Source organism: Micromonospora okii, from assembly GCF_020884795.1.
GTDB classification, from domain to species: Bacteria; Actinomycetota; Actinomycetes; order Mycobacteriales; family Micromonosporaceae; genus Micromonospora; species Micromonospora okii.
The window spans coordinates 1-57,547 of sequence record NZ_BBZF01000016.1 but is presented as its reverse complement, the minus strand read 5'-3'; the positions used below and the strand labels follow the sequence as shown (position 1 = coordinate 57,547).

At 73.3% G+C, this 57,547-nt stretch carries 49 protein-coding genes (1 of these 49 cut by a window edge); 20 read left to right on the top strand and 29 right to left on the bottom strand.

All coding sequences use genetic code 11. The features are described from left to right. The 5 genes from LPU43_RS12180 to LPU43_RS12160 all read right to left on the bottom strand — a co-directional run. Window positions 1-250: the 5' end (the start) of a coiled-coil domain-containing protein gene (locus LPU43_RS12180; protein WP_505845437.1), read on the bottom strand. 761 nt of this gene lie to the left of the window's left edge; the window shows 250 of its 1,011 coding nt (coding positions 1-250); its start codon is at window positions 248-250; its stop codon lies off the left edge, out of view. Between the two features lie 224 nt (window positions 251-474). Then, window positions 475-1,284, bottom strand: a complete 810-nt coding sequence (locus tag LPU43_RS12175) for an inositol monophosphatase family protein (protein ID WP_229400434.1) — start codon at window positions 1,282-1,284, stop codon at window positions 475-477. Further along, on the bottom strand, window positions 1,277-1,729 hold the full coding sequence (locus LPU43_RS12170) for a response regulator (RefSeq protein ID WP_229400433.1): 453 nt from the start codon (window positions 1,727-1,729) through the stop codon (window positions 1,277-1,279). Before LPU43_RS12170 ends, LPU43_RS12175 begins: the two co-directional genes overlap by 8 nt. After that, window positions 1,726-3,492: a sensor histidine kinase gene (locus LPU43_RS12165; protein ID WP_229400432.1), complete on the bottom strand. Its 1,767-nt coding sequence runs from the start codon at window positions 3,490-3,492 to the stop codon at window positions 1,726-1,728. Before LPU43_RS12165 ends, LPU43_RS12170 begins: the two co-directional genes overlap by 4 nt. Then, window positions 3,489-4,688 carry a PP2C family protein-serine/threonine phosphatase gene (locus tag LPU43_RS12160; protein ID WP_229400431.1) on the bottom strand — a complete coding sequence of 400 codons (1,200 nt, stop codon included), beginning with the start codon at window positions 4,686-4,688 and terminating at the stop codon, window positions 3,489-3,491. The genes LPU43_RS12165 and LPU43_RS12160 overlap by 4 nt, the downstream gene beginning before the upstream one ends. 260 nt (window positions 4,689-4,948) lie before the next feature. Here LPU43_RS12160 and LPU43_RS12155 point away from each other — a divergent pair, with 260 nt between their 5' ends. Beyond that, a complete protein-coding gene (locus tag LPU43_RS12155) occupies window positions 4,949-7,372 on the top strand; it encodes a M28 family peptidase (RefSeq protein WP_229400430.1) in 2,424 nt (807 codons plus the stop codon). Between the two features lie 163 nt (window positions 7,373-7,535). Next, on the top strand, window positions 7,536-7,688 hold the full coding sequence (locus LPU43_RS28905; protein WP_229400429.1) for a hypothetical protein: 153 nt from the start codon (window positions 7,536-7,538) through the stop codon (window positions 7,686-7,688). A 40-nt stretch (window positions 7,689-7,728) separates the two neighbouring features. Here the strand turns inward: LPU43_RS28905 and LPU43_RS12145 are convergent, their stop codons facing one another. The 3 genes from LPU43_RS12145 to LPU43_RS12135 all read right to left on the bottom strand — a co-directional run bounded on the left by LPU43_RS12145 (window position 7,729) and on the right by LPU43_RS12135 (window position 9,808). Then, complete coding sequence (locus tag LPU43_RS12145) at window positions 7,729-7,983, bottom strand: Smr/MutS family protein (RefSeq protein WP_013736060.1); 255 nt, start codon at window positions 7,981-7,983, stop codon at window positions 7,729-7,731. A 562-nt stretch (window positions 7,984-8,545) separates the two neighbouring features. Further along, the gene (locus LPU43_RS12140) at window positions 8,546-8,914 is read right to left on the bottom strand and encodes a tetratricopeptide repeat protein (RefSeq protein WP_229400428.1); all 369 of its coding nucleotides are present in this window, start codon (window positions 8,912-8,914) and stop codon (window positions 8,546-8,548) included. A 147-nt stretch (window positions 8,915-9,061) separates the two neighbouring features. Beyond that, window positions 9,062-9,808, bottom strand: coding sequence for an ROK family protein (locus LPU43_RS12135; protein WP_229400427.1), 747 nt, complete (start codon window positions 9,806-9,808; stop codon window positions 9,062-9,064). An 83-nt stretch (window positions 9,809-9,891) separates the two neighbouring features. Here LPU43_RS12135 and LPU43_RS12130 point away from each other — a divergent pair, with 83 nt between their 5' ends. From LPU43_RS12130 to LPU43_RS12120, 3 genes are read left to right on the top strand one after another with little or no spacing between them, the layout of a single operon-like run. Further along, entirely contained in the window at window positions 9,892-11,529 is a 1,638-nt protein-coding gene (locus LPU43_RS12130; protein ID WP_229400426.1) for an ABC-F family ATP-binding cassette domain-containing protein, read from the top strand. Between the two features lie 59 nt (window positions 11,530-11,588). After that, window positions 11,589-11,906, top strand: a complete 318-nt coding sequence (locus tag LPU43_RS12125) for a hypothetical protein (RefSeq protein WP_229400425.1) — start codon at window positions 11,589-11,591, stop codon at window positions 11,904-11,906. A gap of 60 nt (window positions 11,907-11,966) precedes the next feature. Next, window positions 11,967-12,692, top strand: coding sequence for a methyltransferase domain-containing protein (locus LPU43_RS12120; protein WP_229400424.1), 726 nt, complete (start codon window positions 11,967-11,969; stop codon window positions 12,690-12,692). Here LPU43_RS12120 and LPU43_RS12115 read toward each other — a convergent pair. After that, window positions 12,685-14,169, bottom strand: coding sequence for an amino acid permease (locus tag LPU43_RS12115; RefSeq protein WP_229400423.1), 1,485 nt, complete (start codon window positions 14,167-14,169; stop codon window positions 12,685-12,687). The two genes, LPU43_RS12120 and LPU43_RS12115, sit on opposite strands and share 8 nt — an antisense overlap. Before the next feature lie 328 nt (window positions 14,170-14,497). Here LPU43_RS12115 and LPU43_RS12110 point away from each other — a divergent pair, with 328 nt between their 5' ends. Continuing rightward, on the top strand, window positions 14,498-16,159 hold the full coding sequence (locus LPU43_RS12110; protein ID WP_229400422.1) for a glycoside hydrolase family 10-like protein: 1,662 nt from the start codon (window positions 14,498-14,500) through the stop codon (window positions 16,157-16,159). A 155-nt stretch (window positions 16,160-16,314) separates the two neighbouring features. Here LPU43_RS12110 and LPU43_RS12105 read toward each other — a convergent pair whose 3' ends face one another. Beyond that, on the bottom strand, window positions 16,315-16,530 hold the full coding sequence (locus LPU43_RS12105) for an FmdB family zinc ribbon protein (RefSeq protein WP_229400421.1): 216 nt from the start codon (window positions 16,528-16,530) through the stop codon (window positions 16,315-16,317). 407 nt (window positions 16,531-16,937) lie between these two features. On the opposite strand from LPU43_RS12105, the gene LPU43_RS12100 reads away from it, so the two are divergent. The 3 genes from LPU43_RS12100 to LPU43_RS12090 all read left to right on the top strand — a co-directional run bounded on the left by LPU43_RS12100 (window position 16,938) and on the right by LPU43_RS12090 (window position 22,728). Continuing rightward, entirely contained in the window at window positions 16,938-18,230 is a 1,293-nt protein-coding gene (locus LPU43_RS12100) for a lytic transglycosylase domain-containing protein (protein ID WP_373321697.1), read from the top strand. A gap of 71 nt (window positions 18,231-18,301) precedes the next feature. After that, complete coding sequence (locus LPU43_RS12095; protein ID WP_229400754.1) at window positions 18,302-19,363, top strand: GNAT family N-acetyltransferase; 1,062 nt, start codon at window positions 18,302-18,304, stop codon at window positions 19,361-19,363. Between the two features lie 89 nt (window positions 19,364-19,452). Next, window positions 19,453-22,728 (top strand): lamin tail domain-containing protein, encoded by a 3,276-nt coding sequence (locus tag LPU43_RS12090; RefSeq protein WP_229400419.1) that lies wholly within the window; start codon window positions 19,453-19,455, stop codon window positions 22,726-22,728. Between the two features lie 55 nt (window positions 22,729-22,783). Here the strand turns inward: LPU43_RS12090 and LPU43_RS12085 are convergent, their stop codons facing one another. The 6 genes from LPU43_RS12085 to LPU43_RS12060 all read right to left on the bottom strand — a co-directional run bounded on the left by LPU43_RS12085 (window position 22,784) and on the right by LPU43_RS12060 (window position 29,554). After that, on the bottom strand, window positions 22,784-23,284 hold the full coding sequence (locus LPU43_RS12085) for a helix-turn-helix domain-containing protein (RefSeq protein WP_229400418.1): 501 nt from the start codon (window positions 23,282-23,284) through the stop codon (window positions 22,784-22,786). 619 nt (window positions 23,285-23,903) lie between these two features. After that, window positions 23,904-24,887, bottom strand: a complete 984-nt coding sequence (hemB, locus tag LPU43_RS12080) for a porphobilinogen synthase (RefSeq protein WP_229400417.1) — start codon at window positions 24,885-24,887, stop codon at window positions 23,904-23,906. Between the two features lie 20 nt (window positions 24,888-24,907). Beyond that, window positions 24,908-26,488, bottom strand: a complete 1,581-nt coding sequence (locus LPU43_RS12075) for a bifunctional uroporphyrinogen-III C-methyltransferase/uroporphyrinogen-III synthase (RefSeq protein WP_229400416.1) — start codon at window positions 26,486-26,488, stop codon at window positions 24,908-24,910. After that, window positions 26,485-27,453 (bottom strand): hydroxymethylbilane synthase, encoded by a 969-nt coding sequence (gene hemC / locus LPU43_RS12070; RefSeq protein WP_229400415.1) that lies wholly within the window; start codon window positions 27,451-27,453, stop codon window positions 26,485-26,487. Before hemC ends, LPU43_RS12075 begins: the two co-directional genes overlap by 4 nt. After that, complete coding sequence (locus LPU43_RS12065) at window positions 27,450-28,787, bottom strand: glutamyl-tRNA reductase (protein WP_229400414.1); 1,338 nt, start codon at window positions 28,785-28,787, stop codon at window positions 27,450-27,452. Before LPU43_RS12065 ends, hemC begins: the two co-directional genes overlap by 4 nt. Beyond that, window positions 28,784-29,554 carry a redox-sensing transcriptional repressor Rex gene (locus LPU43_RS12060; protein ID WP_229400413.1) on the bottom strand — a complete coding sequence of 257 codons (771 nt, stop codon included), beginning with the start codon at window positions 29,552-29,554 and terminating at the stop codon, window positions 28,784-28,786. The genes LPU43_RS12065 and LPU43_RS12060 overlap by 4 nt, the downstream gene beginning before the upstream one ends. 400 nt (window positions 29,555-29,954) lie before the next feature. On the opposite strand from LPU43_RS12060, the gene LPU43_RS12055 reads away from it, so the two are divergent. Together LPU43_RS12055 and LPU43_RS12050 are read left to right on the top strand one after the other, a co-directional pair. Next, the gene (locus tag LPU43_RS12055; protein WP_229400412.1) at window positions 29,955-31,250 is read left to right on the top strand and encodes a sensor histidine kinase; all 1,296 of its coding nucleotides are present in this window, start codon (window positions 29,955-29,957) and stop codon (window positions 31,248-31,250) included. Between the two features lie 36 nt (window positions 31,251-31,286). Continuing rightward, window positions 31,287-31,943 (top strand): response regulator, encoded by a 657-nt coding sequence (locus tag LPU43_RS12050; RefSeq protein WP_229400411.1) that lies wholly within the window; start codon window positions 31,287-31,289, stop codon window positions 31,941-31,943. A 1-nt stretch (window position 31,944) separates the two neighbouring features. On the opposite strand, the gene LPU43_RS12045 is transcribed toward LPU43_RS12050, so the two are convergent. Together LPU43_RS12045 and LPU43_RS12040 are read right to left on the bottom strand one after the other, a co-directional pair. After that, window positions 31,945-32,595, bottom strand: a complete 651-nt coding sequence (locus tag LPU43_RS12045; RefSeq protein ID WP_229400410.1) for an HAD family hydrolase — start codon at window positions 32,593-32,595, stop codon at window positions 31,945-31,947. A 163-nt stretch (window positions 32,596-32,758) separates the two neighbouring features. Next, window positions 32,759-33,013 carry a glutaredoxin family protein gene (locus LPU43_RS12040; RefSeq protein WP_229400409.1) on the bottom strand — a complete coding sequence of 85 codons (255 nt, stop codon included), beginning with the start codon at window positions 33,011-33,013 and terminating at the stop codon, window positions 32,759-32,761. A gap of 626 nt (window positions 33,014-33,639) precedes the next feature. Here LPU43_RS12040 and LPU43_RS12035 point away from each other — a divergent pair. The 3 genes from LPU43_RS12035 to LPU43_RS12025 all read left to right on the top strand — a co-directional run bounded on the left by LPU43_RS12035 (window position 33,640) and on the right by LPU43_RS12025 (window position 36,975). Next, window positions 33,640-34,617 (top strand): ECF subfamily RNA polymerase sigma factor, BldN family, encoded by a 978-nt coding sequence (locus LPU43_RS12035; RefSeq protein ID WP_229400408.1) that lies wholly within the window; start codon window positions 33,640-33,642, stop codon window positions 34,615-34,617. A 452-nt stretch (window positions 34,618-35,069) separates the two neighbouring features. Further along, window positions 35,070-35,939: a DUF5667 domain-containing protein gene (locus LPU43_RS12030; protein WP_229400407.1), complete on the top strand. Its 870-nt coding sequence runs from the start codon at window positions 35,070-35,072 to the stop codon at window positions 35,937-35,939. Window positions 35,940-36,102: 163 nt separating this feature from the next. After that, window positions 36,103-36,975, top strand: coding sequence for an HAD family hydrolase (locus LPU43_RS12025; RefSeq protein ID WP_229400406.1), 873 nt, complete (start codon window positions 36,103-36,105; stop codon window positions 36,973-36,975). A 97-nt stretch (window positions 36,976-37,072) separates the two neighbouring features. Here LPU43_RS12025 and LPU43_RS12020 read toward each other — a convergent pair whose 3' ends face one another. The 6 genes from LPU43_RS12020 to LPU43_RS11995 all read right to left on the bottom strand — a co-directional run bounded on the left by LPU43_RS12020 (window position 37,073) and on the right by LPU43_RS11995 (window position 47,317). Further along, window positions 37,073-37,930, bottom strand: coding sequence for a lysophospholipid acyltransferase family protein (locus LPU43_RS12020; protein WP_229400753.1), 858 nt, complete (start codon window positions 37,928-37,930; stop codon window positions 37,073-37,075). Window positions 37,931-38,115: 185 nt separating this feature from the next. Further along, window positions 38,116-39,189 carry an NAD-dependent epimerase/dehydratase family protein gene (locus LPU43_RS12015; protein WP_229400405.1) on the bottom strand — a complete coding sequence of 358 codons (1,074 nt, stop codon included), beginning with the start codon at window positions 39,187-39,189 and terminating at the stop codon, window positions 38,116-38,118. A gap of 120 nt (window positions 39,190-39,309) precedes the next feature. Then, complete coding sequence (locus tag LPU43_RS12010) at window positions 39,310-39,411, bottom strand: 30S ribosomal protein bS22 (protein WP_007465623.1); 102 nt, start codon at window positions 39,409-39,411, stop codon at window positions 39,310-39,312. A 237-nt stretch (window positions 39,412-39,648) separates the two neighbouring features. Continuing rightward, the gene (locus LPU43_RS12005) at window positions 39,649-39,858 is read right to left on the bottom strand and encodes a helix-turn-helix domain-containing protein (RefSeq protein WP_229400404.1); all 210 of its coding nucleotides are present in this window, start codon (window positions 39,856-39,858) and stop codon (window positions 39,649-39,651) included. Between the two features lie 356 nt (window positions 39,859-40,214). Continuing rightward, entirely contained in the window at window positions 40,215-40,841 is a 627-nt protein-coding gene (locus LPU43_RS12000) for a hypothetical protein (RefSeq protein WP_229400403.1), read from the bottom strand. After that, on the bottom strand, window positions 40,841-47,317 hold the full coding sequence (locus tag LPU43_RS11995) for an RHS repeat-associated core domain-containing protein (protein WP_229400402.1): 6,477 nt from the start codon (window positions 47,315-47,317) through the stop codon (window positions 40,841-40,843). The genes LPU43_RS12000 and LPU43_RS11995 overlap by 1 nt, the downstream gene beginning before the upstream one ends. Before the next feature lie 775 nt (window positions 47,318-48,092). Here LPU43_RS11995 and LPU43_RS11990 point away from each other — a divergent pair. Next, the gene (locus tag LPU43_RS11990; protein ID WP_229400401.1) at window positions 48,093-48,332 is read left to right on the top strand and encodes a hypothetical protein; all 240 of its coding nucleotides are present in this window, start codon (window positions 48,093-48,095) and stop codon (window positions 48,330-48,332) included. A 172-nt stretch (window positions 48,333-48,504) separates the two neighbouring features. Here the strand turns inward: LPU43_RS11990 and LPU43_RS11985 are convergent, their stop codons facing one another. Further along, complete coding sequence (locus tag LPU43_RS11985; RefSeq protein ID WP_229400400.1) at window positions 48,505-49,425, bottom strand: proline dehydrogenase family protein; 921 nt, start codon at window positions 49,423-49,425, stop codon at window positions 48,505-48,507. A 148-nt stretch (window positions 49,426-49,573) separates the two neighbouring features. Between LPU43_RS11985 and LPU43_RS11980 the strand changes: the two genes are divergently transcribed. Genes LPU43_RS11980 through LPU43_RS11970 form a run of 3 tightly spaced genes read left to right on the top strand, consistent with a single transcriptional unit; the run spans window position 49,574 to window position 51,630 of the window. Beyond that, window positions 49,574-49,855, top strand: a complete 282-nt coding sequence (locus LPU43_RS11980) for a hypothetical protein (protein WP_229400399.1) — start codon at window positions 49,574-49,576, stop codon at window positions 49,853-49,855. 1 nt (window position 49,856) lies between these two features. Further along, window positions 49,857-51,023, top strand: a complete 1,167-nt coding sequence (locus LPU43_RS11975; RefSeq protein WP_229400398.1) for a glutathionylspermidine synthase family protein — start codon at window positions 49,857-49,859, stop codon at window positions 51,021-51,023. A 19-nt stretch (window positions 51,024-51,042) separates the two neighbouring features. Continuing rightward, complete coding sequence (locus tag LPU43_RS11970; RefSeq protein WP_229400397.1) at window positions 51,043-51,630, top strand: CGNR zinc finger domain-containing protein; 588 nt, start codon at window positions 51,043-51,045, stop codon at window positions 51,628-51,630. A 61-nt stretch (window positions 51,631-51,691) separates the two neighbouring features. On the opposite strand, the gene LPU43_RS11965 is transcribed toward LPU43_RS11970, so the two are convergent. Both LPU43_RS11965 and LPU43_RS11960 read right to left on the bottom strand, forming a co-directional pair. Then, window positions 51,692-52,498 carry a sugar phosphate isomerase/epimerase family protein gene (locus tag LPU43_RS11965; protein ID WP_229400396.1) on the bottom strand — a complete coding sequence of 269 codons (807 nt, stop codon included), beginning with the start codon at window positions 52,496-52,498 and terminating at the stop codon, window positions 51,692-51,694. Window positions 52,499-52,574: 76 nt separating this feature from the next. Then, on the bottom strand, window positions 52,575-53,519 hold the full coding sequence (locus LPU43_RS11960; protein WP_229400395.1) for a Ppx/GppA phosphatase family protein: 945 nt from the start codon (window positions 53,517-53,519) through the stop codon (window positions 52,575-52,577). A gap of 74 nt (window positions 53,520-53,593) precedes the next feature. On the opposite strand from LPU43_RS11960, the gene LPU43_RS11955 reads away from it, so the two are divergent. After that, window positions 53,594-54,400, top strand: a complete 807-nt coding sequence (locus LPU43_RS11955) for a DUF3109 family protein (protein WP_229400394.1) — start codon at window positions 53,594-53,596, stop codon at window positions 54,398-54,400. A 107-nt stretch (window positions 54,401-54,507) separates the two neighbouring features. On the opposite strand, the gene LPU43_RS11950 is transcribed toward LPU43_RS11955, so the two are convergent. Further along, window positions 54,508-55,191 carry a response regulator gene (locus LPU43_RS11950; protein WP_229400393.1) on the bottom strand — a complete coding sequence of 228 codons (684 nt, stop codon included), beginning with the start codon at window positions 55,189-55,191 and terminating at the stop codon, window positions 54,508-54,510. 43 nt (window positions 55,192-55,234) lie between these two features. Further along, the gene (locus tag LPU43_RS11945) at window positions 55,235-56,620 is read right to left on the bottom strand and encodes a sensor histidine kinase (protein WP_229400392.1); all 1,386 of its coding nucleotides are present in this window, start codon (window positions 56,618-56,620) and stop codon (window positions 55,235-55,237) included. Window positions 56,621-56,833: 213 nt separating this feature from the next. On the opposite strand from LPU43_RS11945, the gene phoU reads away from it, so the two are divergent. Further along, on the top strand, window positions 56,834-57,487 hold the full coding sequence (gene phoU / locus LPU43_RS11940) for a phosphate signaling complex protein PhoU (protein ID WP_229400391.1): 654 nt from the start codon (window positions 56,834-56,836) through the stop codon (window positions 57,485-57,487). Window positions 57,488-57,547 lie beyond the last annotated feature (60 nt).

Sequence of the window (57,547 nt, the reverse complement as noted above, 5' to 3'; positions counted from 1 at the left end):
CGTCCAACGTGGACTCGACCGTCCTGAGCCGCTCGGTCAGCAGCTTCTGCCGGCGCTTGGAGTTGTCCAGCTTCGCCTTGGCCTCGATGTGCCCCTTGGCGGCGGACTCCAGCGCCTCGCGGAGCTTCTTCGACCCGCCCTCGGCGGGCTCGGCGGACGCCGGCACCACCCCGAGCCCGAGCAGCAGCGCCACGGCCGCGAGCAGCGCGGTCAGCCGCCACGCGCCGCGACGGGCGCGCGACACGGTCAGCGGCCCCCGGCCGCCAGGCCGGATGAGGCTGGTCCTGGGCACGGCAGCGTCCCTTCCCTCGACCGCCGGCCCGGGTCGTGCGCAGCGCGGCGGCGGCCCCACCGGCGCCGGGCGGCGGCCTGCTGGCGGAAACCGCCGGTCACGATACCGGACCGGTCGATCCCGTCCGGCCCCCGTGACCGCACCGCGCACCGATGTGGACCTCCGGGCCGGCGGCGGGCAGCTCAGCCGTGTACCAGCGCCTCGTGGGCCTCGGCCCAGACCTGCTCGTTCACGGCGACCAGCAGCCCCCGGCCGTCGTCGGCGGGGTCGTAGTCGCTGCCGTCGAAGCGCCGGGCCACCCCGCCGGCCCCCCGGACCAGCAGCGTGCCCGGGGCATGGTCCCAGGGCAGGGTGCGCCAGAAGAGCACGAACTGCTGGTCCCCGGCGAGCAGGTCCAGGTACTCCCGGCCGGCGCAGTGCTGGCCGGGGAGCAGCTCCCCGATCCGTTCCGCGCCCGCCTCGGCGCGCCGCCGGGCCTCCGGTGGCAGGAAGCGGGTCATCGCGGTGCCCCGCAGGGCGCCGGTCGGCGGCACCTCGTGGTCGCCGCGCACCGGCGCGCCGTTGACCGTGGTGCCCTCGCCCACCCGGGTCACCGCCAGCGTCTCGGCCAGCGGGTCCAGCACCCAGGCGGCAGCCGGCTGCGTGTCGGTCAGGAGGGCCACCATCAGCGCGAAGGGCCGCTTGCCGGCGGCGAAGTTGGAGGTGCCGTCGACCGGGTCGACCAACCAGACGTCCCCGCCGCCGCGCAGGTGGTCCAGCAGGGCCGGGTCCTCGGCCACGGCCTCCTCGCCGACCACCACCGAGCCGGGGCGCAGCCGGCGCAGCCCGGCGCTGATCAGCTCCTCGGCGCGCCGGTCGGCGACGGTGACCAGCTCGCCGGGGGCCTTCTCGGTGACGTCGGCGTCGTCGAGCTTGCGGAACAGGGGAAGCACGACGTCGGCCGCCGCGCGGCGCAGCAGCTCGGAGACGTCGTCCAGCAGGGTGTCAGCCACGGGGCGGCAACTTCACCACGCTGACGAAGAACTCGTCGATCTGCCGGACCACCGAGATGAACCGCTCGAAGTCGACCGGCTTGGTGACGTACGCGTTCGCGTGGAGCTGGTAGCTGCGCAGGATGTCCTCGTCGGCCTGGGAGGTGGTCAGCACCACCACCGGGATGCGGCAGAGCTGCTCGTCCTTCTTTATCTCCTCCAGCACCTCCCGGCCGTCCCGGCGGGGCAGGTTCAGGTCGAGCAGGATCAGGTCCGGCGCGACGGCGTCCGCGTACTGGCCCTCCCGGCGCAGGTAGGCCAGCGCCTCCGCGCCGTCGGAGACGACGGTGAGCCGGTTGCGGAGCTTGTGCTCCTCGAACGCCTCCTGGGTCATCAGCACGTCGCCCGGGTCGTCCTCGACCAGCAGCACCTCGATCGGACTCCTGCCGTCCGCTGGCGCGGTCATCCCACTGTCTCCTTCACGCCGCCCGTGCTGTCGCTGTCCGGGGCCCCGTCGGCCCGCTCCGTCCGGGGGTCGGCCTGCCGGGGCGGGCGCGCCCCGGTCGCGTCGTCCCCGGCCGGCTCAGACCCGTCGGCCGGCTCAGACCCGTCGGCCGGCTCCCCCGCCTCCGCCGCGTCGGCCTCGGCGGCCCGCCGCTCGGCCTCCCGGGCCGCCTCGACGTCCTCCGGCAGGGCCGGGAGGGTGAACCGGATCGCGGTCCCCTCGGCGGTGCCGGTGTCCACCCAGACCCGGCCGCCGTGGTACTCGACGATCTTCTTGACGATCGCCAGGCCGATGCCGGTGCCCGGGTAGGCGTCCTTCGAGTGCAGCCGCTGGAAGATGACGAAGATCTTGTCGGCGAACTCCGGCTCGATGCCGATGCCGTTGTCCTGGCAGCTGATCTCCCACTCGTCGCCCACCAGGCGGGCGGAGACGTGCACCCTCGGCGGCACGTCCGGGCGGCGGAACTTGACCGAGTTGCTGACCAGGTTCGCCACCAGGTTGGTCAGCAGGGGCTCCTCGCCACGGATCGTCGGCAGCTCGTCCCAGGTCAGCTCGGCGTCGGCGTACTGCCGGGCGGACTCGGTCTGCCCCGCCACGTCGCCCATCAACCGGTTCAGGTCGACCTCGGTGAAGCCGGTGGTGAGCCGCCCGATCCGGGAGAACGCCAGCAGGTCGTTGATCAGGCGCTGCATCCGCTGCGCGCCGTCGACGGCGAAGGCGATGTACTGGTCGGCCCGCTCGTCGAGCTGCCCCGCGTACCGGCGCTGGAGGAGCTGACAGAAGCTGGCCACCTTACGCAGCGGCTCCTGGAGGTCGTGCGAGGCGACGTACGCGAACTGCTCCAGGTCGCGGTTGGAGCGGACCAGCTCCTCGGCCTGCTTCTGGAGCTGGCTGTTGACCCACTCGATGCTCTCCCGGGCCTCGCGCACCTCGGCCAGTTCCTTGGCGATCTTCTGGCGCATCGCGTCCACGTCGCCGGCGAGCTGCTGGAGCTCCGGCGGGCCCGCCCCCACGATCCGGTGCTGGTAGTCGCCCTCGGCCACCTCGCGGACCTGCTCGGCGAGGCCGGTCAGCGGCCGGACCACCATCCGGTCCAGCGAGATCAGCAGCACCGCGCCGGCCGCCACCACCACCAGCGCCGCCATCACCAGCAGCACCACCAGGATGCTGCTGGTGCGGTAGATGTCGTCCGCGCTCTTCTCCCGCTCGGCGAGGATGCCCTGCTGGAGCTCGGCGACCGACGTGCGGATCACGGTGAAGCGCTGCCGGGTCTGGTCGGTGACCAGCGCCCGCCCGGCCTCCGTGCCCTCCTGCTCCGTGGTCCGGATCACCGGCTCGGCGACCGTGCGCCGCCACTCGGCCGCCTCCGCCTCCACCCGGTCGAGCTGGCCGCGCAGGCTCGGGTAGACCCCGATCAGGGCGCGCATGTCGCGGTAGAGCTGCTGCTCACGCGCGCTGCCCTGCACGTACGGTTCGAGGTCGCGGTCGTTGCCGGTGAGGGCGTACCCGCGGATCGCCGTCTCCTGGTCGACCAGCACGCCGAGCAGCTCCTGCGACCAGGCGCGCAGCGGGCCGGCGCGGTTCAGCACCGTGTTGATGTGCTCGCGGTTCTTGGTCGCCACGGCGATCTCGACCGCCACGGAGACGCCGAGCAGCACGCCCACGACGGTGAGCAGCGCCACGACCCGGCGGCGCAGGGTCCAACCGGCGAACCGGGCCCTCACCGGCCACCGCCCCGGGTGACCAGGAGCATCGCCACGTCGTCGGCGAACGGGCCGTCGTTGAGCTGCTCCGCCCGCCCCACCAGCCAGGCCGGCAGCTCCGAAAGCGGCACGGCGAGGTTGTCGGGCTCGCCGAGCAGGGCGGTCAGGCCCGGCACGTCGAGCCGCTCGTCGCCGTCGCCGACCCGCCCCTCGATGAGGCCGTCGGTGTACATCAGCAGGGACCAGTCATCGCTGTCGAACTCCAGGTCGAAGGCCACGGGCCGGCGGGGACGCACACCGAGCAGCAGGCCGCCCGGCGCCGGCACCGGCGCGACCTTACCCCCGGACAGCAGCAGCGGCGGCGGATGGCCGGCGAGCCGCACCGTGGCGGCGTTGCGGGCCAGGTCGAGTCGGGCGGTCGCCACGGTGGCGAAGATCTCCTGGAGCCGGCGCTCGCTCATCAGCACCTGCTCCAGCGCGGGCAGCACCTCGTCGTCGGGCACCCCCGCCAGCACGAGGGCGCGCCAGGCGACCCGCAGCTCCACCCCGAGGGCCGCCTCGTCCACCCCGTGCCCGCACACGTCGCCGACGATGAGGTCGACCCGGTCCTGCCGGGTCTGCACCACGTCGTAGAAGTCGCCGCCGATCAGCGCGGCATGCCGGCCGGGGCGGTAGAAGGTGTGCACCGCCACCTCGTCGGTCGACATCAGCGGCTGGGGCAGCAGCCCCCGCTCCAGCCGGGCGGACTCCGCCTGGCGCAGCTCCACCTCGCGCAGCCGCCGGGCGTTCTCGTCGGCCCGCTTGCGCTCGACCGCGTAGCGCAGGGCCCGGGCCAGCAGCACCCCGTCGACCTGGCCCTTGACCAGGTAGTCCTGGGCGCCCTCGGCGACCGCGACGATGCCCAGGTGCTCGTCGGAGCGGCCGGTCAGCACGCAGACCGCCGCGCCGCTCGACATCTCCAGCACCTGACGCAGCCCGTCCAGCCCCTGGGCGTCGGGCAGGCCGAGGTCGAGCAGCACGCAGTCGACGCCGGCCACCCGCTGCCGCGCCTCGCTGAGGCTGGTGGCGACGAGCAGGTCGATCATCGAGTTGGTCTCGGCGAGCAGCTCGCTGACCAGGAAGGCGTCGCCCTCGTCGTCCTCGACCAGCAGCACCCGCAGCCGCTCGCCGGGGGGCAGGTTGGGGTGCTGCCCGACGCCGCCGTGCGGGTACGGCACGAAGGAGGGACCGGCAGGGCCGGCCCCTCGGGACGGCCGGTTCACCGCCGCGAGGCGCGGGAGATCGCTGGTGATGTCGGGCTCCTTCCGAGTGCCCTGCTGATCCTGTATTAGACAACGGTCCCACACAACACGACGGGCTCTGCACGGCCGGTCATGCACCCGGTCACCCCGCGCCGGCCGGCGGCCCTTCCGGGAAGCCCGCCCGCGGCGCGAAGGTGCAGGATGGGGCCCACCTGGCCCGACCCCGAGGAGTTCCCGTGGGCGCACCGCCCCCCACCACACCGCCCCCGTCCACACCACCCCCCGCCGCAACGCCGACCGCCGCCGCCGACCGTGCGCTGGCCCGGCCCCGCCGCCGGGCGCTCGCCGCCCTCGCCGCGCTCGCCGCCCTGCTCGCGGTCGGCGGCACCGTCGCGTACGACCTGGACACCCCCGCCCCGGCCCCGGCCGACGCCCCGGCCGACGAGTTCAGCGCCGGGCGGGCGTACGAGCACGTGCAGGCGATCGCGACCCGGCCGCACCCGGCCGGCAGCCCGGCCAACGACGAGGTCCGCGCGCACGTGGAGGGCGTGCTGCGCGGCCTGGGGCTGGAGACCACCGTGCAGGACACCGTCGCCGAGGAGGCCGGCCAGCTCAGCGGGGCCGCCGCCGGAACGACCCTGGCCCGGGTGCGCAACGTCGTGGCCGTGCTGCCCGGCACCGACCCGACCGGCAAGGTGTTCCTGGTCGCCCACTACGACTCGGTGCAGTCCGGGCCGGGCGGCAACGACGACGCCGCCGGCACCTCGACGATCCTGGAGACCGCCCGGGCCCTGGCCGCCGGGCCCCGCCCCCGCAACGACGTCGTCTTCGTGCTCACCGACGCCGAGGAGGCGTGCCTGTGCGGGGCGTCCGCGTTCGCCGGGCAGCACCCGCTCGCCGCCGACGGCGGGGTCGTGCTCAACCTGGAGGCGCGCGGCTCCACCGGTCCCGTGATCATGTTCGAGACGTCCCGGGACAACGCCAGGCTGGTGGACGTCTTCGGCCGGGCCGCCCCGCACCCGGTCGGCACCTCCTTCGCGGTGGAGATCTACCGGGCGCTGCCCAACGACACCGACTTCACCGCGTTCCTCGACCGGGCCGGTTTCACCGGGCTGAACTCCGCGTACATCGACGGCGGAGCCCTCTACCACACCCCCCTGGACACGCCGGCCGGGATGGACCGGGCCAGCCTCCAGCACCACGGCGACAACGCCCTCGGCCTGGCCCGCGAGTTCGGCCGCGTCGACCTGAAGGCCCTGGACGCCGGGCACGACGCCACGTACTTCCCCGTCCCCGGGGGCCTGGTCCGCTACCCCGGCTGGCTGGTGCTGCCGCTGGCCCTGGCCGCGCTGGTCGCCGTGGCCGCGCTCGGCGCGCTGGCCCGGCGGCGCGGCCGGACCACGTACGGGCGGCTCGCCGCCGGTTTCGGGCTGGCGCTGGTGCCGATCGTCGCCGCGCCGCTGGCCGCGTGGCTGCTCTGGGCGGGCATCACCACCGTCCGGCCCGGCTATGCCGAGCTGCTCGACCCGTACCGGCCCACCGGGTACCGGCTCGCCGTGGTGGCGCTCGCCGCCGCGATCCTGTTCACCTGGTACGCGCTGAGCCGCCGCCGGGTCGGCCCGGCCGCCCTGGCGATCGGCGGGCTGGGCTGGCTGGCCGTGCTCGGGGTGGTGCTCGCCGTGCTGGTGCCCGGTGGGGCGTACCTGGCGAGCCTGCCGGCCCTGGCCGGCGCGGCGGCCGGGCTGGTCGCCCTCGCCGCCCGGCTCGACGGCCCGTGGCCGGTCGTCGCGGTCACCCTGGCCGGCGCGGTCGCCGTGGTGGTCCTGCTGCCGCCTGTGGTGCTGCTCTTCCCCGCGCTCGGCATGGGCATGGGCGGGGTCGCGGCGCTGGTCGCGGTGCTGCTCGGGCTGGCCGTGCTGCCGGTGGTGGACCTGCTGCACCCCGAGGCCGGCGGGCAGCGCGGGCTGGTCGCGGCCCGCGCCCGGCGGGCGGGCGCGCTGCCGGCCGTGGCCGCCGGGCTCGCGGCGGCGGTGTTCGCGGGGGTCGGGCTCGCCGTCGACCGCTTCGACGCCGACCACCCCGTGCCCACCCACCTGATGTACGCCCTCGACGCCGGCACCGGCCAGGCCCGCTGGCTCAGCCGCGAAACGGACCCGCAGCCGTGGACGGCGGGGTACGTGGACGGGGTGGTCGACGTCGGCGACTTCCCGGGGCTCGGGGGCGCGGTGCTGCGCGGCGGCCCGGCGCAGGCGGCGAACCTGCCCGCGCCGAAGCTGGAGGTCCTCGCCGACGACCGTTCCGCGCAGCAGCGGACCATGCGGGTGCGGGTGCTCCCGCAGCGGCAGGTGCGGCTCGCCACCCTGCACGTCGGCGGCGCGATCGTGACGGCGGCGACGGTGAACGGGCGGGCTCTGGACGTCGGCGACCCCGACGAGGGCGCGGACTGGGCCTTCGGAGTGGTCTTCCACGCCCCGCCGCCCGAGGGCGTCGAGGTCGCCCTGACGCTCGCGCCCGGCGGCGGGCCGGCCCGGCTCCGCGTCATGGACGCCAGCGACGGGCTCACCGGGGTGCCCGGCTTCCGCCCCCGCCCGCCGGACGTGGGCGTGGTCGGCTCCCACACCTCGGAGATGCTCGCGGTGGCCCGCACGTACCCGCTCTGACCCGGCAGGTGGGCGGGAAGCACGGCCGTTACGGACGCGACGGCCGTGCTTCCTCGACATCCCCTGGGGCGACGACCCCACCGACCTGCGCTCCGGTCTGTGGCGACTGAACATCGCGGCCGACTCGCAGGGCAGCGGCTACGGCCGGTTCGCCGTCGAGGCGGTGTGCGGGGAGATCCGGGCCCGGGGCGGCACCCGGGCGTACGTCACCTGGGAGCCGCGGGCCGGCGGACCGGAACCGTTCTACCTGCGGTTGGGCTTCCGCCCGACGGGCGAGCAGAGCGACGGTCAGACGGTCGGCGTCCTGGACCTCTGAGCATCCCCGGGGTGCTGCGGCTCACGGGGTCACGTCGTCGCTACTTCCAGCGGAAGTGGACGAAGAGGCGGCCGAAGTTCTTCGAGTCCTTCTCGACCCGGTGGTAGAGCTGCTTGACGTCCTTCTGGTCGAGGAACCGCAGCACGCGCTTCTTGAGCTGGCCGGACCCCTTGCCGGGGATGATCTCGACGAGGGTGGCCTTCTTCGCCACCGCCTCGTCCATGATCCCGCGCAGCGCCCGGTCGATGTCATGGCCCTTGTTGAAGATGTCGTGCAGGTCCAGCTTGAGCTTCATTCCGCCTCCACCACCTGCTCGGCTCCCATGGCAGCCCATGGTAGGCCGGCGCGCCGCCCCCGTCCGCCGCCCGCCCACCCGCGCCGGGACGCCCCACGCCCGCCACCACGCCTCACGCCACGACGCACCACGCCGCCACGCCTCACACAGCGACACCCCACGCCGCGACGCGCCCCCGCGGGCCGCGCCCACCCCACCACCCGCGCCCCTTTGCTCTGCTTCATAGGACGCAACACTCGCTGGACGGTCACGCAGCGCCACCGAGCGCCGCAGCCCAATCTCCAGGGTGATCCTGTAAGCCCGCAGTTCCGGCACGGTGTTGCGTGGGCGGGTGCAGAGCAAAGGGGGCGTGGGGCGTCATGTCGGCGGCAGTGAGTGTGACGAAGAGTCACGCCGCCGGCCCTCGGCGGGCGGCCCCTTCGAGCCGCGCCCCCGGATCTCGGCACCGAGGCACCCGAACGCGCCCGAGGACGTGCGGGGGGAGGGCGGGCGCCCTCCCCCCGCACTACGGGGGCAGCAGCGACGACACCCCGGTCGACGCCGCCGAGTTCGTGCCGCGCGCTCAATGAGCGCCGTTGACGCGGCTCTCCACCCGACGCAGGGCCGTCGTGTAGTCGTCGTTCGTCGCGTGCATCGCGGCGGCGATGCGCAGGTGCCGCAGCGCGTCCGCCGGCCGGTTCATCCGCTCCAGCGTGCGGCCCAGCACGTGGTGCGCGTAGTGGTCGCTCGGGTCCCGGTCCACCAGCTCGCGCAGCTGCTCCTCGGCGCGGTTGAGCTGGGCAGTCTGGAAGTACGCCCGGGCCAGCAACTGCCGCACGGCCGAGTTGCCGGGCTCGGCCTCGACGATCGGCTCCAGCAGCCGGACCGCCCCGGACGCGTCACCCATCTCGAAGAACATGGTCGCCCGCCGGTACTCCGCCAGAAGATCCATCGACCGCACCCCCTCGTCTCGCGCGCCTCTGCTCCGACGCTGACACAACGCCGGGCGGACCGCGAGTGTTCCTCGCCGGAGCGCGCGCGGAGCGGCGGTTAGGAAGGGGCCCTTCCTATACAGAAAGCGTTAACAAGGTGCCCCTCCTTACACCAGGGTCCAGGCGCGGACGCCGCCCACTATTCCGGCCGTGTTCGGGACGACCACCACGTCGTCGCCCATCCGGGCGAGCTGCTCGGGGCGGATCAGCCGGGAGTTGCCGCCGCCCAGGTAGAGCCGGTCCCAGCGGAACACCGGGCGCAGCCCGTCCACCACCTGCCGGATCCGGCGGGACCAGAACGCGTCGCCGAGGCGTCGGCGCTCCGGCTCCCCCACGTACGTGTCGTAGGTGGTGCCCCAGCGCACCGGCGCGTGCGACAGCTCCAGGTGCGGGGCGAGCACCCCGCCGTCGAAGACGGCGCTGCCCAGCCCGGTGCCGAGGGTCAGCACCAGCTCCAGGCCGGTGCCGGCGACCACCCCGGCGCCGTGCACCTCGGCGTCGTTGAGCACCAGCGCGGGCACCCCGAACGCGTCGGCGAGCGCCGTCCGCGCGTCGAAGCCGGACCACTCGGCGAGCAGGGCGGGGTCGACCTTCGAGCGGGGGCCCGCCCGGGTGACGTAGTGCGGGGTCGCCACCACCACGCCGTGCCGGAGCATCCCGGGCATCCCGACGGTCACCCGGTCGGCTGCGGGCAGCCGGGCCCCGAGGTCCAGCAGCGTCCGCACGAACAGTTCCGGCGGCAGCGGGTACGGGGTGGGCACCCGCAGCGGACGGGCCCGCATCGTCCCCGCCCCGTCGAGCACCGACGCCTTGATCCCGCCGCCTCCGCAGTCGATCGCCAGGGTGGTCACCACACCGGTGAGTCTGCCCGGCGGGCCGGGGGCGACCCCCACCGGTCACGGAAGTCGCTGGACGCGACGGTTAGGCTCGCCTCGTCATGAGCGCCACATTGGTAGTCAAGGATCTCGCCGCCGGCCACGGGGACCGGCTGCTCTTCTCCGGGCTGGAGCTGGTGGTCGCCCCGGGCGACGTGATCGGCCTCGTCGGGGTGAACGGGGCCGGCAAGTCGACGCTGCTGCGCACCCTCGCGGGGGCGCTGCCCGTCGAGGCCGGCAGCGTCACGCTGAGCCCGCCCACGGCGACGGTCGGGCACCTGCCGCAGGAGCCGGAGCGCCGCCCCGGGGAGACGGTGCGGGACTTCCTGGCCCGGCGGACCGGGGTGACGGCCGCGCAGGCGGCGCTGGACGCGGCGACGGAGGCACTGACGGGCGGGGCGGTGGGGGCCGACGACGCGTACGCGGAGGCGCTGGAGCGCTGGCTCGACCTCGGCGGGGCGGACCTGGAGGAGCGCGCCGAGCAGGTGGCCGCCGAGCTGGGGCTGACCGTCGACCTGGACCACCCGATGACCGGCCTGTCCGGGGGCCAGGCGGCCCGCGCCGGGCTGGCCTCGCTGCTGCTCAGCCGGTACGACGTCTTCCTGCTCGACGAGCCCACCAACGACCTCGACCTGGACGGGCTGGACCGGCTGGAGAAGTTCGTCACCGGCCTGCGCGCCGGCACGGTGCTGGTCAGCCACGACCGGGAGTTCCTGGCCCGCACGGTGACCCGGGTGCTGGAGCTGGACCTGCACCAGCAGCAGGTCCGGCACTACGGCGGCGGCTACGCGGGATACCTGGAGGAGCGGGAGGTGGCCCGCCGGCACGCCCGCGCCGAGTACGAGGAGTACGCCGACACCCGGGCCTCCCTGGAGGCGCGCGCCCGCACCCAGCGGGCCTGGATGGAGAAGGGCGTGCGCAACGCCCGGCGCAAGGCCACCGACCCGGACAAGCACGTCAAGCACTTCCGCGGCGAGACGTCGGAGAAGCAGGCGGCGAAGGCCCGGCAGACGGACCGGCTGATCGAGCGGCTGGAGGTGGTCGAGGAGCCGCGCAAGGAGTGGGAGCTGCGCATGGAGATCGCCGCCGCGCCCCGCGCCGGCGCCGTCGTGGCCGCGCTCCGCGACGCCGTGGTACGCCGGGGCGACTTCACCCTCGGCCCGGTGAACCTCCAGGTCGACTGGGCCGACCGGATGGCGATCACCGGGGCGAACGGCTCCGGCAAGACCACGCTGCTCGGGGCGCTGCTGGGGCGGCTGCCCCTGGACGGCGGGCACGCCTCGCTCGGCCCCGGGGTGGTGGTCGGCGAGGTCGACCAGGCCCGGGGGCTGTTCCTCGGCGGCCAGCCGCTGCTGGACGCGTTCCGGCTGGCCGTACCGGAGCTCTCCCCGGCGGACGCGCGGACGCTGCTGGCGAAGTTCGGCCTGCGGGCCGACCATGTCCTGCGGCCGGCGGCGTCGCTGTCGCCCGGCGAGCGGACCCGGGCCGCGCTGGCGCTGTTGCAGGGGCGCGGGGTGAACCTGCTGGTGCTCGACGAGCCGACGAACCACCTGGACCTGCCGGCCATCGAGCAGTTGGAGTCGGCGCTGGCCGGGTACCCCGGGACGCTGCTGCTGGTCACCCACGACCGGCGGATGCTGGACGCGGTGACCGTCAACCGTCGGGTGCGGGTGGCGGACGGGCGGATCTCCGAGGACTGACGCCGCACTCCGAGGGCCGACGCCGTGCCGAGTGGCGCCGCCGGGGTGACAATGACCCCATGCTCAAGTGGGAGTACGCGCTGTTGGTCCGGCGCCGCCAGGCGGCCAGCACGGACATCGGCTGGGAACTCGTCTTCGTCTGGTACGGCCCGGACGGCTCGATGGTCGACGTCACCCCGTACGGCGACACGGCGCTGGCCCACCTGAACCGGGCCGGCGACCAGGGCTGGGAGCTGGTGGCGATGAGCGAGGACCCGTCCCAGCCGGGCAGCAGCGAGCTGCACCGGTACCACCTCAAGCGGCCCAAGGCGCCCACCTCGCCGCCCCGGCAGCGCATCCGGGGCGCCGGCCGCCCCGCCCGCCGCATCTCCGGCTGAGCGGGCGCACCGGGCATACGGGCGGCCGATTCGGGTAACGGGCCGGCCGGAGGTGGCCCCATGGTCGCGCAGGCCCTGACCCCGCCCTCGGTCGAACGACTGCGGGCGGTCGACGCCTTTCTCGCCGAGGCGTGGGCGGATCAGGCGGCCCACGACGAGCGGCTGCGCGGCCTGGCGGTGCGGGTGCGTTTCGACCGGGGGGTGGCGCACCTGACCGGTGAGGTGGCCGACGCGGCGCGGTTGCGGCTGGTCCGGGACCTGGTGGGCCGGCTCGCGGGGGTGTTCGGCGTCTGGGCCCGGGTGCGGGTCGCCGGCCGGGAGCCGGTGGTGGTGGACCTGGGCTGCGGCGGCACGAAGCAGTACCCGGGCAACCTGGGGCTGGACATCTTCCCCGCGCCGGGCGTGGACGCGGTGGCCGACCTGTCCGGCTCGCTGCCGCTGGCCGACGACTCGGTGGACGTGATCTTCGCGGTGCACATCCTGGAGCACCTGATCGACTTCCTGCCCCTGGTCGACGAGTGTCACCGGGTGCTCCGCCCGGGTGGCGTACTGCACGTCATGAGCCCCTGGTGGGGCCACGTCAACGCGGTGGCCGACCCGACCCACGTCCGGCTGCTCGACGTGCAGACGATCAAGGGCGTCTGCCTTCAGCGCCCGCCGGGCGCCCCGCGCTGGTATCCCCTGCACGCCGGCTGCGACGGGGCGAGCATCTTCGCCGACCTGACGCCCCTACCGCCGGACGCCGCCCCGCCGGCCGACTCCCACCTGTCCCGCTTCTTCAGCTGACGGGGGCACCTTCCTTCACGGCGAGGCGGTTGCGGCGGTGGCCGTAGCCGAAGTAGATGAGCGCGCCGAGCGCCATCCAGATGAGGAACCGGATCCAGGTCTCCACCGACAGGTTGAGCATCAGGTAGAAGCAGGCCAGCGCGGAAACGATCGGCAGCACCGGGGAGAACGGCACCCGGAACGGCCGCTCCAGGTCGGGGCGCTTGCGGCGCAGGATCGGCACCGCCAGCGAGACCAGCACGAACGCGCAGAGCGCGCCGATGCTGACCAGGTCGGCCAGGGCGGAGAGCGGCAGGAAGCCGGCGAGCAGCGCCACGGCCACGGTCATCACCGCCGAGATCCGGTACGGGGTGCCCCAGCGGGGGTGCACCTTCGCGATCGACGGCGGGATCAGCCCGTCCCGGCTGATGGCGAAGCCGATCCTGCCCATGGCCACCAGGTCCACCAGGATCACGCTGGTCAGGCCGGCGACGGCGGCGATGGAGACGAGGGCGCCAGCCCAGCCCGCGCCGACCGCGTTGAAGGCCGACGCGATCGGGGCGCCCCGGTCGATCTCCGTGTACGGGACCATGCCGACGACGACGAGCGAGACGCCGATGTACAGCACGGTGGAGATCAGCAGGGTGCCGAGCAGGCCGAGGGTGAGGTCGCGCTTGGGCCGCTTGGTTTCCTCGCCGAGGTTCGCCACGGCCTCGAAGCCGGTGTAGGCGAAGAAGACCACGGCGGCGGCGCTGAGCACCCCGGCGAAGCCGAACACCGACGGCTCCAGCCCGAAGAGGGCCTGCGTGACGGGCTGCTTGATGCCGTCGTCGCCCGAGCTGGCGGGCTCGGCCGGCGGGATGAACGGGGTGAGGTTCGCGGCCTTGACGAAGAACAGGCCGGCGACCACGACGAAGACGCAGATCGCGACCTTGACCAGTACGAGCAGGTTGGTCACCCGGGCGGACTCGCGGATGCCGACGATCGCCACGATGCCGAGCAGCAGGACGATGCCGATCGCGCCGAGGTTGACGACGCTGCCCTCCTCGCCGAACCAGGCGGTGGGCAGGCCGAACAGTTCGGCGAGGTAGCCCGACCAGCCCCGGGCCACCACCGCCGCGCCGAGCGCGAACTCCAGCAGCAGGTCCCAGCCGATGATCCAGGCGACGATCTCGCCCATCGTCGCGTACGCGTACGTGTAGGCGCTGCCGGCCGTCGGCACGCTGGAGGCCAGCTCGGCGTAGCAGAGCGCGGCGAGCAGGGCGACCAGGCCGCCGATGGCGAACGAGATCACCACGGCCGGCCCGGCGCTGTCGCGGGCCTCGATGCCGGTGAGGGTGAAGATGCCGGTGCCGATCACGATGCCGATGCCGAAGCCGGCGAGGTCCCGGGCCCCGAGGCGTCGTTTGAGCCCCGGACCGCCCTCCTCGCCGTCCGCCTCTCCCTGGGCGATCACGTCCTTGATCGGTTTGGTACGCAGCACGGACACCGCGCTCACCCCTCCCACCGTGCGACCACCCTCCGTGGCGGCCGGTGACCGGCCAAGCTACCCAGGCGACCCGGCGGTCAACCACCACCGTGGGTATCGATAAGGTCACGTTCCGCCCCGGCCCCGCCGGGCCGCGCCGGGGGCCGGCGGCGCCGGTGGGAGGGATCTGGCCGGAGCTCTTGCGCCGCACCCGCCCGATGTGAAAATTTCCTACCAAGCGACAGATCGCACTCGGCGAATCTTGCCGAGGCGCCGCCGCCGCGCGTCGGGCCGGCAGCCGCCGGGCGCCCGTCGCCACCGACCCGCCACGCCGAGCCCCAACGAAGGGACGCACCGGATGAAGGCAACTCGGCTCAGAGCCGCCGGGCTGGCCGTAGCCCTGCTCGGGGCGCTCGTCGCCGCCTCACCCACCGCCGCGAGCGCGGCCGGGACCGACGCGACGCGCGCCGCCAACCCCACCACCTGCGCCACCGACCCGGCAACCCCCAAGCGGCAGTTCCGGGCCATGTGGATCTCCTCCGTGGTCAACATCGACTGGCCGACCAAGGCGTCCCAGACCGCCCCCGACCGGATCGCCGCCCAGCAGGCGGAGTACCGGGGCTGGCTCGACCTGGCCCGCAAGCTCAACCACAACGCGGTGGTGGTGCAGGTCCGGCCGACCGCCGACGCGTTCTGGCCCTCGCCCTACGAGCCGTGGTCGGAGTACCTGACCGGGGTGCGCGGGCAGGACCCGGGCTGGGACCCGCTGGCGTTCCTCGTCGACGAGGCGCACAAGCGGAACCTGGAGTTCCACGCCTGGTTCAACCCGTACCGGATCTCCATGCCCGACGGCGCGGGCGGCGACCTCGCCAAGCTCGCGCCGAACCACCCGGCCCGGCAGCACCCGGACTGGACCTTCGCGTACCCGCCGGCCGGCGTCGCCGGCAGCCGGCTCTACTACAACCCCGGCATTCCCGAGGTCCGCGAGTTCGTCCAGACCGCGATGATGGACGCGGTCAAGCGGTACGACGTCGACGGCGTGCACTTCGACGACTACTTCTACCCCTACCCGAGCGGCGCCCACCAGGTGCCCGACGACGCGACGTTCGCCGAGTTCAACCGGGGCTTCACGAACAAGGCCGACTGGCGGCGGGACAACATCAACCTGCTGGTCCAGGAGATGAACACCAAGATCAAGGCCGTCAAGCCGTGGGTGAAGTTCGGGGTCAGCCCGTTCGGCATCTGGCGGAACAAGGCCGCCGACCCGCTCGGCTCGGACACCACCGGCAGCCAGTCGTACGACATCATCTCCGCCGACACCCGCAAGTGGGTCAAGGAGGAGTGGATCGACTACATCGTGCCGCAGCTCTACTGGTACATCGGCCAGTACCCGGCGGCCGACTACGCCCGGCTGGTCCCGTGGTGGGCCGAGACGGTGCGCGGCACCCGCGTGCAGCTCTACATCGGCCAGGCCGACTACAAGAGCGGCGACCCGGCGTACGGGTCGTTCTGGCAGAACCCGCGCGAGCTGTCCGACCACCTGACGCTGAACCGGTCGTACCCGGAGGTGCTCGGCAACGTGCACTTCTCCGCCGTCCAGGTCAGGGCGAACCGGCTGAACGCGACGGACATCTACGCCGCCGAGCACTACTCCCGCCCCGCCCTGGTGCCGACGATGCCGCACCTGCCGGCCAAGCCGCTGCTGTTCCCGGTGGTCACCGGCGCCAAGCGGCAGGACGACGGGGTCCGGCTGAGCTGGCGGCAGCCGGCCGACGGCGTGGGCCCGCTCGGGAAGGCCACCTCGTACGCGATCTACCGCCTCGACGGGACCGGCCTGGCCGGGAAGTGCGACCTCGCCGACGCGTCCCACCTGGTCGGCACCGTCCGGGCCACCCCCGGCGCGGTCCAGTCCTGGGTGGACACCACGGCCGAGGCCGGTAAGCGGTACACGTACCACGTGACCGCGCTGGACCGGCTGTCGAACGAGAGCGCCGTCAGCCCGCCGCGGTTCGTGCGCTGAGAAGGGTGAGGGCCCGGCCGCTGGCGCGGCCGGGCCCTCACGCGAAGGAAGGGCACCTTGTTAACGCTTTCGGTATAGGAAGGGCCCCTTCCTAACACCAGGCGCCGGGAGGACAGGCGGGCAGCGGGCAGCGGTCGGGCCGACCGCTCAGGCGATCAGCAGCCGCAGCCTCCGCCGCAGCAGCCCCCACCGGAGGGGGCCGGCGCGGCGGCGCCGGGGCCACCCCGGCCGGTCACGGCCACGGTGGAGAGCAGCTTGACCGTGTCGGCGTGCCCCTGCGGGCAGGACGCCGGCTCACCGGCCTGGGCCATCGGACGGTTGACCTCGAAGGTGTCGCCGCAGGCGCGGCAGCGGAACTCGTACCGGGGCATGCCACCAGGGTACGACCGGGCCTGACTCCTGGCGGGACATGGGTGATACTCGACGGGTGGTGGACGGCGAGGACAGAGCGACGGTTCGACCCCTGCGACCGGCCGCGCCGCCCGAGGACCCGGGTGGCGCACCAGCACGCGGTCGGCTGCCCCGTCCCCGACGGCCCTGGCCGCGGTGGTCCCAGGCACCCGCCGACGCCGCCGGGCCGGCCGCGAAGGACGCGGGCGCGCCGAAGCACGCCAAGGATGGCGGGGGCCGCGAGGGCACCGAGAGTGGCGAGGGTGCCGAGAGCCGCAAGGACGCGAACGCCGCGCGGGCCGCCGCCGACGGTCCGGCGAAGCCCGACACGGCAAAGGCAGAGCCCGTCGTCACAAGGGCGGAGCCCGGCGGCCCGAAGGCGGAGCCCGTGGTCGCGAAGGCAGAGCCCGGCGGCCCGAAGGCGGAACCCGATACCGCGGAGGCTGAGCCCGGCGGCCCGAAGGCGAAGTCGGACACCCCGGAGAAGGCACCGGCCTCCGAGCCGACGGCGGGGGCCGGGGCGGCTGCGGGGACGGCAACCGGGGTGGCTGATAAGGCGGACGCCGGGCAGGACGCCCCCGACGCCGCGAAGGCGGGCGGCGCAGAGGTGGACGGCGCGGAGGCCGGAAAGTCGGACGGCGCGAAGACCGCGAAGACGGATGCCGCCGACGCCGGGAAGTCGGACGGCGCAGAGGCCGCGAAGGCGGGGGGCGGCCGGGGCGCGAAGGCGGGCCGGGTCCCGCGTCGGCGGCGGGTGCCGTTCGCGCACGCCGTACGGACGCCGCCGCGGCAGGTCGCGGTGGCCGCCGCCCGCGCCACCCGCGCCTGGTCCCGCCGCCCGAGCGGCCGGCTCACCCTGTCGGGGCTGTTCCTGCTCGCCCTGATCGGCGCGACCGCCGCAGCTGGTGCGCTGGTGGTGCCGGCGACCGCGCCGGAGCCCCGCCCCGTGGCGGTGGACGCAACCGACGGCGCGTCGGTGGCCGCCACGGCGGTGCCCCCGGGCGTGGTCCTCCCCGGGGTGTCCGGCGCGCCGCTGCCGCCGGGCGGGTCCGGTGCCCCGCTGCCGCCCGGCGCGACGGTCCCGCCGGGCGGGCCGGTGGCGACCGGGCGGCCGGCGGACGCGCTCGCCGGGTGGGCGCAGCAGGTCGGGGCGAAGGCCGGCATCTCGCCGGTGGCCGTGCAGGCGTACGGCTACGCGGAGATGGTGCTCGCCCAGACCACCCCGAACTGCCGGCTGAGCTGGACCACCCTCGCCGCCATCGGATACGTGGAGTCCCGCCACGGCCAGGCCAACGGCGCGACCCTGGGCCCGGACGGGCGGGCCCTGCCGGAGATCATCGGCGATCCGCTCGACGGCCAGGGCGGCCGGTCGAGGATCATGGACACGGACCGGGGGCTCTACGACCGGGACACCGTCTACGACCGGGCGATCGGGCCGATGCAGTTCATCCCGACCACCTGGCAGGAGATCGGCGCGGACGCGGACAACGACGGCCGCAAGGACCCGCACGACCTGGACGACGCGGCCCTGGCCGCCGGCAACTACCTCTGTAAAGGCAACCGGAACCTGACCGTCCCGGGCGACTGGTGGGGGGCCATCCTGTCCTACAACGACGTGCGCCGGTACGCCCAGGACGTGTTCGACAAGGCCAACGAGTACGGGCTGGCCAGCCGAACGTGACGTGACGGGCCGCGCACGTCGGACAACTGGCACTTCCGTCGCGCTGCCGTTGGCGGCAAGCTAGACGGGTGATGGTGCGCGAATGGGACCCCCGGACCGCGTCGCCTGCCGAGATCGCGTCGCTGCTGGACACGCTGAACGCGGTGCTGGCGGCCGACCTGCCGCTGGACCCTCCCTGGCGGGAGAGTTCGCTGCGGGAGTACCTCTCCGAGGTGATGCCGGGCGAGCGGCGGATCTCCTGGGTGGCCCAGGCCGAGCGGGCCGCCGGGGCCGACGGGGCCGACGGGGCCGCCCAGGCCGGCCCGGGTGCCCAGATGGGCCCCGGCGCGATCGTCGGCCACGTCCAGGTGCTGCTGCTCGGTGACATCGGCGTGCTGGAGGTGCTGGTGCACCCGGCGGCGCGCCGCACCGGCCTGGGCCGGGAGCTGCTCCTGCTGGCCGCCCGCCGGGTCTACCAGGAGGGGTTCCGGTCGATCGGGGTGGAGGTCGTCGGCGACACCCCGGCCGTGGCGTTCTACGAGGCGCTCCGCTTCTCCCGGGAGTACGTCGAGACCCGCAGCGTGCTGGACCTGACCACGGTGGACTGGTCGGCGCTGACCGAGATGGCCACCGACGCCGGCCCGGGGTACCGGGTGGAGTTCTGCCCGGGTGGCCCGCCGGACGAGCTGATCGAGGCGTACGCGCGGGCCAAGGCCGAGTCCCGCGACACCGACGACGTGGAGCTGCGCCCCAGCTCGTACGACCCGCAGCGGCTGCGTGACAGCCTCGACACCCTGCACCGGCGCGGCATGAAGCCGTACATCGTGCTCGCCATCCACGACGGCACCGGGGAGGTGGCCGGGCTGACCGAGGTGGTGGTGCCGGCGCAGCACCCCACCCGGGCCGACCAGTACGACACGATCGTGGCGCAGGCCCACCGGGGCCACGGCATCGACCGGGCGATCAAGGCGCGGATGCTGCTGGAGCTGCGTTCGGCGGAGCCGGAGCTGGCCGAGGTGCAGACCTGGAACGCCCAGGCCAACGAGGCGATGCTCAAGGTCAACGCCGAGCTGGGCTACCGCCCCGACCGGGAGTGGTGCGAGTACAGCGTGGACGTGGCCGAGCTGGTGCACCGGCTCGACGCCGCCCGCTGAGCCAATTCACCGAACCCTGCGGGGGATGGACGGCGGGCCGCGCCACGCCTTAACGTGCGTTGATTTCGTCCACCCATCGTGGAGGCCCCATGCGCCCGCGCCGCAGATACGCCGCGCTCGCGACCGCCGCCGCCGTCACCATCCCGGTCGTCGGCGTCGCACCCACCGCGGCCAGCGCCGCACCCACCGACCTGTTCATCTCCGAGTACGTCGAGGGCTCGTCGAACAACAAGGCGATCGAGCTGTACAACGGCACCGGCGCCCCCGTCGACCTGGCCGCCGGCGGATACCGGCTCCAGTTCCACTTCAACGGCAGCGCCGCCGCGACCACCGTGGCGCTGACCGGGACCGTCGCCGCGGGTGACGCGTTCGTGTTCGCCGCTGCCTCGGCCGCACCGGCGATCCTCGCCGAGGCCGACCAGACGACCACCATCGGCCTCTTCAACGGCGACGACGCGGTCGTGCTGCGCAGGGGCGACGCCGTGCTCGACTCGATCGGCCAGGTCGGCGTCGACCCGGGCACCGAGTGGGGCACCGGCCTCACCAGCACCGAGAACAACACGCTGCGCCGGCTGCCGACGGTCACCTCCGGCGACCCGGACCCGTCGGACGCGTTCGACCCGGCCGCCCAGTGGGCCGGCTACGCCACCGACACCTTCGACGGGCTCGGCGCGCACCGCGTCGACGGCGGCGGCCCGGTCGACCAGCCCGCCACGGTCACCTGCGGCGGCGCGCTGACCACGGCGGCCGGCACCGCCGCGAGCCGCGAGGTCACCGCCACCGACCCGGACGACACGATCGTCGACCTGGCGGTCACCTCGGTCAGCCCCACCCCGGCCACCGGCTCCATCGGCCGGACCGCGTTCACCCCGGCCGACGCCGTCGGCGGCACCGCCCGCGCCACCGTCGCCATGAGCGCCGACCTGGCCGCCGGGGCGTACACGGTGACCGTGACCGCGACCGACGCCGACGGCGGCACCGCGACCTGCGCGCTGGCCGTGACGGTGACCCGGGAGCTGACGGTCGGCGAGGTGCAGGGCCCGACCACGGACGCCGAGTCCGGCCCGGCCGACCGCTCGCCGCTCGCGCCGCCGTCGGGCAACGGCACCAGCAGCACCCTGTACGACGTCCGGGGCGTGATCACCCAGCTCACCCTGGCCCGGACCTCGGCCGGCGCCGAGCAGCGCGGCTTCTTCCTCCAGAGCCGCGCCGACGCCACCGACGGCGACCCGACCTCGTCGGACGGCGTCTTCGTGTTCATGGGCTCGTTCACCTCGCTGCTCGGCGGCTACGTGCCGACCGTCGGCGACGAGGTGGTGCTGCGGGCCCGGGTCTCCGAGTACTACGACTTCACGCAGCTCTCCGGGGCCTCCCTGGTCCGCAAGCTCGCCTCCGGGCTGGACGTGAACGCCGTGGTCGCGGTCGACGACGCCGTGCCCCCGGCCGACCTGGCCGCCGCGCAACGGTTCTGGGAGCGGCACGAGGGTGCCCGGCTGCGGGTGCGCGCCGGCAGCGGCGCGGTGAGCGGCCGGGCCGTCTTCGCGTCCACCGCCGACGCCGAGACCTGGGTGGTCGACCGGGACGACCCGCTGCTGGACCGCGCCGACCCGTACGCCCGCCGGGTGTTCCGCGACGCGCACCCGCTGGACAACGACCCGACGCGGCGCTTCGACGACGGCAACGGCCAGCGGATCATGCTGGGCAGCATGGGCGTCAAGGGCAGCGCCGGGGACAGCACGGCCCTGCTGCCGCCGTCGAAGACCTTCGACACCCTCGGCGAGGACGCGTACGGCGCGCTCTACTACTCGTTCGAGAAGTACGGCGTCCAGGTGGAGCGGGCCGTCTTCGCCGCCGGGGCCGACCCGGCGAAGAACAACCCGCCGCAGCCGGCCGACCGGTCGCGGGAGATCGCCGTGGCGACCTACAACGTGGAGAACCTGTACGACCACCGGGACGACCCGTTCGACGGCTGCGACTTCGCCGGCAACCCGGGCTGCACCGGGGTCAAGCCGCCGTTCGACTACGTGCCGGCCGGTGAGGCCGAGTACCGGGAGCAGCTCGCCGACCTCGCCGACCAGATCGTCACCGACCTGCACTCGCCGGACCTGATCCTGGCGCAGGAGGCCGAGGACCAGGACATCTGCTCCGTCTCCGGAGGCGCGCTGGTCTGCGGCGACACGGACGACGCCGACGGCGCGCCGGACACCCTCCAGGAGCTGGCCCTGGCCGTCGCCGCCGCGGGCGGCCCGGCGTACGCCGCCGCCTACGACCGCACCGGCGCGGACGCCCGGGGCATCACCGCCGGGTTCCTGTACCGCACCGACCGGCTGTCGCTGGCCGGGGCGACCGCCGCCGACCCGCTGCTCGGCTCCGCGCCGGCGGTGCCGTACCGGTCGGCGGGGCTGCCGTCCAACGCGGACGTGCAGAACCCGAAGGCGCTCAACGCGGTGCTGCCGGCCGACACCGACACCTCGACCGGCAAGGACGGCAACAACGTCTACACCCGCGCGCCGCAGCTCGGGAAGTTCACGGTCCGGGCGACGCCGGGCGGCTCCGAGACGTACACCCTGTGGGCGCTGAGCAACCACTTCTCGTCGGGGCCGGACAGCCGGGTCGGGCAGCGCACCGAGCAGGCCGCGTACGGCGCCGCGCTCGTCACCGCGATCCAGAACGCCGACCGGCACGCCCGGGTGGTCTACGGCGGCGACCTGAACGTCTTCCCCCGCCCCGACGACCCGATCGCCACGGGGGCGGACCCGACGCCGTCGGACCAGCTCGCGCCGCTGTACGACGCCGGCCTGCACAACCTCTGGGACGACCTGGTCGCCGACGTGCCCTCGTCGGCGTACTCGTACAGCTTCGAGGGGCAGGCGCAGACGCTGGACCACCTGCTCGTCAACGACGCGCTGCGCGACGACCTGGTCCAGGTGCGGGCGGCGCACGTCAACGCGGACTGGCCGGCGGAGCACACCGGGGACGGGTCGCGGGGCTCCAGCGACCACGACCCGCAGGTGGCCCGCTTCCGGTCCCTGCCCGCGCTGAGTGTCGGCGACGCGTCCGTGGTCGAGGGCGACCGGGGCACCAGCCCGCTGACGTTCACGGTCACCGTGTCGCGTCCGCTCTCCCGGGCCGCGCTGATCTGCGCCACCACGTACGGCACCACGGCCGACGCCGGCTCGGACTACGAGCCGTACGTGGGCTGCCGGACCCTCGCGGCGGGGCAGACCTCGCTGACGTTCACGGTCGCCGTACGCGGTGACCGGAGGCGGGAGGCCGACGAGAAGGTGAACCTGCTGGTGGCCGGGGTGCCGGGCCTGCGCCTGGCCGACCCGCTCGCGGTGGGCGTCATCTCGAACGACGACTGACCTGCTCCGGCCGACGACGGCCCCCGCCCGGGTGCCCGCCCGGGCGGGGGCCGTCTCAGCACCGATCCCCCATGTCCTTCGGCGGTCGCACGTTGCGGTGCTGCGCGACCCTCACCTCCCACTGGCTGCGCCGCCGGCGCGCCTCGCGGTCGCGGGGCGAGCGATGGAACGTCTCTGGTGGCCGGGCCAGCCCGTAGATGTCGGCCCACCATTCGCCCGGCTCGGGGTCGAGGATGGTGTCCAGGTGGGACGGGTAGCGTCGCCCCGCACCGTCGCGGGTGTCGTCCCAGTCCGCCATCGGCTGGATCACCCGGCCGTCCTGGTCGACGACGGCGAGGTAGAGGCCGGCCGCGCCGAGGAGTCGTTCCAGCACCACGAGGCTGGGCGTCATGGCACCGGTCTCCACCCGGCCCACCGTCGACGGTGCCACCTTCGCGAAGCGCGCCATCTGGCGCTGCCCCAGCCCGGCGATGCGTCGGGCCTTGCGCACCAGACCGGCGATGGGAAACGGCCCGACTGTCGGGCCGGTCGGTGGTGGATCAAGTGCGGAAGCCATACGGGGAGCCTGCCGACCCTGATGAACGGTCGGCAATCCCTGTGGACAAACCTGTGGAAAACCTGTCCCCGTCCAGCCGTCGCCGCCGCATTACAGAGTTAACCAGGCACGCTGGGTCACGATCGACAGCCAAGCTGGCCAACTACCCTGAGCGATGGCAGCCCTACCCCCCAAACCCCTCCCCGCGCCCCTTTGCGCTGCTGCCTTCCAGGCAACACCAGCCACGAGCAGCATCAACGCCGAAACGGCCAGGAGGGCAGGTGCGCGCTGGCATGGACACTGCGTGACTGTTGCCTCCGCTACAGCAGAGCAAAGGGGCCGAGTAGGGGGCACCAGGAACGAGCTAGATGACGCCGAGTAGGGGATCGGGAAGTGAGGGGCACTCTCGGCACCTGGGGCGCTCAGGCGAGGTCGGCGGAGCCGTGCGCCGGCCGGCATCCGCGACACTCGGCGTCTGCGGCACTCGGCGCCGCGACACTCGGCGTCTGCGGCACTGCCGCGCTCATCGCGCTCCAGCGCCCGGAGCGCTTCGCCGCGCTACCGGGCCGCCCGGCGGGAGGCGGTCGCTGTGCCACGCGCGATGCCACCGCGCCGCCTGCCCAACGCCGGGCGGGGCAGCTCAGGGAAGCTGGCGGAGCAGGGTGGCGGCCTCGACCGCCCAGTAGGTGAGGATGACCTGCGCCCCGGCCCGCCGGATCGAGGTGAGCGTCTCCAGCATCACCCGCTCCCGGTCGATCCAGCCGTTCGCGGCGGCGGCCTCGACCATCGCGTACTCGCCGGAGACCTGGTAGGCGGCGACGGGGACGTTCACGGCGGCCCGGACCGCCGCCACCACGTCGAGGTAGGGCAGCGCGGGCTTGACCATCACCATGTCGGCGCCCTCGGCGACGTCCAGCTCGACCTCGCGCAGCGATTCGCGCAGGTTCGCCGGGTCCTGCTGGTAGGTGCGCCGGTCGCCCTCCAGCGCCGACTCCACCGCCTCCCGGAACGGGCCGTAGAAGGCGGAGGCGTACTTCGCCGCGTACGCCAGCACGGCCACGTCGGAGTGACCGGCGGCGTCGAGCGCCCGGCGTACCACGCCGACCTGGCCGTCCATCATCCCGGACGGCCCGACCACGCCGACCCCGGCGTTGGCCTGGGCCACCGCCATCTCGGCGTAGGCGGCGAGCGTGGCGTCGTTGTCCACCGCGCCGTCGGGGGTGAGCAGCCCGCAGTGCCCGTGGGAGGTGAACTCGTCCAGGCAGAGGTCGCTCATCACCACGGTGGCGTCGCCGACCTCGCCGACCACGTCGCGGATGGCGACGTTGAGGATGCCCGCCGGGTCGAGGCCGCCCGACCCGCGCTCGTCCCGCTGCGCCGGCACCCCGAACAGCATGATCCCGCCGACCCCGGCCTGGACCGCCTCCGCCGCCGCCTTGCGCAGCGAGTCCCGGGAGTGCTGGAGCACCCCCGGGAGCGAGGAGATCGGCCGCGGCTCGGTCAGCCCCTCCCTGACGAACATCGGCACGACCAGCTCGGCCGGGTCGACGCGGGTCTCGGAGACCAGCCGCCGCACGGCTGCGGTGCGGCGCAGCCGGCGGGGCCGGATCTCGGGGTACGACATGAGGGGCCTCCCTGTGACGACTAGCGGAACCTCAGGGCGGTCGGGCCCTGCACCTTCGAGCCGCGACGCTGCTTCGCCGGCATGGCGGCGAGCTTCTCGCGCAGCTCGACGGCGTAGGCGGCGAGCGCCTCGACCAGGTCGGGCACCGAGGCGTGCTGGGGCTGCACGTCGACCCGCAGGCCGAACTCCGTCGCGGTCTCCGCCGTCTTGGGCCCGATGACCGCAACAACGGTACGCGCGTGCGGTTTCCCGGCGATGCCGACGAGGTTCCGCACGGTGGAGGACGAGGTGAACAGCACCGCGTCGAACCCGCCCGACTTGATCGCGTCCCGGATCTCGGCGGGCGGCGGGGCGGCCCGGACCGTCCGGTACGCGGTGACGTCGTCGACCTCCCAGCCGCGCTCGGTGAGCCCGGCGGCGAGGGTCTCGGTGGCGATGTCGGCGCGCGGCAGCAGCACCCGACCCACCGGGTCGAGGATCTCGTCGTGCGGCGAGAACTCGGCCAGCAGCCCCTCGGAGGACTGCTCCCCCGTCGGGATCAGCTCCGGCTGGATGCCGAACGCGCGGACCGCCTCGGCGGTGGCCTCGCCGATACAGGCGATCTTGACGCCGCCGAAGTGCCGGGCGTCCAGGCCGTGCTCGGCGAACTTCTCCCAGACCGCCCGGACGGCGTTGACCGAGGTGAAGATCACCCAGGCGTACCGGCCGTCGACCAGCCCCTTGACCGCCCGCTCCATCTGGGCGGGGGTGCGCGGCGGCTCGACCGCGATGGTCGGCACCTCGCAGGGGATCGCCCCGTACGCCCGCAGCCGCGCGCTCATCACGCCGGCCTGCTCCTTGGTGCGGGGGACGAGCACCTTCCAGCCGTACAGCGGGCGGTTCTCCCACCAGCTCAGCTTGTCCCGCTCGCCGACGCCCTCGCCGACGGTGAGCACCACCCGGCCGGTGAAGCCGAGCGCCGCCGCGACGAAGGAGTCCACGGTCGACGTGGTCGTGTACTGGGTCTCGCCCGTGCCGTCGCCGGTCACCCCGACGCCGGTGGTGCCGTCGACGCCCGCGGCGAGCAGGCCGTCGCGGATCGCGGCCAGGTCGCCGGCGTCCACGGCGAGCGCGAGGGAGCCCCGGCCGACGGCGGCGGCCAGCGCGTCGAAGTCCAGCGCGGTGACGTCCTCCACGTCGGCGGCGGTGCGGACGCCGGGCAGCGGCACACCCGCGTACGTGGCGACGCCCTCGGCCTGGCCGACGCCCGGCACCACCTCGAAGTGCGCCGCGGTGCGCGCGACCGCCTGCACCTCCTTGACCACCGAGTCGTGGCCGAACGGGTCGCCCGAGACCAGGTGGACCGCGTTCAGGCCGGAGCGGGCGGCCGAGATCAGCACCTTCGCCACGTCCCCCGGCACGCCCTCCGCCGGGGTGAACTGGGCGTCCTCCTTGGCCTGGGCACGGACGGCGTCGAGCAGCGACTCGGGGACTCCCCGGTCGTACACCACCTGGTCGGCGTCGACCAGGGCGTCGTGCGCCCGGCGGGTCAGCAGGCCCGGGTCGCCGGGACCGGCCCCGACGAACGCGATGCGGCCTACGGGCTTACGGGTGCGGGTCATTCTGTGCTCCCAAATTGCTGGGTCCCCGGACGGGCGTGTCCGTCTTGGCCGAGGATCGAGTCGGCGCCGAGTTCGAGGAGTTCGGCGGCGAGTGCCTTGCCGATCTCCGCCGCCTCGGCGGGCGTTCCGGTGCGGGACAGCCGGAGGTCTCGGGAACCGTCCGGGCTGATCACCGCGCCGCGCAGGTAGATCTCCTCGCCGGCGTCACCTTCGGCGAGTTCCGCGTAGGCGGCCACGGGTGCGCTGCACCCGGCCTCCAGGGTGGCCAGCAGCGCCCGCTCCGCGGCGACCGCCAACCGGGACGGTGCGTGGTCGAGCGCCGAGAGCAGCTCGACCATCTCCGGGTCGTCGACCCGGCACTCCACGGCCAGCGCGCCCTGGGCGGGCGCGGGCAGCATGAGCATCGGGTCGAGCGTCTCGGTGATCACGTCGGTTCGGCCGAGCCGGGCCAGCCCCGCCCGGGCCAGGACCACCGCGTCGAGGTCGGCGTCCGGGCCGAGCGCCCGCGCCAGGCGGGTGTCCACGTTGCCGCGGATCGGGGCGACCTCCAGGTGCAGCCCGAGCGCGTGGAGCTGGGCGATGCGGCGCAGCGCGCCCGTGCCCACCACCGCGCCGGGGGGCAGCTCGGCGAGGGTGCGCCCGTCCCGGGCGACCAGCGCGTCGCGCGGGTCCTGTCGGGTGGGCACCGCCGCGACGAGCAGCCCGGGGGCCGCCGCGGTGGGCAGGTCCTTGTAGGAGTGCACCGCGAAGTCGATGGTGCGGGCGGTCAGGGCGTCGCGCAGCGCGGAGACGAACACGCCGATGCCGAGCCGCTGCACCGGGGCGGTCGAGCGGTCCCCGGCGGTGAGCACCTCGACCAGCTCCACCTCCCGGCCGGTCGCCTCGGTGAGGGCCGCCGCGACGTGGCCGGACTGGGCCATCGCCAGCGCGCTGCCCCGGGTGCCGAGGCGCAGGGGGGCGGTCATCGCTCACCTCCGAAGTTGCTGTGGGTCTCGACCACGTCGGGAACGGTGTCGACCGGGGAGGTCTGGGGGACCTGGAGGTCGAACAGCTCGCGCAGCAGCGCGGCGTACTGGTCGCCGCCGGGCTCGGCGGCGAGCTGGCGGACCCGCACGGTGGGCTGGTGCAACAGCCGCTGCACGACCCGGTGCACCGTCCGGGCCACCTCGGCGCGTTGCTCCTCGCTGAGGTCGGGGCGGCGCTGGGCCAGCCGACGCAGCTCGGCGGCGACCACGTCCTCGGCCCGCCCGCGCAGCGCGGCCACGGTGGGGGCCACGTCGGACCCGCGCAGCCAGGTGAGGAACGACTCGACCTCGCCGGCCACGATCCGCTCGACGGCGGCGGCGTCGGCGGCGGCCGGGCCGTCGGCGAGGAGCGCGGCCATCCGGCCGATGTCGATCACCTCGACGCCGGGCAGGTCGGCCACGCCGTCCGCCACGTCGCGCGGGACGGCGAGGTCGAGCAGCACGAGCGGCCCTCGGGCGGGGTCGCGGTCGGCGAGCGCCCCGGCGACGACCTCGGGGGTGAGGACCGGTTCGGTGGCCGCGGTGGCGGCCACTACGATGTCCACTGTGGAGAGCACGTCGGTCAGCTCGGCCATCGGCGCGGCGCTGGCCCCGTACGACTCGGCCAGCCGGACGGCCCGGTCGGCCCCCCGGTTGGTCACGGTGAGCGGCCCCGCGCCGAGCCGGGAGAGCGTCGCCACGCCCAGCGCCCCCATCGCGCCCGCGCCGACCACCAGGGCCGGGCGGCCGGGGAGCCCCCCGTCGAACTGCGCGGCGGCCAGGTCGAGCGCGGCGCTGACGACGCTCTGGCCGGCCCGGTCGATGCCGGTCTCCGCGTGCGCCCGCTTCCCCACCCGCAGCGCCTGCTGCATCAGCTCGTGCATCAGCCGGCCGGCGGAGTCGGCCCCGCCGGCCCAGTGGTACGCGTCCCGCAACTGGCCGAGGATCTGCGCCTCGCCGACCACCATCGAGTCCAGCCCGGCGGCGACCCGGAAGACGTGGTCCACGGCGGCGGCGTCGTAGTGCACGTAGAGGTGGTTGGCCAGGCTGGCGGGCGTCGCCCCGGCCTGCTCGGCGAGGACGGCGCAGATGTCGCCGAGGCCGCCGTGGAAGCCGGACACGGCGGCGTAGACCTCCACCCGGTTGCAGGTGGAGACCAGCACCGCCTCGCTCACGTACGGCTGGGCGACCAGGCGGTCCAGGACGCGGGTGAGGTCGGCGGGGCCGACCGCCAGCCGCTCCAGGGTGGCGACGGGAGCGGTGCGGTAGGACGCGCCGACGACGAGCAGTTTCACGTGCCGATCGCCTCCTGCGGGTCGGGGTCGACGAGCCCGCCGGGCAGGGCCTTGAGGGCGGAGCCGCCGGCGGCGGGCAGCGCGGTCAGCGAGGCCTTGCGGTGCTCGTGGAAGGACAGGATCTGCAACTCGATGGCGAGGTCGACCTTGCGCACGTCGACCCCGTCCGGCACCGAGAGTACGCACGGGGCGAAGTTGAGGATGCTCGTCACGCCGACGGCGACCAACTGGTCGGCGACCGCCTGGGCGGCACCGGCCGGGGTGGCGATCACGCCGATCGCGATCGATTCCTCGGCGGCGATCCGGGGCAGCTCGTCGATGTGCCGCACGACCAGGCCGCTGATCTCCTCGCCGACGCGGGACGGGTCGGCGTCCAGCAGGGCCGCGATGCGGAAGCCCCGGCTGGCGAAGCCGTCGTAGCCGGCGAGGGCGTGACCGAGGTTACCCACCCCGACGAGGGCGACGGCCCGCCGCTGGGTGAGCCCGAGCACGAACTCGATCTGCTCGACCAGCAGGGCCACGTCGTAGCCGACGCCCCGGGTGCCGTACGAGCCGAGGTGGGACAGGTCCTTGCGGAGCTTGGCGGAGTTGACCCCGACGGCCGTGGCCAGGCCCTCGCTGGAGACGGTCTCGTGACCGGTCTCGACGAGCTGGTGCAGGGCACGGAGGTATTCCGGCAGCCGCGCGACGGTCGCCTCGGGCAGGTCCGGAAGCGCCGGTACGGCACCGGCGCGGCCGGGCGCGCCAGGGTGACGGTGCTGACTCATGAGACTCCGTGCGGTGCGATCCGCGGCCAGCTCCAGGGGCCAGCCGTACCGGGAATCCCGCTGGCGACCGAGATTGCCGGCTGTGCTAGCAGGACGCGTCGGAACTACAGAGTAGGCGCTTGTGAAGACACGCACAAATCGCGATCTTGAAGACGCGCGACCAGCCCTCACCTGCCCCTCCGTTCCGCAAGATCGATCCGGCAGCCCCCGCGACGCCGCCCGACGATTATTGCTCAATACCGACTTCCCTCACCAATCGCGCGAGCCGCCCCGCCCCGGGCCGGGGCCCCCGGGGCGCAGTCGATCTACGTTCGGTGAGGTGGAGGTGAGGCTGGCCCTACCGTGGACAGGGCGGCCGGCGGGATGGGGCCCGGCCCGTCGCGGGCCTAGCCTCGAAGCCATGACCGCCACCCCCCTGGCCGAGCCGACCGCCACCTCGCCCAGCGTCCCCCGCCAGCTCCTCCGCGACTCCGGATACCTGCTGCTCGGTTTTCCCCTCGCGCTGGCCAGCTTCGTGGTCCTCCTGGTGGGGCTGGCGCTCGGCGTGGGGCTGGTGGTGACGGTGATCGGCCTGCCGGTCCTCGCCGGCGCCCTGTACGCCGCCCGCGGCTTCGCCGACATCGAGCGGCTCCGGCTGCCCGCCGTGCTCCGGCAGGGCCGCATCCGCCCCGACTACCGCCGGCCGGAGCCGGAGGCGGGCATCTGGCGGCGGATCTTCATGCCGATGCGGGACGCGCAGTCCTGGCTCGACCTGGCCCACGGAATCCTCAAGCTGATCGTGGCCATCATCACCTTCGTGGTGACGGTCACCTGGTGGGCCGGCGCGCTCCTCGGCAGCCTCTACTGGGTTTACGGCTGGGCGCTGCCCAACCCGCCGGAGAACAAGGACCTCAACGAACTGATCGGCCTGGGCGACTCGACCGGCGTCAGGGTCGGGCTTTACACCGCCATCGGGTTGTTCTTCCTGCTCACCCTGCCGATCGTGGTCCGGGGCTGCGCGCTGCTCCAGGCCGGCTTCGCCCGTGCCCTGCTCACCGGGGTCGCCGAGATGCGCAACCGGATCGTCGTGCTGGAGGACCAGAAGCGGGCTGCCGTCTCCGCCGAGGCCACCGCGCTGCGCCGGCTGGAACGGGACATCCACGACGGCCCGCAGCAGCGCCTCGTCCGGCTGGCCCTGGACCTGAGCCGGGCTCGCCAGCAGCTCGCCAACGACCCCGACGCCGTCGGCCGGACCCTCGACGAGGCGGTCACCCAGACCCGGGACACCCTCGCCGAGCTGCGCGCCCTCTCCCGGGGCATCGCTCCGCCGATCCTGGTCGACCGGGGGCTGCCCAGCGCCCTGGCCGCACTCGCCGGGCGCGGCCTGGTCCCCATCGAGCTGCGGATCGACCCCCGGCTGGAGGCCCCGGGCGGTCGGCTCGAGCCGACCGTGGAGAGCACCGCCTACTTCGTGGTCGCCGAGGCCCTGACCAACGTCGCCAAGCACAGCGGGGCGACGACGTGCGAGGTCGCGGTCACCCGGACCGACGACCGGCTGGTGGTCGAGGTGAGCGACGACGGGCACGGCGGGGCGCACCTGGCCAAGGGCCACGGGCTGGTCGGGATCGCCGACCGGGTGCGCGCGGCGGGCGGCCGGCTCGACGTGGTCAGCCCGGTGGGCGGCCCGACCGGGATCCGCGCGGACCTACCGCTGTGAGCGTCGCCTGCCCGGCACGTGGTAGACATCCGCACCATGCGGGTAGTGATCGCGGACGACGCCGTACTGCTCCGGGAGGGGCTGGTCCGGCTGCTGACCGAGCAGGGACACGACGTGGTGGCGGCCGTCGGGGACGGTGACGCGTTGGTCGGGGCGGTGGTGGCGCACCGCCCCGACGTCTCCATCGTCGACGTGCGGATGCCCCCCTCGCACACCGACGAGGGGCTGCGCGCGGCGGTCGAGGCCCGCCGGCTGGTCCCCCGTACCCCGGTCCTGGTGCTCTCCCAGTACGTCGAGGTGTCGTACGCCGACGACCTGCTGGCCACCACCGGCGGTGCCGGCGGGGGCGGCGTGGGCTACCTGCTCAAGGATCGGGTGGCCGACATCGACGAGTTCCTGGACGCGCTGGCCAGGGTGGCCGCCGGCGGCACCGTGCTCGACCCGGAGGTGGTCGGCCAGCTCCTGGTCCGGCGGCGGCGCGACGACCCGCTGCGCGAGCTGACCCCCCGCGAGCGCGAGGTGCTGGCCCTGATGGCCGAGGGGCACTCGAACACGGCCATCGCCCGCACCCTGGTCGTCACCGACGGGGCGGTGGAGAAGCACGTCCGCAACATCTTCACCAAGCTCGGCCTGCCGCCGGACACCGCCCAGCACCGCCGCGTCCTGGCGGTCCTCACCTACCTGCGCACCTGACTCAGGGCAGGGCGGCGGCCAGGGCGACGGCCTCACCGAGGGTGTCGGCGACCGGGTGGCCCGAGGCGCGCAGCCGGACCGCGTCGGTGAAGCCGCCCGTGTAGAGCACGGCCCGGCCGCCGACCGAGAGGGCGGCGTCGGCGTCGTCGATCGAGTCACCGATCAGCACCACCTCCCGGCCGTCGACCCCCAACCCGGCCAGGTGCCGCACCAGCGACTCGGCCTTGCGGCCCCCGCCGACCTCGGCGCGCAGCCCGTCCACCCGGGCGAACCGGCCGGTCAGCCCGTAGGTGCGCACGGTCGGCACCAGCTCGTCGTGGAACCACATGGACAGCAGCGACTGGGTGCCGGGCCAGGCGGTCATCGCCGCGGTCGCGTCGTCGGCGAGCGCGCAGGTGGTCAGGCCGCCCCGGTACGCGTCGTGGAAGATCCGGTCCAGCTCGCCGAACGCCTCGTCGTCCACCGCCCGGCCGAGCACCTCTGCGTAGTAGTCGGCGATCGGGCGGCGGAACCGCACCCGGTGCTCGTCGGCGCTGACGGACGGCCCGCCCACGCTGGCGAAGGCGGCGTTGGTCGCCGCCACCACCAGGCTGAGGTCGTTGAGCAGGGTGCCGTTCCAGTCCCACACCAGGTGGCTTCGCGCAGGGGTCATGCCAGCACCATAAGCGCCCGTCCCCGCCGCGCGGGAGCGGCACTTTCCGGCCGAACCGGAACCAACCACCCCGACCCGCCGGAGTGACCCCGCCCGGAGCCGCCGGAACGAACCGCCCCGACCCGCCGGGGCGGCCCCGCCCGGAGCCGCCGGGGCGGCCCGCTCAGAGCTGCGGGGTGGTCAGGTCCCGCAGCAGCCGCTCCTCCTCCACCCGCCAGTAGCCGTGCTCCTTGCCGTCGAGCAGCACCACCGGCAGCCGGTCGCCGTACTCTCGCTCCAGCTCGACGTCCCCGGTCACGTCCTTCTCCCGCCAGCGGTCCCCGGTCACCGCCACCACCCGGTCGAGCGCCGCCTTGGCGTCCTCGCAGAGGTGACAGCCGGGGCGGGTGATCAGCGTGAGCCGGGCGTCACTGGACATCGGGAACCTCCGTGCGGGTGTCGGCCGGCTACGCCTGCGGCGGCTCCGGCCTGAGCTGGGTCTTGCGCGCCTCGCCGATCGCCGGGCACGGCAACGCGGGTGCGCGACCGAGGCGTCCAGTTCGGACCAGTCCAGGGTAGTGTCTCGCCGGCGTGACGCGGGGCGCCCGACCCGGATGCCGGTCGCGCCGCCCGACGCGGGTGCCGGCGGGGCGCGCCGGACGGCTGCCGCACCGCGCCCGGCCACCGCCCCCGGCAGGCCGTTGCCAGGGCGCTGAGCTGGGATTACCCGCCAATCAGCCGGCCGCGGGAAAGTCAACCACCCGCGACGGACAACCGGTCCGCCGCCGGTGCGGGGGCCGAGTAAATACTTCCGCTCTGTGTAACGGACTTGCCACGCGTGGGTGACGTTGGCCCTATCATCACTCGGGTCGACTCACCCCATTTGCCGTGAGTTGACACCCCTCAGCCCGAGGAGGCCCCTGTGCCCGTAAGCGCATTGGACCAGCACCTCAAGGGGACCTGCCGCCCGTCGGCACGTCCCGGACGAGCCCTGACCGGCCGTCGTGGCCGCGCCCCCGGCGCGGCCCGTCGGCGACCCGCGTCGGACGGGACGGGGGAGGCACGGTGATCAGCTTCGGTTTCGCGGAACGTCCACGAGGGCTGGCCGCGGCGGCGCGGGCCGCCCTGAACGAGCGACTGGGCAGCGGCCGCGACCCGGTCGACGACCTGTGGAGCACCACCGTGCGCGGCGACGGCTCCTCCAGACGGTTACGCAACCGGTCACAGCACAACGAGGCCCTGCCGCGCCCTCCCCTCCCCGGCGGCAACGGCGGGCGGGTCGCGTCGCCGGCCCGGCCGACCATGCCCGCGCAGGGCAGGCGCGGCGGCGACACCCCGCCGGCCAGCGAGCAGTCGGCCGCCGTCTCGCCGGTCGGCGACCCGTCAGCCGGCGAGACGGCGGTCCTGCCGGCGGTGCCGGCCGATTCGCCGCCGCCCGACCCTCCCACCGGCTTCCCGAGCCGGCCGGACCCGTCCGACCCGGCCACCGAGGTCTGGGCCCTGGTCGAGCGCGCCCAGGCCGGCGAGGCCGAGGCGTTCGGGCTGATCTACGACAGGTACGTCGACACCGTCTTCCGCTTCGTCTACTTCCGCGTCGGCAACCGGCAGCTCGCGGAGGACCTCACCTCCGACACGTTCCTGCGCGCCCTCAAGCGGATCGGCAGCTTCACCTGGCAGGGTCGGGACCTCGGGGCGTGGCTGGTCACCATCGCCCGGAACCTGGTCGCCGATCACTTCAAGTCCGGCCGGTACCGGCTGGAGGTCACCACCGGCGACGTGCTGGACGCCGACCGGGAGGACCGGGGGCCGGAGGGCAGCCCCGAGGCGGCAGTCGTCGAGCACATCACCAACGTCGCCCTGCTCACCGCCGTCAAGCAGCTCAACCCGGAGCAGCAGGAGTGCATCGTGCTGCGGTTCCTCCAGAGCTTCTCGGTGGCGGAGACCGCCCGTGCGATGGGCAAGAACGAGGGTGCGATCAAGGCTCTCCAGTACCGCGCGGTCCGCGCCCTGGCCCGCCTGCTGCCGGACGGCTTCCAGCCCTGACCCGCAGCCGCCCCGCCGGGCGCTCCAGTTCCACCACCGACGCCCCGGCGGGCGCCCGCCCGTCCCCGCACGCCGATCCCCCCGGCCCTCCCCGCACGCCGATGTTCCTCGCCCGACCGCCGTCCCGCGCACCGCTGCTCTCCGCCCGACCGCCGTCCCGGGTGCCGGTGCCGCATCCACCGCCGGCACCGAGCGCGGACGGCGTGCTCCACATCGGATCGACGAACACCGCGGCCTGCGGGCCGTCGATCGTCGGGATTCTGCTCCCGCCGGCCCCGTAACCCGTGCCCGGCGCGGAGCGTTTCTCCGGATGCGACCGACGGTTTCCCCGGCACCCACGGTCCGGACTGGGCAGCCCGCGAGGGCCCTCCGTCCGTCGGTGCCCCGCTGCCACCGGTCGCTGGTGACGACAGCGGCCGACCGGCCGCGACCAGCGAGAGGAGGTGCCTGCGGTGAAAAGCTACCTCTTCTCCCGCCGGCGCGCCGAGCGCTTCGCGCAGCTTCTCGACGAAGCCAACGGCGGCCGGCGCCACCACGTCCGGTCACGGGCCGACGACCACCTCGCCGCGCTCGTCGCGGTCGGCCGGCAGCTCAGCACCGATCCCCCACCCGCCGAGGTCGACCCCGACTTCCGCACGGGCCTACGGGCGATGCTCGTCGCCACCGCCGAGCGGGAGGGCATCGGAGCGCCGGCCGCCGCGTCGACCGAAGCCGTGCCCGCCGGCCACCGCGGCTCGTTGCTGCCGGCGGTGACGGCCCGCCGGGCCCGCGCCCGGGGCGCGATCCTGGTCGGGGTGGCCGCCGGCGCCATCGCCGTCTCCGGCATCTCCGCCGCCAGTGAGAACGCGGTGCCGGGCGACGCCCTCTACGGGATGAAGCGCTCCACCGAGCGGGCACAGCTCGCCCTCGCCAGCTCGGACCTCAGCCGGGGTCAGCTCTTCCTCGACTTCGCCCGCACCCGGCTCGACGAGGCTGCCGCGCTGCGCGGCGACCAGCTCGGCTTCGAGGCCGTGCTCGGCGACATGGACTCCAACACCCGCCAGGGCGTACGGCTGCTGACCACGACGGCCGCGCAGCGCGCCGACACGACCGGCCTGACCACCGTCGACGCCTTCGTCACCGGGCAGCGCCGGGGCGTGACCGGCCTGCTCGACGGGGCCAGCCGGCCGGAGCGGGACCGGGTCCGCCGGTCGCTCGCCCTGCTCGACGCCGTCGGCACACGCGCGGACGCGCTGCGCGCCGCCATCGGCTGCAAGCTGCCCGCCCCGACCGCCAGCGACGCGCTCGGTCCCGTCCCGGCAGCCTGCCCCGGCGACCGCTGAGCCTGCCTCCCCGCACCCCTCCGGCGACCCGGCCGAATCGGGCCCGCTGCCAGGAAGGGGCCCTTGTACAACGGAAAGCGTCGACAGGGTGCCCTTCCTTACCAATGGGCAGGGCGAGGGCCAGGGGCGGCTACTCTCGCGGGAGGCGAGTGAGGGAGGCGCGGTGGGCACCCACAAGGTCACGGTCAGCACGGATCGGCAGGGCCACACCGCCGGCTGGGCGGAGACCGAGGCCGCGCCCGTCACCCCGGTGGCCCCCGACCCCGGTGCCGCTGCCTTCTTCGATGTGGACAACACGATGATGCAGGGCGCCTCGATCTACTGGTTCGCCCGTGGGCTCGCCGCCCGCAACCACTTCACCACCGGCGACCTGGCCCGGTTCGCCTGGCAGCAGCTCCGCTTCCGGGTGCTCGCGACCGAGCACGCCGGGGACGTGTCGCAGGCCAAGGAGGCGGCTCTCGCCTTCATCGAGGGCTGGCGCGTGGACGACGTGGAACGGCTCGCCGAGGAGATCTTCGACGAACTGATGGCCCCCCGGATCTGGGTCGGCACCCACCGACTGGCGCAGCGTCACCTGGACGCCGGCGAGCGGGTCTGGCTGGTCAGCGCCGCGCCGATCGAGATCGGCCGGGTCATCGCGTCCCGGCTCGGGCTGACCGGGGCCATCGGCACGGTGGCGGAGGTGGTCGACGGGGCGTACACGGGACGGCTGGTCGGCGACCTGATGCACGGGCCGGCGAAGGCCGAGGCGGTGACCCAGCTCGCCGCCGTGGAGGGGCTGGACCTGTCCCGCTGCGCCGCCTACAGCGACTCCTCCAACGACCTGCCGATGCTCTCCAGCGTGGGCCGCGCGGTGGCGGTGAACCCGGACGGCGGGCTGCTGCGCCAGGCCCGGCAGCGGGGCTGGGAGGTGCGGGACTTCCGCACCGGCCGGCGGGCCGTCAGGATCGCCGTACCGTCGACGGCGGCGGCGGGGGTGCTCGCGGGCGCGGTCAGCGCCGGGCTGGCCCTGCACCGACGCCGCCGGACCGGCTGACCCACCGACCGCCCGCGCCGCGCGGCCCGCCGGCCGGATCGGGGCCGAACGGGGTTGGGCGGGTCCGGGGCCGGACCGACGGTGCGGGCCGGGCGGGTCAGGGGCCGAACGGGTCGGGGCGGCGTTCCAGCAGGCGGTGGAGGGTCTGCTGGATGGTCTCCCGCACCTGGTCGGCGAGGTTGAACACGACCAGCGGGTCGTCGGCCGAGTCGGTCAGGTGCGCGGTCGGGATCGGCGGGCAGAACTCGATCAGCCACTTGCTCGGCAGCGGCACCATCCCGAGCGGCCCGAGCCACGGGAACGTGGGGGTGACCGGGAAGTACGGCAGCTTGAGCAGCCGGGCGAGGGGCTTGATGTCGGCGAGCATCGGGTAGATCTCCTCGCCGCCCACGATCGCCACCGGCACGATCGGGGTGCCGGTGCGCAGCGCCGCCGAGACGAACCCGCCCCGGCCGAAGCGTTGCAGCTTGTAGCGCTCGGAGTAGAGCTTCCCGACGCCCTTGAACCCCTCGGGGAAGACGCCCACCACCTCGCCGGAGCGGAGCAGCCGCTCGGCGTCCGGGTTGCAGGCGACCGTGCCGCCGGTCTTGCGGGCGATGCCGGAGACCACCGGCATCCGGAACACCAGGTCCGCGCCGAGCAGCCGCAGGTAGCGGTGGGCCGGGTGCCGGTCGTGCAGGACGGCGGAGAGGACCAGCGCGTCCAGCGCCACCGTGCCCGAGTGGTTGCCGACGATCAGGCCGGCCCCGTCCGCCGGCACGTGCTCCAGGCCGCCGACCTCGGTGCGGAACCAGTCCCGGTAGAGCAGCCGCAGCAGCGGGTGGACGACGGCGTCGGTCAGCTCCGGGTCGAAGCCGAACTCGTCGACCTCGTAGTCCCCGGAGAGCCGACGGCGCAGGAACGCCAGCCCGGAGGCGACCCGCCGGTCCCACACGTCACCGGCCCGCTCGGGCACCGCCGCGTCCCGCGGCGCCGGCTCCTGACCGGGAGCAGCAGACCCGAACCCGCCCTGCGCGTCCGGCGCGGGCTCCGGGGCCGGGTGCCGGCCGTCGCGCCGCGCCGGCTCGTCGCCGGAACCGGCCACCACCAGCGGTACGTCGTACCGGCCGTTGGCCACGGCGCGCCCGTTGTCCAGCCCGCTCACGGCTGCTCCCGTACGGCCGCGCGCACCTGGCGGATGCCGTCGAGGACGGCCCGCTCGGCGGCGGCCAGCCGTTCCCGGGTGAGCACCACGCCACCCTGGTGGGCGCGGATGAAGTCGTCGAAGGCGGCGACGGTCGAGCGGGGTGTGAAGCCGTACTCGCGCTCCAGGGCGGAGGTGTCGACGACCCGGCCGTGCACGAAGAGGTCGACCTGGTCCAGGCCGTACCGGCCGAAGCCGAGGTTGCGGGCCAGCGCGACGGCGCCGGACAGGCCCGGTTCGAGCACCGGCACGCCGACCCGGCCCGCCCGCCGGATCGCCTGGGACAGGGAGAGCACCCCCGGCCCGGCGACGTTGAACGTCCCCGGGTGCTCCTCGGCGACCGACCGGTGCAGGACCTCGAGCGCGTCGTCGAAGTGCACGAACTGCAGCCGGGGGTCGCGCCCGAAGACGGTGGGCACGAAGGGCTGGGAGAAGTACGTGGTCAGCGTGGTGTCCGCCGTCGAGCCGATGAACGGGGCGAAGCGCAGCACCGTGGCGGTGACGTCGGGCCGGCGGCGGCGGAAGCCGCGGACGTACCCCTCGATGTCGAGGATGTCGCGGCCGAAACCGCCGCGCGGCACCTCGCGCGGCTCGGTCTCCTCGGTGAAGACGGCCGGGTCCCGGAACGACGCGCCGTAGGCGGCGGTCGACGAGCGGACGACGAGCTTGCGCAGCCCGGGTGCCCGCTGGCAGGCGGCGAGGAGCTGCATGGTGGCGATGACGTTCTGTTCCTTCATCGCCGACCGCCCGCCCTGCTGCGGGTCGGGGGCCGTCACGAGGGCGAGGTGCACGACGGTGTCGACGTCGAGGTCGACGAGGAGGCCGCCCAGCGAGCCGAGGTCGAGCCGGACGCGCTCGACGCCGTCGAGCAGGCCGGCCAGCTCGGGGTTCGGGGCTGCGGGGTCGACGCCGATCACCCGCTCGATGCGGGCGTCGGCGGCGAGCCGGGCCGCGACGTGCGCGCCGAGGTAGCGGTTGACCCCGGTGACGACAACCACCCCCGGGGCACCTGGGGTGCCACCGGGGGTCATGTCGCGCACCTGATGATCCGGCAGGTGGGATCGAGCCGGGGGAACCGCGGCCTGATCACCTGAGCCTCCGAGGGTCGACAGTTGGCAAGCGAGGGGCGCCGGGCCGAGGCCCGGCCCCGATCACTTGCCGAGACGGCGACGCTGGACGCGGGTCTTGCGCAGCAGCTTGCGGTGCTTCTTCTTAGCCATGCGCTTGCGGCGCTTCTTGACCACCGAGCCCATACGACGACAGCCTTTCGATGCAACGTGCGGGGCGGACCGGAAGACACCACGCGGTGGCGTCGACGACCGCTTGCGGACAACGGACCGGACCAGCGTGGCGGGCGGCGGGCGCACCGGTGTGCGGTCACGGACCGCTCCAGGGTAGCCGGAGAGCGTCAGCAGGACCAACGCGCCCCCGTCGATGCCCGTTACGTCGCATCCTGGGGCCCGTCACATCGCACCGCAGTTGGCGAGGTATCAGGCGGTCTCCTGGAAGGCGCCCCGCAGGTACTCGTGCACCGCGTGCTCGGGCACCCGGAACGACCTGCCGACCCGCACGGCGGTCAGCTCACCGCTGTGCACCAGACGGTAGACCGTCATCTTCGACACCCGCATCACCGCCGCCACCTCGGCGACGGTGAGGAACTTGACCTCCGACAGCCGTCCGTCGGACTGTGACCCGGTCATGGTTCACCGCCCCATCCCCTGCCCCGGCGCGTGCCGCCGGACGGGGTGCTCCCGCTCCGGCGGGCTACGCGCGTGTTACCAGTACGGTAGCGGGGCGGCTGTGACCGGCGCGATCCCTTCGTACAACTGATCATGGCGTGATGCCCGCTTCCCCGGCCGTGATCTATGCCGCCCCGCCCCAAAGCTCGCGTCGCGCTCCCCTCCCGTGACACTTGGTGCCGAGGAGAGGACCTGGCAGTTCCAGCGGCGGCCACCGGGTTGCCGGAGCACGGGTTGAGCCTTCCTACAGATCACGCTTTGAGGAACAAGCCGGGTTCGCAATAAACCATCGCATCGTCACGACGGCCGTCCGTCAATCAACAATCCGTCCGAGCAAGCCACGACAGTGCATCCTCATTCTCCGCAGCTGTGCGGTATGGCTTTCCCAAGTTCTTGCGAACCATCTCTCGGAGTGACGGCACTTGACTAGGGCAAGGAAGGGCTGAAGATCCGATGCTGTCTTGCCACACCGTCCCCTGAACAAACACCGATCCGTCGACCGCAGACATGGCGAAGCCCGGACAACCAAAACCCCAACCGAGTATACGAGATGCGGCGCCAGCACCCATGATGTCCCACTCATCAAGAAGCTCCACCAGTCCCCACACCATCTCAGCCGGATCTTCGTCAACCGAGCCTCGATCCGCAGCCAGATCGATAGACAGGTCCAAGGAGACCAGAAACAGGCGTTCGGCCGAAAATAGCTTTAATTCAGTCGCCAGCGCATACCATCCTGCATTGGCCTTCGAGACTCGATCGGGATCGTCGATCCCCACGGTCCTGTCCCGCCGCCCCTCACGGGGATGACATGAGGTGACCGACCAGGCGACGAAGTTAGGAATTCCCGTCGAGCGCTTGAATCCAAGGAATCTCAAGCCAAAACCGGGCATGATCTTGGAAAACTCATCACCTTGCGAAACGCGCGCAGCCATCGAGTCACCCATCAGCACTTCGGCACGAACGGATTGAGCTTGTTATAGTTATGCCCGTTGGGATTCTTTCCGTCTGGACCGATCCAGGCATACTGACCATTCTTTTCAAGGATTCTATACGCGTTATTCTTTGGGTCCGGCGCGTAGATCTTAGCACCGGCCCACCATGCTGTCTTGCGATTGTCGCCACCCTTGTAAAAATCCGGCGTACCATCCGGATTGACACGCTGCTGCAGGGTTCCGTCCTTAATTTGTTCGATTCCACGCTGAATTATATTCGGCGACGGAGCCGTGTTGTCATTATGCACGAGCACGGGGATGGCGCCCGAGAGAACATAGTACGTGTGAATGCCGTCAACAGTAAGGTTGTAGGCGAGGGAGGAACGTGCCGAGAAGAACATCAGGCCGCCAACAGCACCTGATTTACCCTCTGAGCTGAGCGTCAGATCACCTCGGTCGAGTTGATCGGCGCGCTGCCACTGGCGATCGGTCTGGTTCCAGAACGGGTGGTCCTCCGTGGTGGTGAGGAGAGCACCGCCGACCTCAAGGTCGATCAGGTCGTCCTTGTGCACCCAGACACGGGTGACGGTGCGGGGCCCCTGCTCGCCGGTCTCGGGGTCGGAGGCAACCACCTCATCGCCGATGCGAATCTCTTCAAGCTTTTTGGTGGTGCCGTCAGCCATGAGGACCTCGGTGTCACCACTGAAGCTCATGCAGCCGCCGCGGCGCGCGCCGGTGCCTCTGCCTCCCTGGCTGCCGCCGCGGACGGGCACGCCGGGAACGCCGCTGACGATCCGGTCGTCGCTGGGCAGGTTGTCGACACCCCACTTGTAGTGCACGTCCCAGAAGAGTTCTTCGATCCACTGCTGACAGCCGCCGGGCCTGCCCATCTCATGACAGATGTTCATGGCGAGCTTGGCGGTGTCGTTCCGCATCCAGTCGTCGTTGTTGCCCTCGCTCATCGTGGCGAAGTACTTCGCCCGCTGCTCCCGCCAGCGGCGCATGAACTCCTCGAACGGCACGCTCTCCGGCACCCGGATGCCATGGCCGAGGTCGCGCGGGTGGTTCTCCTTATTGGGCTTGGAACTTCCCTTTTTCTGGTCCTCTCCCCACTGGACGTTCTCCGGCGTGCCGCAGCCGTGCGGGCAACCCTTCTTCGGGTCGTAGCCGAAGCAGTCGAAGTACCTACAGTCGTCGGGGATCAGCCCCGATGGGTCGCTGAGGGTGACCGGGGAGTTGTTGGCGTACGAGTAGCCGTTCCACTGCTGCGGGTCGGCCAGGTCCTGTAGTGGGTCGAGCGAGACGAACCGGCCGATGGTCGGGTCGTAGTTGCGGGCGCCGACCTGGGTCAGCCCGGTGTTCGGGTTGAGCGGCTGGTTGAGGAAGCCCCGGTTGTCCGGGGCCGCCACGGTGGCACCGCGCGGCGCGCCGTAGGGGGTGTACTGCCGCCAGGTCGGCTGGGCGGTGCTGTCGAGGTAGAGGCTGGGCGTGCCCTGGTGGTCCGGCACGCTGAACCCGTACGCGGTGCCGCTGCCCGTCCGGTGGGCCACCGCCCCGCTCGGCAGTGAGTAGTAGCGGACGCCGCTCAGGCTCTGGGTGGCGGTGTTCAGGGTGATCTGCTCGCCGAACAGGTACAGGGTCGTGGTTCCCGGGTCGCGCTGGATGAGCAGGTTGCCGTCGGCGTCGTACAGGAACGAGCTGTCCCCGTCGGTGCCGCCGGTCACCGAGGTCAGCTCTCCGGCGTCGTCCCAGGCGAGGGTCTGCGTGCCCTGCCCGGCCTGGCGGGTGGTCATGTTGCCGGCGCTGTCGTAGGCGTAGGACGTACTGCCGGTGAGGCCGCCGGTGGTGGTCGTGCCCGTCAGCGTGTGGGGCTGCCCACCACCGTTGCCGTCGTACGCGTAGGTGGTGGTGGTGTCGGTGCCGCCGGAGAGCGAGTACTGGGTCTGCTTGGTCCGGTTGCCGAGCGAATCGATCTCCCACTCGGTCCAGTACGCGCTGGTGGTGCCGATCCCGCTGCCGACCATCGCCCGGTTGCCGGTCGTGGGGGCGACCGCGCAGTCGTCGGTGGCGGTCCACGCCCTGGTCAGCCGGCGCAGCGCGTCGTACCGATAGCACTCGGTCTCCGAGGCCGCGCCCGGCAGGTAGCGGGTGTCGGCAGTCTTGAGGATGTTCCCGTACAGGTCGTACTCGTAGTTCTGCTTGCCGATGCTGGTGGCCGTGGTGGTCGCGCGGCTGATGGTCTGCTGCGTGAGCCGGCCGTTGTGGTCGTCGTACTCGTTGGAGACGACGGCGGCGCTGGTGGTCGGGCCGCCGACGCCCTGGAGAACCCGGCCCCAGGCGTCGTACTCGGTCGAGGTGGCGTAGCCGGCGAGGCCGGCGAGGGAGTTCGGCATGTCCAGGACGCCGATATAGCCGCGGAAGACGGTTTCGGCGGGCAGACCGCCCCGGGCCTGGTAGCCGTCGGTGAGCGGCTTGCCGGTCACGCTGTTGTAGCTGTGGGTGTAACCGTAGGTGTTGCCGAGCGGCCCTTCGGTCGCCGGGATGGTGACCGTCTCGCCGGTCGAGGAGCCGAAGGCGTTGAATCCGGTCCACTGGGTGCGGTACTCGGCACCGTTACGGAAGGCGGTGGACGTGGTCAGCCGGCCGACCGGGTTGGCCATCGCGGCCACGGCGAGGTTGTCGTTGTCGTACACCCAGGCGGCGAGTCGGTTGCCCGTCGACTGCGCCGAGACCGCCGCGGCGTGGTGGGCCGTCTTGCGGTTGATCTTGTCGTACGTGGAGGAGGTCGTCCTGCCCCTGGAGTCGGTGGCCTCGACGAGGTTGCCGGCGCCGTCGTAGCGCATCGTGCTGGTGCCGGCGTCCGGGTCGTCCTTGCTGACCACCTGCCCACGCAGGTCGTACTGGCTGGTCCAGACGTTGCCGGCGGGGTCGGTCAGGGTGGCCGGGTTGCCGCCGGCGTCGTAGCCGTGACTGGTGGCGACCGTCGTGCCGCCGGTCAGGTGGTAGACGCCGGTGAACGGGTTGGTCGGGCTGTTCAGGGTCGGCGCGGAGACGTACTGGAGTTGCTTCTCGGTCCGCCCCATCGGGTCGGTCACCACGGCGGTGGTGGTGCCGCCCGTCGGCGGGATCACCGTCGTCCGGTCGCCGTTGTACACGGTCCGGGTCGCCGACTTCACGACGCCGTCGCGGGCGCTCTCGGCCAGGATGACCCGGCCGAGCCCGTCGTACGTGTTGAAGGTCTGGTTCAGCGCCTTCTTCAGCAGGTTGTCGGTATGGACCGGGGTGGTGTCCGGGGAGGTGGAAGCATCCCACCAGCCGTTGTACGTGGCACGCACCCAGCCACGGCTGTCGTAGAAGGAGTCGGTCACCAACCTGCCGCTCGCCGGGCTCTCCTCCTGTTTCTGCCGCACCCGGTGCAGCGCGTCGTAGATGGTGATCGACTTGTGGTAGCCGCTGTTGTTGTTGAGCGTCTGGGTCATCGTGGCCGTCGGCCCGGTCTTCGACACCGTGTAGGTGTGCTTGACGTGGGCGGGGTTGCTGGTCGCCCGGGAGGCGAGCCAGACCCCGGTGAGCCTGCCCAGCGCGTCGTACTGGTTACGGGTGACGATGCCGTTCGGATCGGTGCTGGCGGTGGTCAGGTTCCGCAGCGGCGTGACGGTGTTGACGGTGGCGTGCCCCTCGGCGTTCGTGACGGTGAGCGCGGTGGTGAGCCCGACGGCGTTGTCCGTGTAGCTGACGGTGCTCTTGTTGCCGTTGCCGTCCCAGCTACCGGTGGCCCGGCCGTAGGTGTCGAACTCCGCCCGGTCGGTGGTCTGGTAGACGTATGCCCCGGAGACCCAGTCGGCGGCCTTGCGGACCATCGTGACGTTGCCCTTGGTGGGCGCGGCGGCCTGCGGAAAGGCCGTGCCGAAGGCGGGATCGTCGTAGTGCGTCCGCACGTGCGAGACGACCTGCGCCGGCCGGTCGACCGTGGCCGGGGCCGTCAACGTGTTCACGCTGCCGGGTGCCGTGGCCGAGGGGCCCTGGGCGTAGCCACCGCAGGCGACGGACACCGTCTCGGTCTCGCTGGTCAGGCCCACGAGGTTGAGTCCCGTGTTCGGCGCGGCGTACGACGTGGTCGTGCACCGGTCGTAGGCGGCGTTCGCCGGGACGGTGTGCTGATACGTGTGCTTGAGCAGGCCGAACGTGGCCGAGCTGGTGGAGGCGTCGTACGAGTTGTCGGTCGCGCTGTACCGCCAGGTCGTGGTGCCGCCGGACGTGACCGCCTGCCGCCGCCAGACGCGCGCCGGCGCGGCGAACGTGGCGGTCAGCGGGGAGAGGCCGGTGCGGGCACGGGTCGCGGTCGCGCCCGACACCCAGTACGAGGTGACCGTCGAGCTGTCGACGGGACCGCCGTCACCGACGTGGTTCGTGACTTCGAGTTCGCGGCCGGCGAGCTGGTCGACGTCCTCGTGGACGCCGCCGGCGGAGTCGGTGACGTTGACGACCGTGGTGTTGTTGTTCTTGCTCATGCCGCGGTAGTACGTCGTCTCGGAGAGCGTGCGGGGATCGTTGACCCCGTCGCCCGCGCGCACCCTGACCTTGCCGTAGCCGCGGAACTGGCCGTAGGTGCGGTACTTGGCCTTGACCACCTCGTTGTCGTCGAAGTGCCAGGCGGCACCGCCGACGTACTCGTGGTTGGTGGACGTGGCGGGGGCGCCGCCGGTGGGATCGGTGGCGGTGACCCGCGTGACGGCGTACTTGTGGAACCAGTCACGGAGCTGGTCGGTGTACCCGCTCGGCGTCCAGTAGATCGGGTAGCAGGACTTCGTGTTCGAGGCGGGGCTGGTCGTCACCGGAGCCGTGCACGGTACCGGCAGCTCGTAGCTGGGCGAGATCACCGAACCGGTCTCGGTGGTGATGGTGGCGATGCGCTGCCGGTAGAAGTTGGGCAGGCCGCCGGCGGTGTCGACGCGGTTGGCCAACTTGATCCCGGTGAACGACACCGAGGGCAACGCGATGGCGGCGGTGGAGCCGCCGGAGGTGGTGTCGTGACCGGTGCGGGTGATCGAGGTCAACCACAGCGTCGGCGAGGTCCCGTCGCCGGTCGCCGGCATGGTGTGGGCGAGCGCGTACGAGTCCACCTTCTTGTGCGTGGAGGTGGCGGTGTCGTACTGCCTGGTCTCGATCGAGGCCAGCCGCACGGTGGAGAAGAACGAGGGGCTCCACGCCTGGCAGTCGGTGCCGGAGTTGCACACCAGGTCGAACGGAACGTCCGGCCAGTTCGCCTTGTTCGCGGAGTTCAGGGGCTGGCAGGTGCCGGAGAGGCACCGGTCGGCGGTGTTGAAGACGACCTGGTTCGGAACCGTGCCGTAGGCCCCGTCGTCGCGGAAACCGTAGTCGATTCGGGTCAGGTAGCTGTCCCGGACGTAGGTGACGTCGGTGGTTCCCTTGTTCCGCCCGTAGTAGTTGGTGTCCTGCTTGTAGTAGTAGGCCATGGCGTTGCCGTGGACGTCCTTGACGTAGTCCAGGTTCCACCGGTACGCCTCCGTGCAGACCGAGGACGAGAACCCGGCCGAGTTGTAGCAGGGGTCTCCCGAGTGCGGTGAGTAGACCGGAACTGTGTCGACCGACTTGGTCTCGGGCTTGCCGGTGCTCCAACCCGGCAGCCGGTTACGCCCGAACTCGTAGACGGTGCCGTCACGCTCGACAACCCGCCAGTAGTCACTGTCGTGCGTGTTGCTGCCGTTCCCCGAGTTGGTCACCCGGGTGACCTTGGCCCCGGTGTCGTTCTGGAGCTTCCATGTCTCCTTCGCGGAGTCCCAGATCAGGGAGCTCGACGAGCCGTTCAGCATGATGGTCAGGACCGGGCCGGTGTAGCAGCGGTCGTAGGTCTTCACCGGGGAGGGGCTACCGCCCGGATCGTCGTTGCACGAGACGAAGGTCTGCTCGACGAACGACCTCGGCGTCGTCCAGCCGTCACCGGCCCAGGACGCCTGCGCGTTGGTCGAGGAGGTCTGGCCGTCGACGGCGCCGGAGTCGTAGGACAGGGCGACCTTCGGCACCAGCTTCGACCGGGTCGCCGGCAGCTCCACCGGGTAGGAGTAGGTGAAGGAGCCCGTGCTCCCGCCCACACTCCAGGACTGGGACGGCGACAGGTCGGTTGCGGCGTAGGTGCCGCCCTTGCCACCCTCGTCGTCCGCAGTCGCGACGGTTGCCAGCACCGTCGCGGTGCCGGGCGCTCCGGCGACAGAGCCGGCGGCAGTCAGCGCCACCTCGGCTGACACCGAGTTGGTGGCGATGTCGTTGATCGACGGCAGCGGGGAGGCGATGCGACACTCGGCGATCTGCGGGGTGGTCAGGGCGCAGGCGGGCAGCCGCACGAGCCCCAGTCGAGAGCCGTAGTTTCCGCCGTACGCCTCGGCGAATTCGGCGTAGTCGACGCCGACCTGCACAGTGCCGGCTGTGGGTTCGGAGGCCGGGGCCACCGACAGGAGCACCCCGGCCACGCCGGCAGCCTCGGCTGCGGCCCGGTCGGCAACCGTAACCGCAAGCCGCTTCGGGCCGGTGTATCGGCCACCCTCGCCGACCGGCCGGGTCCACACCGGAGTGCCCGCCGCGCGCACCTTTGCCGGCTTCTGCGCCCGTGTACCGGGCTTGGCCGCCGACGCCGTCAGGTCGACCTGGGCGGATGCGGCCTTCGGCCAGACCGTCCGCGTGGGGCGGTGGCTGGACTTCGCCTGGTCCACCGGCGTCACGAAGTTCGTCGGCAAGGGCTTGACGCCCTTCACCGACCGGCCGGGCGACACCGGGGGCAGCAGTGCCTGCCCGTCGTCCGACGGCCTCGCCGTCGCTGGCGTACCGGACAACAGCCCCGCCGCCAGTGACGCCGCCACGACCACCGCGACCGAACGCCTGCAGCGACTCAGCAGGCGCAGATCCCCGTGCCCGACCATGCGTACTCCCACTCCGCGAGAAACAAGGAAAGCCACACAACGTAGTCGATCGAGCACGCTGCGGGGCGCGCCGACAATCTTTCACGTTCAGCCTCGCCAAAGATCACGGTAAGATAACGATCGATAAGCACGCATGGACCAAATCGTCGCAGAAGGCTTGAAAAGCATCACAGACTGTCACGTGACCCCGGCTTACGTGTGGCAGTGGCCGGGTCACGGCGCCCGCAGCGCGGCGGTCGGCGTACGGATCGTCACCGGGCGGTGGTCAGGGCCGACGACCGCGCGGTCGTCCATCCACTCACGGCCCGGGAACGGGAAGGTCCGCGGAGTGACTCAGAATGCCGCCGGTGGGTCCGTTCGGCGACTGGGCGACCTTCGGCATGGGGAACCGACCGGCGGTTTCGCCGGCAACCCGGCCGCGCTGCTCGGCGCGAACGGCACCCTCGTGCTCTACGTGGTCGGCACGGACGGCAATCACCTGCTCGGCTGCGGCACCGAAGGCCGGATCCACAGGACCGACCAGCCATCCCCCGGCACGGGACTGACGCCTTGGACGGAGATTCCCTGATCGAGCGGTGGTGCCGTCTCCACCCGTGCGGGTGGAGACGGCACCACCGGCGACTCAGGGCGACGGGACCGACGGAACGTGAATCGGCTCGTACCGGACGATCTCGTGGTGGTAACCGCCGACGGTGACCGCGTTCCCGCCGGTAGACGTCACGAACGCCAGGCCAGGTAGGTCACTTCTTCGACAGCAGGGCGCGACCGAAGAAGGTCAAGTTGGCAGGGCGCTCGGCGAGCCGGCGCATCAGGTAGCCGTACCAGTCGGTGCCGTACGGCAGGTACGTGCGCACGGTGTAGCCCTCGCCCACCAGCCGGGTCTGCTCCTCCGGCCGGATGCCGTACAGCATCTGGAACTCGAAGCGGTCCGCCCCCCGGTCGAACCAGCGGGCCCGGTCCTCGCCGATGGCGATCAGGCGCGGGTCGTGGGTGGCCAGCATCGGGTACCCGTCGCCGGACATCAGGATGTTCATGCAGCGCACGTACGACTTGTCCACCTCGCGGGCCGACTGGTACGCCACCGACTCCGGCTCCTTGTACGCCCCCTTGCACAGTCGCACCCGGGACCCGGCCGACGCCAGCTCCCGGCAGTCCGACTCGGTGCGCCGCAGGTACGCCTGGAGCACCGCCCCGGTCGACGGGAAGTCCTTACGGAGCTTGGCCAGCACGTCCAGGGTCGAGTCGGTGGTGGTGTGGTCCTCCATGTCCAGGGTGACCGTGGTGCCCGCCCGCTCCGCCGCCGCGCAGATCGCCCTCGCGTTGTCGTACGCGAGTTGCTCGTCGAACATCTGGCCGAGGGCGGAGAGCTTCAGGCTCACCTCGGCCGCCGGGGTGAGCCCGGCCTCGGCGAGCAGCCCGAGCAGCGTGACGTACTCGTCCCGGGTGGCGGTGGCCTGCTCTGCGGTGACGGTGTCCTCCCCGAGGTTGTCGAGGGTGACCGCGAGGCCGGCGGCGGCGAGTTCGCGGGTCGCGCGCAACGCGTCGCCGGTGCCGGCGCCGGCGACGAACCGGCGGACGACGTCCCGGGTGAAGGGAGCCGTCGCTACGAGCCGCTCGATCTGGGCCGAGCGGGAGGCGGCAAGAATGACGGAACGGAGCATGGGCCGAGCGTAACGCTCCCCGGGCACCCCCGCGCCGCCGTGGCCGTTGCCGGGGCTCGGCCCACGGTGAGAGGGGAACCCTTCTCTACCGTATGCGTTGGGAAGGGGCCCTTCCTTACCCCGTGCGCGGATCGGCTACAACGATGCCGTGGAACAACGCCCCCGACGCCGACTGCGGTCGGCCACCGTGCAGCTCGGCGCGCTGACCGCCCTCGCGCTCGCCGTCTCCGGCTGCAACACCTCCTCCTCCGCCGATGACGACGACGATGACTGCGCGCTCGGCCCGGTCGGCGGCGGCGGGACCGTGGCGCTGGCGATGCACGCGCCGACGGTCACCGACGCCACCGCGCGCACCGAGCCGCGACCGGCGACGGCGGCCGTGCCCGAGCGCGGCGGCTTCGGCACCTACCTCGCCTCCTGCGGCGGCTGACGTGCGGCGCGAGGCGGTCACCCCGCGCCCCGACTGGGAGGCCAGCGTGCGTTCCCAGGGCCTGGTGTACGTCGACACGGAGCTGCCCGACGGCGAGGTCATGTCGTACTGGGACGAGACCGCCGCGTACGCCTTCGGCCTGGAGGAGGTGCTGCGGCTGGAGGAGGCCACCGCGGAGCTGCACCGAATGTCGGTCGCCGCCGCCGAGCACGTGGTGGCCCGCCGCCGGTACGCCGAGTTCGGCCTCCCCGCCTGGGCGGCCGAGGCGGTGGCCCGCTCGCTGCGCGAGGCCCCGCCGAGCCTCTACGGCCGCTTCGACCTGCACTACGACGGCACCTGGCCGCCGAAGCTGCTGGAGTACAACGCCGACACCCCCACCTCCCTGGTCGAGGCGGGCATCGCGCAGTGGTTCTGGCTGGAGGAGACCCGCCCCGAGGCGGACCAGTGGAACAGCCTGCACGAGCGCCTCGTCGCCACCTGGGCGAAGATCGGCGCGGGCCTGCACGACGGCCGGGTGCACGTGGCCTTCTCGAACGAGGACGAGTCGGGCGAGGACCAGATGACCGCCGGCTACCTGGCCGAGACCGCCCGGCAGGCGGGGCTCGCGGCGGAGCTGCTGGCGATCCAGGACGTCGGCTGGGACGGCCGGCGCTTCGTCGACGCCGCCGACCGGCCGGTCACCACCTGCTTCAAGCTGTACCCCTGGGAGTGGATGCTGACCGAGCCGTACGGGCCGCTGGCGTTGGACCCGGGCACCCCGACCACCTGGATCGAGCCGGCGTGGAAGCTGCTGCTGTCCAACAAGGCGCTGCTCGCGGTGCTCTGGGAGCTGTACCCGGGCCACGACTACCTCCTCCCCGCCTACCTGGACTCGCCCCGGGGCATGACCGAGTACGTGGCGAAGCCGCTGCTCGGCCGCGAGGGCGGCTCGGTGCGGATCGTCACGGCCGCCGGGGAGATCACCAACCCGAGCCAGTACGGCGACGAGGGCTTCTGCTACCAGCAGTTCCGGGCCCTGCCGAGCTTCGACGGCAACCACGTGGTGTTGGGGAGCTGGGTCGTCGGCGGCGAGCCGGCCGGCGCCGGGCTGCGGGAGAGCGCGAGCCTGATCACCGACAACTACTCGCGGTTCCTGCCGCACTACATCGACGCGCCGCGACTGACGTGAGTCGTCTACCGTTGGGGGCGTGAACTTCGACGCGTACGCCCGGACCGGAGTTGATCTCGTCAACGCCCGGCTGGACGACCTCGACGACCTGCGGGCCCTCTTTCCCGAGGACAACGCCTGGATGCGCGACGAGGTCGCGGAGCGGGACCTGGCGACCTTCCGGCGGGCGCAGAAGCGACTGCGCGACGTCTTCGAGTACGGCACCTCGGGCCGCGACGCCCAGGCGGTGGCGGAACTGAACACGCTGCTCGAGGCGTACCCGGTGCAGCCGCGCATCTCGGGGCACGACTCCAGCGACTGGCACATGCACGTCACCAGCCGGGGCGCTTCGGTGAGCGCGGAGTACCTGGCCGGCGCGGTGTGGGGGCTGTCGGTCTGGCTCTGCGAGTACGGCAGCGCCCGGTTCGGGGTCTGCGCCGACGAGCGCTGCGGCAACGTCTACCTGGACACCTCGTCGAACTGCTGCCGGCGGTTCTGCTCGGAGCGCTGCGCGACCCGCTCGCACGTGGCCGCCCACCGGGCCCGCAAGCGCGCCGCGAACGGCGAGCGGCCCGCCGCCCCGGCAGACGCCCCGCTCAGCGACGCCCCGCTGACCCCGGTGAGCTGAACGCCGGCGAGCTGACGCCGGCGAGCTGACCCACCCCGGGCGGCCCGCCCGGGGCGGGCGCTCAGGCGTCGACCGGGGACGGGGCCGTCAGGTGCGCGCGGGCGAACTCCAGGGCCTCGCGCAGGTCGGCCTCCCGCACGGCGCGGCTCTTCGCGCCCCGGGTGGTGACCTCCACGGCCACCGAGCCGGTGAAGCCGCGCCCCGCCAGCGAGCGGAGCAGCTCGGCGCAGGGCTGGGTGCCGCGCCCCGGCACCAGGTGCTCGTCGCGCCCCTCGCCGGTGCCGTCGCCGAGGTGCACGTGGGCCAGGCCGGCGCCCATCCGGTCGGCCATCTCCAGCGCGTCGGTGTGCGACGCGGCGCAGTGCGACAGGTCGAGCGTGTACGACGGGTAGCCGGTGTCGGTCGGGTCCCAGCCCGGCACGTACGGGACGAACTGCCGGCCGGCCATCCGCACCGGGTACATGTTCTCCACCGCGAAGCGCAGCCCGCCGAAGCTCCCGGCGATGCGGTCCAGGCCGGTGGCGAAGTTGCGGGCGTAGTCCCGCTGCCAGGTGAACGGCGGGTGCACCACCACGGTCGGCGCCTCCAGGGTCTCCGCCAGCTCGGCGGCCCGGCGCAGCCGCTCCCACGGGTCGGGGCTCCACACCCGCTGGGTGACCAGCAGGCAGGGCGCGTGGACGGAGAGCACCGGCACGCCGTAGTGCGCGGCGAGGCCGCGCAGCGCGCCGGCGTCCTGGCTGACGGCGTCGGTCCACACCATCACCTCGACGCCGTCGTACCCGAGCGCTGCGGCGAGCTGGAACGCCGCCGCGGTCCGCTCGGGGAAGACCGAGGACGTGGACAGGAGCACGGGGACGCGGGAAGTCACACCAGCCAGGGTAGCCCGCCTCCGCTGCGGCATCGTGACGAGCGGTCGCAAACCGCCCCTAACGCCCGCAAGCAGCCTACATCGGCGAGAGCTGATCGAGTCGGCGCAGGATGACGCCCTCGCGCAGCGCCCAGGGGCAGATGTCCAGCGACTCCACGTCGAGGCGGCGCAGCACCGCCTCGGCCACCACCGCCCCGGCCAGGAGCTGGTGCGCCCGCCCCGCGCCGACCCCCTCCAACTGGGACAGGTGGCGCGGCGGGATGTGCCGGACGAAGGCGAGCACCTGCCGCAGGCCGTCGCGGGTCAGGCGGCGCGGCGCCCAGAGCCCGGCGCCCGACGGTGCCGCGCCGGCCAGCCGGGCCAGGGTGCGGAACGTCTTCGAGCTGGCCACCGCCCGGTCCCAGCCCGTGCCGGCGAGCTGCTCCACGACCGGGTCGAGCAGCCCGTCGACGTACTCCCGCAGCTCCTCCACGGCCTCGGCCGGCGGGGGGGCCGCGCCGTCCGGGGCGACCCGGAGCCGGTCGCGGGTCAGCCGGCCCGCGCCGAGCGGGAGGGAGACCGCGACGGTGGGCTGCTCGTCGATGCCGGCCGCCACCTCCAGCGAGCCACCGCCGATGTCCAGCGCCAGCAGCCGGCCGGCGGACCAACCGAACCACCGCCGGACCGCGAGGAACGTGATGCGTGCCTCGTCCGCGCCGGCGAGCACCTCCAGCCGTACGCCGGCCTCGTCGCGCACCCGGGCCAGCACCTCGGCCGCGTTGGTGGCGTCGCGGACCGCCGAGGTGGCGAACGCGAGCAGCTCGTCGCTGCCCAGCCCGGACGCGGCGGCGCGGGCCGCGCCGACGGCCTCGACCAGCCCGTCCGCCCCGGCCCGGGTGAGCGCGCCGTCGGGGCCGATCTGCTCGGCGAGCCGCAGCACCACCTTCTCCGAGTGGGCCGCCCAGGGGTGCGCGCCGTGGTGGGCGTCGACCACGAGCAGGTGCACGGTGTTGGAACCGACGTCGAGCACTCCCAGTCGCATGCCCACGACCCTAGGGCCTGACCGCTTCGGCGGCTCGCCGGTGGAAAGAGGGCTCCGCGCGTAGGCTGGGCCGGGTGACGAGCCAGATCGAGATCCAGGCGCTGGTGGACGACCCCGACGACCCGCGCAGCCGGGAGGTCGGGCTGGACTTCCCCCGGGAGTGGATCGAGTTCGTCGACCCGGCGGACGACAAGCACGTGGTCCGCGCCGACCTGACCTGGCTGCTGTCCCGCTGGACCTGCGTGTTCGGCCGGGGCTGCCACGGCATCGTCGCCGGCCGGGCCGCCGACGGCTGCTGCTCGCACGGCGCGTTCTTCACCGACGCCGACGACGAGAAACGGGTCCGCGCGGCGGTGAAGCGGCTCACCCCGGCCACCTGGCAGCACTTCCGCCGCGGGTTCAGGAACTGGACGGAGGAGGACACGATCGACGGCGAGAACCCGGCCCGGCGCACCGCCACCCGGGACGTCGACGCCCCCTGCGTCTTCCTCAACGACGCCGACTTCCCCGCCGGGGGCGGCTGCGCGCTGCACGCCCAGGCGCTGCGCGACGGGGTGCACCCGCTGGAGTACAAGCCGGACGTCTGCTGGCAGCTCCCCGTCCGGCGGGACCAGGACTGGCACAAGCGCCCCGACAACACCAAGGTGCTGATCTCCACCCTCGCGGAGTTCGACCGGCGGGGCTGGGGCGCGGGCGGGCACGACCTCGACTGGTGGTGCACCTCGTCGACCGACGCGCACGTCGGCGCCGAGCCGATGTACGTCTCGTACGGCCCGGAGCTGACCGCGCTGATCGGCGCGCCCGCGTACGCGAAGCTCGCCGAGCTGTGCGCGGCCCGGCACCGCCAGGGCCAGGTCGCCCCCCACCCGGCCAGCAGGTAAGGAAGGGCCCCTTCCCAACGCCTGCGGTAGAGAAGGGCGCCCCTCTCACCTCACCGAGCGCGACGGCCGGCGCGGCACGCGACGGCCGGCTACGACTACGGCTACGGCTACGGCTCGAACTTGTAGCCCAGGCCCCGGACGGTGACGATGAAGCGCGGCGCGGACGGCTCCGGCTCGATCTTCGAGCGCAGCCGCTTGACGTGCACGTCCAGGGTCTTGGTGTCGCCGACGTAGTCGGCCCCCCAGACCCGGTCGATGAGCTGCCCCCGGGTCAGCACCCGGCCGGCGTTGCGCAGCAGCAGCTCCAGCAGCTCGAACTCCTTGAGCGGAAGCTGGACGGGCCCCCCGCCGACGGTCACTACGTGCCGCTCGACGTCCATCCGCACCGGGCCGGCCGCCAGGGTCGGCGCGCCCGACTCGGTAACCTCCGGGTTCCGCCGGCGCAGCACCGCCCGGATGCGGGCGACCAACTCCCGGGGCGAGTACGGCTTGGTGACGTAGTCGTCGGCCCCAATCTCCAGGCCGACCACCTTGTCGATCTCGCTGTCCCGCGCGGTGACCATGATGATCGGCACGTGGGAGCGCTGGCGGAGCTGCCGGCACACCTCCGTGCCGGACATCTCGGGCAGCATCAGGTCGAGCAGCACGATGTCGGCGCCGGTCCGGTCGAATTCGGTGAGGGCGGAGGTGCCGGTGGCTGCGACCGAGACCTCGAAGCCCTCCTTGCGGAGCATGTACGACAGGGCGTCGGAGAACGACTCCTCGTCCTCGACCACCAGAACGCGGCTCAACGGGCTTTCCTTTCCTCACGAATCGGACGGGGCGGGTCGGTTCTCACGGAACCAGACCGACCGGGTCCTCACAATTGGGGCCGGCCGGGCCGGCCCCCGCCCCCACCGACGGCGGTGCCGGTGGGACGTCCTCCGGCGGGCGGGCAGGCAGCCGGAGGGTGAACGTCGACCCACCCCCGAGGGTGCTCGACACCTCGACCCGGCCGCCGTGGTTGCTCGCAATGTGCTTGACGATGGCCAGGCCGAGCCCCGTGCCGCCGGTGGTGCGGGAGCGGGCCTGGTCGGCGCGGTAGAACCGTTCGAAGATCCGCTCCACGTCGGTGGGGGCGATCCCGATCCCCTGGTCGGCGACGGAGACCACGACGTGCTCGCCCTCGGCGCGGGTGGCGACCCGGACCGTGGTGTGCTCGGCGGAGTAGTTGATGGCGTTCTCGACCAGGTTGGCCACGGCGGTGGCGATCTGGGCGTCGCTGCCGTACACGATCAGCCCGCGCTCGCCCTCGGTCGTTACCTCGACCCGGCGTGCGGCGGCGCTGGTGCGGGTGCGGTCGAGCACCTCCGCGACCACCCAGTCCAGCGCGACGGGCTCCGGGGCGGGCTGCGGCTCCGCCCCCTGGAGCCGGGTCAGCTCCAGCAGCTCCTGCACAAGCCGGCCCAGCCGGGTCGACTCGTGCTGGATGCGCTCGGCGAACCGCCGCGCGGCGACGAGGTCCTCGGAGAGGCCGGGGAGCTGCGGGCCGGGGGCGGCCGTACCGGCAGCGCCGCCGGCCACCCCGGGGGTCGCCGCGCGGGCCAGGTCGCCGGCCGGCTCGGTGGCGTCGAGCAGCGCCTCGGCGAGCAGTTGCAGCGCGCCGATCGGGGTCTTCAGCTCGTGGCTGACGTTGGCCACGAAGTCCCGGCGGACCCTGGCCAGCCGGTGGGAGTCGGTGACGTCGGCCGCCTCGACGGCCACGTACCCGCCGCCGACCGCCACGGCCCGCAGGTGCACGCCGAGCGGGCCCGGGCCGGCGTTGTCGCGGCCACGTGGCAGGTCCAGCTCGATCTCGCGCCGCACGCCCGTGCGGCGCACCTGCCCGGCCAGGGTACGGATCAGCGGGTGGGCGGCGGTCGAGCCCGGGGTGGCGCCGGTGCGCAGCAGCCCCATCGCGCGGGCCGCCGGGTTCACCATGACCGGTACGTCGTCGGGACCGAGCACCAGCACGCCCGCGCGCAGCGAGTCCACCGTCCGGCGCCCGAGGCCGGAAAGCACGGTCTGCTGATCGTCGACCATCGGGGGCCCTTCCCTGTTCCGGAGCAGGTGTCCGAGCCCGTCGCTCGCGGCGGTCGGGCCGCGGCGGCGCCACGCCCGGACGATCCCGGGCAGCAGCGACCCGATGGCCAGCCCGGCCACCAGCGCCACGACCACCGTCGTCGTCACCGCCCATTCCACCCGGCGATCGTAGGGTCATTGTTCACTCGGCCATAGGAATAAACCGGACGAATCGCCCTCACTTCCGGCAATGTTCACCCCCCGCTCCCACGCCGTTCACCGCCGTTAACCTTGGGTCCTCTCCCCCCGGCCTACGGTGGTCGCGCACCGCTCGACCCCCGGCGCCGGGGCCCGCACCGGCCGGGCCGGCGCCACCGACCACAGGACGTGATGATGCGCGACGAGTTCCGGGCCGACCTGCACACCGTCAGCCAACTGCTGGTGGACATGGCCGAGGGGGTTCGCGCCGCGATGCGCCAGGCGACCCGGGCCCTGCTCACCGCCGACCGGCGGGCGGCCGAGACCGTGATCGAGCGGGACGCCGAGATCGACGCGGAGTACCGGAACATCGAGGAGCGGGTCTGCGACCTGCTCGCCCGTCAGTCCCCGGTCGCCTCCGACCTGCGCGCCATGATCACCGCCCTGCACGTCGCCGCCGACCTGGAACGGATGGGCGACCTGGCCGACCACGTGGCGAAGACGGCGCTGCGCCGCCACCCGTCCCCGGCCGTCCCGGCGGAGCTGCGGCCGGTCTTCACCGACATGGCCTCGATCGCCGACCGGATGGCCGAGAAGATCGGCTCGGTGCTGGCGCGGCCCGACGCCGTGCTCGCCGCCGAGCTGGACCGCGACGACGATGCCATGGACGACCTGCACAAGAGCCTGTTCGGGGTGCTGCTCGGCGACGACTGGCCGTACGGGGTGGAGACGGCGATCGACGCCACCCTGCTGGGCCGCTTCTACGAGCGGTTCGCCGACCACGCGGTCAACGCGGGCGAGCACGTCGTCTACCTGATCACCGGGGAGCCCGCGGCGTCGACGGCCTGAGCGGGCCGCGCACGTGGCGTGCGCCGGTTAGGAAGGGCCCCTTGCCATGCAGAAAGCGGG

Bases quoted from the DNA above. Each gene is read 5' to 3' on its own strand.
- LPU43_RS12170 (WP_229400433.1), bottom strand. From the start codon at position 1,729: ATGACCGCGCCAGCGGACGGCAGGAGTCCGATCGAGGTGCTGCTGGTC.
- LPU43_RS12145 (WP_013736060.1), bottom strand. From the start codon at position 7,983: ATGAAGCTCAAGCTGGACCTGCACGACATCTTCAACAAGGGCCATGAC.
- LPU43_RS12140 (WP_229400428.1), bottom strand. From the start codon at position 8,914: ATGGATCTTCTGGCGGAGTACCGGCGGGCGACCATGTTCTTCGAGATG.
- LPU43_RS12130 (WP_229400426.1), top strand. From the start codon at position 9,892: ATGAGCGCCACATTGGTAGTCAAGGATCTCGCCGCCGGCCACGGGGAC.
- LPU43_RS12125 (WP_229400425.1), top strand. From the start codon at position 11,589: ATGCTCAAGTGGGAGTACGCGCTGTTGGTCCGGCGCCGCCAGGCGGCC.
- LPU43_RS12120 (WP_229400424.1), top strand. From the start codon at position 11,967: ATGGTCGCGCAGGCCCTGACCCCGCCCTCGGTCGAACGACTGCGGGCG.
- LPU43_RS12110 (WP_229400422.1), top strand. From the start codon at position 14,498: ATGAAGGCAACTCGGCTCAGAGCCGCCGGGCTGGCCGTAGCCCTGCTC.
- LPU43_RS12105 (WP_229400421.1), bottom strand. From the start codon at position 16,530: ATGCCCCGGTACGAGTTCCGCTGCCGCGCCTGCGGCGACACCTTCGAG.
- LPU43_RS12095 (WP_229400754.1), top strand. From the start codon at position 18,302: ATGGTGCGCGAATGGGACCCCCGGACCGCGTCGCCTGCCGAGATCGCG.
- LPU43_RS12090 (WP_229400419.1), top strand. From the start codon at position 19,453: ATGCGCCCGCGCCGCAGATACGCCGCGCTCGCGACCGCCGCCGCCGTC.
- LPU43_RS12085 (WP_229400418.1), bottom strand. From the start codon at position 23,284: ATGGCTTCCGCACTTGATCCACCACCGACCGGCCCGACAGTCGGGCCG.
- hemB (WP_229400417.1), bottom strand. From the start codon at position 24,887: ATGTCGTACCCCGAGATCCGGCCCCGCCGGCTGCGCCGCACCGCAGCC.
- LPU43_RS12075 (WP_229400416.1), bottom strand. From the start codon at position 26,488: ATGACCCGCACCCGTAAGCCCGTAGGCCGCATCGCGTTCGTCGGGGCC.
- hemC (WP_229400415.1), bottom strand. From the start codon at position 27,453: ATGACCGCCCCCCTGCGCCTCGGCACCCGGGGCAGCGCGCTGGCGATG.
- LPU43_RS12060 (WP_229400413.1), bottom strand. From the start codon at position 29,554: ATGAGTCAGCACCGTCACCCTGGCGCGCCCGGCCGCGCCGGTGCCGTA.
- LPU43_RS12055 (WP_229400412.1), top strand. From the start codon at position 29,955: ATGACCGCCACCCCCCTGGCCGAGCCGACCGCCACCTCGCCCAGCGTC.
- LPU43_RS12050 (WP_229400411.1), top strand. From the start codon at position 31,287: ATGCGGGTAGTGATCGCGGACGACGCCGTACTGCTCCGGGAGGGGCTG.
- LPU43_RS12045 (WP_229400410.1), bottom strand. From the start codon at position 32,595: ATGACCCCTGCGCGAAGCCACCTGGTGTGGGACTGGAACGGCACCCTG.
- LPU43_RS12040 (WP_229400409.1), bottom strand. From the start codon at position 33,013: ATGTCCAGTGACGCCCGGCTCACGCTGATCACCCGCCCCGGCTGTCAC.
- LPU43_RS12015 (WP_229400405.1), bottom strand. From the start codon at position 39,189: ATGACCCCCGGTGGCACCCCAGGTGCCCCGGGGGTGGTTGTCGTCACC.
- LPU43_RS12010 (WP_007465623.1), bottom strand. From the start codon at position 39,411: ATGGGCTCGGTGGTCAAGAAGCGCCGCAAGCGCATGGCTAAGAAGAAG.
- LPU43_RS12005 (WP_229400404.1), bottom strand. From the start codon at position 39,858: ATGACCGGGTCACAGTCCGACGGACGGCTGTCGGAGGTCAAGTTCCTC.
- LPU43_RS12000 (WP_229400403.1), bottom strand. From the start codon at position 40,841: ATGGGTGACTCGATGGCTGCGCGCGTTTCGCAAGGTGATGAGTTTTCC.
- LPU43_RS11985 (WP_229400400.1), bottom strand. From the start codon at position 49,425: ATGCTCCGTTCCGTCATTCTTGCCGCCTCCCGCTCGGCCCAGATCGAG.
- LPU43_RS11960 (WP_229400395.1), bottom strand. From the start codon at position 53,519: ATGCGACTGGGAGTGCTCGACGTCGGTTCCAACACCGTGCACCTGCTC.
- phoU (WP_229400391.1), top strand. From the start codon at position 56,834: ATGCGCGACGAGTTCCGGGCCGACCTGCACACCGTCAGCCAACTGCTG.